Consider the following 57,671-nt stretch of genomic DNA (forward strand, 5'->3'; position numbering starts at 1 on the left):
ATTCAATGCAATGTATAATAAAACGGTTGAACTTTATCAAAAAGCAATTAATAAAAAACATAATATATAATAGAGTTTGTTATCTGTTGTGATTTAGTTCATTTACAAATAAAATATACCTGCATGCTTTATAGGGATTTAATATATCCCGTTTTGTGTCGTCATGCGTGATCAAGGCCACAAATGCCTACCTCTGTTCCTGATTTATGAGTTAAGATTCTTGCAAATTATATCTGTCGGGGTTACCCGACAGTGACCACACCTGACAGGAGTATGTAATGTCCAAGCAACAGATCGGCGTTGTCGGTATGGCAGTGATGGGGCGCAACCTGGCGCTCAACATCGAAAGCCGTGGTTATACCGTCTCCGTTTTCAACCGCTCCCGTGATAAAACCGAAGAAGTGATTGCCGAGAATCCTGGCAAAAAGCTGGTTCCTTTCTATACGGTGAAAGAGTTCGTTGAGTCTCTGGAAACGCCTCGTCGTATCCTGTTAATGGTGAAAGCGGGCGCAGGTACCGATGCAGCTATCGACTCCCTGAAGCCTTACCTCGAAAAAGGCGACATCATCATTGATGGCGGTAACACCTTCTTCCAGGACACCATTCGTCGTAACCGTGAGCTGTCCGCTGAAGGCTTCAACTTCATTGGTACCGGTGTTTCCGGTGGTGAAGAGGGCGCGCTGAAAGGTCCATCTATCATGCCTGGCGGTCAGAAAGAAGCGTACGAGCTGGTTGCGCCAATCCTGACTAAAATCGCAGCCGTGGCTGAAGATGGCGAGCCGTGTGTGACCTATATCGGTCCGGACGGTGCGGGTCACTATGTCAAAATGGTGCACAACGGCATCGAATACGGCGATATGCAGCTGATTGCAGAGGCATACTCCCTGCTGAAAGGCGGCCTGAACCTCTCCAATGAAGAGCTGGCTGAAACCTTTACCGAGTGGAACAAAGGCGAGCTGAACAGCTATCTGATCGACATCACCAAAGATATCTTCACGAAAAAAGATGAAGAGGGTAAATACCTGGTTGATGTGATTCTGGATGAAGCAGCCAACAAAGGTACCGGTAAATGGACCAGCCAGAGCTCTCTGGATCTGGGCGAGCCGCTGTCTCTGATCACCGAATCCGTCTTTGCGCGTTATATCTCTTCTCTGAAAGAGCAGCGCGTTGCAGCGTCAAAAGTGCTTTCCGGCCCTCAGGCTAAACCAGCCGGTGACAAAGCTGAGTTCGTCGAGAAAGTTCGTCGCGCCCTTTACCTAGGTAAAATCGTCTCCTACGCGCAGGGCTTCTCACAGCTGCGTGCGGCGTCTGACGAGAACAACTGGGACCTGAACTACGGCGAGATCGCGAAGATCTTCCGCGCGGGTTGCATCATTCGTGCGCAGTTCCTGCAGAAAATCACCGATGCCTATGCTGAAAACGCGGGCATCGCTAACCTTCTGCTGGCACCGTACTTTAAGAAGATTGCGGACGAATATCAGCAGGCGCTGCGTGACGTGGTTGCCTACGCAGTCCAGAACGGTATCCCGGTTCCAACCTTCTCCGCTGCGGTGGCATACTATGACAGCTATCGTGCTGCCGTTCTGCCTGCCAACCTGATTCAGGCACAGCGTGACTACTTCGGTGCGCACACTTACAAGCGCACGGATAAAGAAGGCGTGTTCCATACCGAATGGATGGAATGAGTTAAGCCCTCGTAATAACATCAACCCGGAGCCTGTCTCCGGGTTTTTTTATGCAAAAAATGCCGCGCATTATTCGAAGTAGTCTGAATCTCATCCCGCTCGTTGTGATTACTCCTGGTTTGCCTTGACAGTGCTGTTTGCCAGGAGGTACAAAGCCCAACAGTTATGTTTATCGCGATGGTCTGCCGGCCATCAATACAGTTAACTAAAAGAAGTCATTAGCGAATGAAAATAACAATTTCCGGAACAGGGTATGTCGGTCTTTCTAACGGCATTCTGATTGCTCAGAACCATGAAGTGGTTGCGCTGGATATCGTGCAGGCCAAAGTGGATATGCTTAATCAGAAGAAATCGCCGATTGTTGACAAAGAAATCCAGGACTATCTCAGCAATAAACCGCTGAATTTCCGCGCCACGACGGATAAAGAAGATGCATACCGCGATGCGGACTACGTCATCATTGCGACGCCTACTGACTACGATCCAAAAACCAATTACTTCAACACCTCAACCGTAGAAGCGGTTATCAAAGATGTTATTGCGATCAATCCTGATGCGGTGATGGTTATTAAATCAACTATTCCTGTCGGCTTTACCCAGTCCATCAAAGAAAAGTTTGGTATTGATAATATCTTCTTCTCGCCAGAGTTCCTGCGTGAGGGGAGAGCGCTTTACGATAACCTGCATCCTTCCCGTATCGTTATTGGTGAACGCTCTGAGCGTGCTGAACGCTTCGCCGCGCTGCTTCAGGAAGGCGCGGTGAAGAAAGATATTCCGGTGCTGTTCACAGACTCCACCGAAGCGGAGGCGATTAAGCTTTTCGCAAATACCTACCTGGCAATGCGAGTCGCTTACTTCAATGAGCTAGACAGCTACGCAGAAAGTCTGGGACTGAATACCCGCCAGATTATTGAAGGGGTTTGCCTCGACCCGCGTATTGGTAACCACTACAACAACCCGTCATTTGGCTACGGCGGTTATTGCCTGCCAAAAGATACCAAGCAGCTGTTGGCAAACTACCAGGCTGTGCCGAATAACCTGATATCGGCGATTGTTGATGCTAACCGTACGCGTAAAGATTTCATCTCCGATTCTATTCTTGCGCGCCAGCCGAAAGTGGTCGGCGTGTATCGTCTGATCATGAAGAGTGGTTCCGATAACTTCCGCGCCTCTTCCATTCAGGGAATCATGAAGCGCATCAAGGCGAAAGGCGTAGAGGTTATTATCTATGAGCCGGCCATGCAGGAAGATCAGTTCTTCAATTCCCGCGTAATCCGCGATCTGGATGCTTTTAAGCAGGAAGCGGATGTCATCATCTCGAACCGCATGGCCGAAGAACTGGCTGACGTCGCTGACAAAGTCTATACCCGCGATCTCTTCGGTAGCGACTAATTTTCTTTCGTTAAAATAAAAAACCCGGCTGATTTGCCGGGTTTTTTATTTTCAGACTTTGTAAAATTCGCGGTACCACTCAACGAAGTGCTTCACGCCGTCTTTAACCGAGGTTTGAGGTTTAAAACCGATCACCTCATAGAGCGCTTTCGTGTCGGCGCTGGTTTCCAGTACGTCGCCCGGCTGGAGCGGCAACATATTTTTCTCGGCTTTCTTCCCCAGCGCGTCTTCCAGCGCGGTAATGTAGTCCATCAGCTCTACTGGCGAACTGTTACCGATGTTGTAAACCCGGTAAGGTGCTGAACTGGTTGCCGGTGAGCCGGTCTCAACGGTCCAGCCTGCGTCAGGCTGTGGGATAACATCCTGCAGGCGAATAATCGCTTCAGCGATATCATCGATGTAGGTGAAGTCGCGCTTCATCTTGCCGTAGTTATAGACATCGATGCTTTTGCCTTCGATCATCGCCTTAGTAAACTTAAACAGCGCCATATCCGGGCGTCCCCACGGACCGTATACTGTAAAGAAGCGCAGTCCGGTGGTCGGCAAGTTGTACAGGTGCGAATAGGTATGCGACATCAGTTCATTGGCTTTTTTGGTCGCGGCATACAGTGAAACGGGGTGATCCACTGAATCGTCAGTGGAGAACGGCATTTTGCGGTTGAGGCCATACACGGAGCTTGAGGAGGCATAAAGCAGGTGCTGAACGTTGTTATGGCGGCAACCTTCCAGCACGTTGAGATGGCCAATTAAGTTGGCATCCGCATAGGCGTGCGGGTTTTCCAGGGAGTAGCGTACGCCTGCCTGTGCGGCCAGATGAATGACCCGATCAAACTTCTCACCGGCGAAAAGCGCTGCCATCCCTTCCCGGTCAGCTAATTCCATCTTGTGGAAGGTGAAACGTTCAGACTGTAGCCGTTCCAGACGCGCCAGCTTCAGATTGACGTCGTAGTAATCATTCAGGTTATCAATACCGACAACCTGATGGCCGGCCTCAAGTAGGCGTTTACTGACATTAGAACCGATAAAACCAGCTGCGCCCGTTACCAGAAATTTCATATCTTCCCTCATAAACCCAGATTCTTGCAGATGCGACAACGCATCACATGGTGTCTATGATAGCGCGAAGGGAGGCGAGTTACATAACGCATCTTTCCGATATAACTCATCGGATTCTTATAGAAAAATCCACAGCAATATATACACTATGCAAACATAATTATGTTTGCCCTTTTTCATCAGTTAGGGATTGTATGACGCAAAACAACAATAGCCAGGTCAGCCGAAGCAATGAGCCTGAGCAAATTGATTTACTTGATTTAGTGCTACAGCTGTGGCGTGGAAAGTGGATGATAGCAACGTTTGTTGTTGTTTTTATTGCCCTGGCTATTGGTTATCTGTCTGTTGCGAAAGAGAAGTGGACCTCAAGCGCGATTATTGCCCAGCCTGACGCGGCCCAGATAGCGACCTACTCAAACGCATTGAACATCCTCTACGGCAGCGCTGCCCCTTCAATGCTGGACATTCAAACGCGCGCGATTGACCGTTTTAATGCCTCTTTCTCGGCATTATCGCAGGCGCTTGAAAATCAGGAAGAGCCAGAAAAACTGACTATTGAGCCAGCTGTGAAAGGGCAAACTCTGCCTTTAAGCGTCTCCTATACCAGTACATCTGCAGAAGCTGCGCAAAAGCAGCTGGCGCAGTACATTCAGCAGGTTGATGAACAGACGGCAAAAGAACTTGCCCTTGACCTTAAGGACAATATTAAGGAGCAGGTTAAAACCCTTAATGATTCCCTGGTAAACCAGGAGAAAGTCGCACAGGAGCAGAAAGATCTGCGTATCAAGCAGATCGTTGAGGCGCTGAAGAACGCTGAAGCGGCGAAAATCTCCTCCCCGCAAATTCAGCAAACTCAGGACGTGACGCAGGAGACGATGTTCCTGCTGGGAAGCGAGGGGCTGAAGTCGATGATTCAAAACGAAGCCTCTCGTCCGCTGGTCTTTTCTGCGGCTTACTATCAGACCAGACAAAACTTGCTGGATATCCAAAATCTGAACGTAAACCCGGACACTATCCACGTCTACCGTTACGTAATGAAGCCGGATCTGCCCGTTCGTCGCGATAGTCCTAAGAAAGCGGTTATTCTGGTTCTTGCCGTGCTGCTGGGCGGAATGATTGGTTCTGGTGTGGTTCTGGGGCGTAACGCATTGCGGAACTACAAACCAACAGCCTGATTTACTGATTAAAAAAACCGGGGATAAACCCCGGTTTTTTATTTATGCCGTTTACGTAGATTCTCAATCACCGCCGTTAAATCCAGCTCCTGATCCTGCAGCAGCACCAGCAGGTGATACATCAAATCCGACGCTTCATTCGTCAACTCTTCCCGGTCATGTACGGTCGCGGCCAGCGCCGTCTCAACGCCTTCCTCGCCCACCTTCTGCGCAATACGCTTAGTCCCGCTGGCATACAGCTTCGCGGTATAGGAGCTCTCAGGATCCGCCGTTTTACGCTCTGCCAGCAGTTGTTCCAGCTGATACAGAAACAGCCATTGGTGGCCCGCTTCGCCGAAGCAGCTGCTGGTGCCCTTATGGCAGGTCGGGCCGATTGGGTTTGCCAGCACCAGCAGGGTGTCGTTATCGCAGTCAGGCGTCATGCTGACCACGTTCAGGAAGTGACCCGAGGTTTCCCCTTTGGTCCACAGGCGCTGTTTCGTGCGTGAGAAAAACGTCACTTTGCCGCTGTCGATCGTTTTTGCCAGCGCGTCCTGGTTCATATAACCCAGCATCAGCACTTCGCCTGAGACGGCATGCTGTACAACCACCGGCAGTAATCCGTCAGTTTTTTCCCAGTCCAGCTGCGCCTGTTGTTGCTCTGTTAACATACCCTGATCTCCACGCCCTGGTCGGCCAGGAACGTTTTTAACTCGCCAATATTGATAATCTGTTTGTGGAACACGGAGGCGGCAAGGGCACCGTCCACGTTCGCATCGCGGAAGGCTTCCAGGAAATGCTCCATGGTGCCCGCGCCGCCGGAGGCAATCAGCGGAACGTGGCAGACCGCGCGTACTTTCTTCAACTGCTCCAGGTCATAGCCGTTACGCACGCCGTCCTGGTTCATCATGTTCAGCACAATCTCACCTGCGCCGCGCCTCTGCACTTCCTGCACCCAGTCCAGCGTTTCCCACTGGGTGACGCGTGTGCGGCTTTCATCACCGGTGTACTGGTTGACGTGGTACTTGCCGGTCGCGGCGTCGAACCAGGTGTCTATCCCAACCACAATACACTGCACGCCAAAGCGATCGGCCAGGCGTGTAATCAACTCTGGCTCGGCCAGAGCAGGGGAGTTGATGGAAATTTTGTCGGCGCCAAAAGAGAGAATTTTGGCGGCGTCGTCAGCGGACTTAATCCCGCCCGCCACGCAGAATGGGATATCAATCACTTCCGCCACGCGTGCCACCCAGCTTTTATCGACGACGCGGCCATCGCTGGAAGCGGTGATATCATAAAAGACCAGCTCGTCTGCGCCTTCATCGGCATAGCGTTTTGCCAGCGGGACGATGTCACCAATGATCTCGTGGTTGCGGAACTGCACGCCTTTCACGACCTGACCATCGCGCACGTCAAGACAAGGAATTATCCGTTTTGCCAGCATTGAATCGCCTCCGTCACTGTAAATTTACCTTCCAGCAGGGCCCGGCCCACAATTACGCCCTGTACACCGGTACCGCGCAGCGAGGCCACGTCGTCTATATCACCAATGCCGCCAGAAGACTGGAACGCAACCTGCGGATAACGCGCGCAGACCTCTTCATACAGCGAGACGTTGGAGCCCGCCAGCGTTCCGTCGCGGGAGATATCCGTGCACAGCACGTGCTTCAGGCCAACGGGCAGATAGATATCGACCAGCTCTTCCAGCGTCACGCCGGAGTTTTCCTGCCAGCCGCTGACTGCAACCTGCTTGTTACCCTGCTCGTCAATGCGAACGTCCAGCGCCAACACCAGGGCGTCGGCACCAAAGCGGCGGAACCAGCCTTTCACGGTGTCAGGATCTTTCACGGCAGTTGACCCTACCACCACGCGCGCCACGCCCGCGTCCAGCAGAGCCGCCACGTCGTCTTCGGTACGTACGCCGCCGCCAACCTGCACGGGGACATCCACGCCGGCAACCAGCTTTTTGAGCAGCGGGATCTGGCGTTTAGCCGGATCTTTCGCTCCGGTCAGGTCAACCAGGTGCAGCACTTCAGCTCCCTGCGCCGCATAGTCCTGCAGGCGCGGCAGCGGGTCGTTTCCATAGTCGCGCTGCTGGCCGTAATCGCCCTGGTGAAGGCGGACAACCGTGCCGTCGATTAAATCTAAAGCGGGAATAATCATCACATCTCCAGGAAGTTTTTCAGCAGCTGCGCGCCTGCGGCGCCAGAGCGTTCCGGGTGAAACTGCACGCCGAAGAAATTGTCTTTCTGCACCGCCGCGGTAAACGCCTCGCCGTAAGTGCACTGGGCGATCGTGTTGACGTTCACCGGCATGGCGTAACTGTGCACGAAGTAGAAGTACGCGCCGTCTTCGATGCCGCGAAACAGCCGGTCGCCCGCTTTGGCGTAAACGCGGTTCCAGCCCATATGCGGCAGAGGCAGGCCGTGGTCAGTCATTTTCGGCACGTCTTCGTCGATAATGCCCAGCAGGTCAACTCCGTTGCTCTCTTCGCTGCGGCGGCCAAGAAGCTGCATGCCCAGGCAAATCCCCAGCACCGGCTGGGTACAGGCTTTGATCAAATCGATCAGATCGCGTTCGCGAATCTGGTCCATCGCTGCCTGTGCGGTTCCCACGCCCGGTAAAAACAGTTTGTCGGCGCGCAGCACCACGTCCGGATCGCGGCTGACCACGGGCTCATAGCCGTGGCGCGCGATGGCCGATTTTACGGAGTTGAGGTTGGCGCATCCGGTATCCAGAATCACCACGTTCATCAGAGCACTCCTTTCGATGAGGGAAGGGCATCACCTTCAACACGGATCGCCTGGCGCAGGGTGCGGCCAAAGGCTTTAAACAGGCTCTCCACGCGGTGGTGATCGTTTTTGCCTTTGGTTTTCAGGTGCAGCGTCAGGCCCATGGTGTAGGACAGAGAACGGAAGAAATGCTCCACCATTTCGGTGCTGAGATCGCCCACGCGCTGGTAGGTGAAATCAGCTTTGTATTCCAGGTGCGGACGACCGGAGATGTCCATGGCGCAGCGTGCCAGGCACTCGTCCATCGGCAGGACGAAGCCGAAGCGGTTGATGCCGCGCTTGTCGCCGAGCGCCAGCTTCAGGGCTTCGCCCAGCGCCAGGCCGGTATCTTCTACGGTGTGGTGATCGTCAATGTAGAGGTCGCCTTTTACCGCGATTTCCATGCGGAAACCGCCGTGGGTGGCAATCTGGTCCAGCATATGGTCAAAGAAACCGACGCCGGTGTGGATCTTGCTGCCGCCTTCACGGTCCAGCCAGACCTTCACATCAATCTGCGTCTCTTTGGTGTTGCGCTCAACGTGGGAATAGCGGTCGCGTTTTGTCAGCTGCTCGCCAATCTTTGCCCAGTTAAGGTCGTTACGATCGTAGCGCAGCCCCGCGATGCCCATGTTTTCCGCCAGCGTAATATCGGTGATGCGATCGCCGATGACGTAGCTGTTGGTTTTATCCAGCGCATCTTCAGCCAGATAGCGCTCAACCAGCTTCACCTTTGGCTTACGGCAGTCGCATTCGTCGGCCGGCATGTGCGGGCAAATCAGCACTTCATCAAATACCACGCCCTGAGAGGTCAGCACCTGCATCATCAGGTTATGCGGGCCGTCAAAGTCTGCCTGCGGGAAGCTGTCGGTACCCAGACCGTCCTGATTGGTGATCATCACCAGCTTATAGCCCGCTTTTTGCAGCTTAAGCAGCACCGGGATCACGTCCGGTTCAAAAGCCAACTTGTCGAATCGATCGACCTGGAAATCGGCTGGTGGCTCCGAAATAAGGGTGCCGTCACGATCGATGAAAAGGATCTTCTGGGTCATACTTTCTCCGCTTTCAGGGCGTCAATCACGCGCTGGCTCTCTGCGCGGGTGCCGACGGTAATGCGCAGGCAGCCGCTCAGGGAAGGTTGTTTATTCTGGTCTCGTAAGATAATGCCCTGATCCCACAAAGATTTAAATACGGCGCTGGAGGCGGTGAAGCGCGCCAGGATATAGTTGGTTTCCGAGTCGAACACCTGCTCCACGCAGGGGATATCCTTCAGGGCAGTCACCAGATACTGGCGTTCCTCTAGGATTTGCGCCACGCGCTCGCGCATTGCATTGATGCCCTGAGGCGTCAGCGCCTGTGCCGCAATATCGGCAACCGGCGTTGAGAGCGGGTACGGGGCGATCACTTTCAGCAGCAGGTCGATAACCTCTTTATTCGCCAGCGTAAACCCGCAGCGCAGGCCCGCGAGGGCGAAGGCTTTTGATAACGTACGCAGCACAACGAGATGCGGATACTCTTTAAGCCAGCCCGTCAGCGTCGCCTGCGGGCAGAATTCGATGTAGGCTTCGTCCGCGACCACCAGCGCTTTACCGCGCGTCATCTCCAGCAGGGTATGGATATCCTGCGGGTTGATAATCTGCCCGGTTGGGTTATTTGGGCTGCAGACAAACACGACTTTTACGCCGTCGAGATTGTCGGCAATGCCTTGCAAATCGAGCTGCCAGTTCTCCAGCGCCTGCACGTTGCGGCACGCCACGCCGAAGGTTTCCGCGCTGACGCTGTACATCCCGTACGTGGGCTGACAGTACATCACCGCGTCTTTGCCCGGCTCGCAGAACGCGCGGATCAGCAGCTCAATACCCTCATCCGCGCCGCGGCTGACCAGCACCTGCTCTGGCTTCACACCCGCGTACTGCGCGTAGTTTTCAATTACCGCTTTTGGCTGACACTCAGGATAGCGGTTCAGCGTTTGCTGCGACAGCTCAAACTGCACCGCCGTGGGGAATTCGTTGGCGTTCAGCCAGACGTCCCCGTTTCCGCCCAGACGACGCGCGGACTGGTAAGGCGTCAGGCGACGGACATTTTCGCGGGCTAACTCTTCAATGTTCATGCTTGCTCCTTCAGGGCTGCAACGCGCAGCGTAACGGCATTTTTGTGGGCGGTCAGGCGCTCGGCAGCGGCCAGGGTTTCAATGGTCGAAGCAAGCGAGGCAAACCCCTCGCGGGACAGCTCCTGCACGGTCATGCGTTTCTGGAAATCCGCCAGCCCCAGGCTGGAACAGGTAGAGGTGTAGCCATACGTCGGCAGCACGTGGTTGGTGCCGGAGGCGTAATCCCCCGCGGACTCCGGTGACCAGTCGCCGAGGAACACCGAGCCGGCGCTGGTAATGCTATCGACCAGATCGCGCGCGTTGCGGGTCTGAATAATCAGGTGCTCCGGGCCGTACTGGTTTGAGATGGCAATACACTGGTCCAGATCGCGCGCCACAATCAGGCGGCTGGCCGCTAGCGCCTGGCGTGCCGTGTCGGCGCGGGGCAGGTCGGCAAGCTGGCGCTCAACGGCTTCGCCCACGCGTTTCGCCATATCGGCATCCGGCGTCAGCAGGATGACCTGCGAGTCCGGGCCGTGCTCCGCCTGTGAAAGCAGGTCGGAGGCGACGAAGTCCGGCGTTGCGCCGCTGTCGGCAATGACCAGCACTTCAGACGGACCGGCAGGCATATCGATGGCCGCGCCGTCGAGACGCTGGCTGACCTGGCGCTTGGCTTCGGTCACGAAGGCGTTGCCCGGGCCAAAGATTTTGTCGACTTTAGGAATGGATTCCGTACCGAACGCCAGGGCAGAAATCGCCTGCGCGCCGCCCACTTTATAGACCGCCTGCACGCCGCACAGCTTCGCCGCATAGAGGATCTCGTCGGCAATCGGTGGCGGTGAGCAGAGCACCACTTTCTGGCATCCGGCGATACGCGCCGGCGTGGCGAGCATTAATACGGTCGAAAACAGCGGCGCTGAACCGCCAGGGATATAAAGCCCCACTGACTCAACCGGGCGCGTGACCTGCTGGCAGCGTACGCCGGGCAGGGTTTCGACATCCACGGTCTGCAGCTTCTGCGCGGTGTGGAAAGTATCAATATTTTTCACCGCGACGGCCATCGCCTCCTTGATGTCGTCACCCAGACGATTGCTGGCATCACTGATTTCCTGCTCGGTAACCTGTAATGCGCCGACTTCCGTCTTATCAAATTTCGCGCTGTATTCACGCAGGGCGTCATCGCCACGGGCTTTGACGTTATCCAGGATCTCCGCCACGGTGCGTGAGATGCTCTCAGAGGCGGAAATCGCCGGGCGCATCAGCAGCTCGCGCCGCTGCGCGTCGCTACAGGTATTCCAGTCGATGATTGTGTTAAAGCTCATGGCCATTACTCCATCATCTTCTCAATTGGCAGCACCAGGATGGAGCTTGCGCCCAGCGCCTTCAGTTTTTCCATGGTTTCCCAGAACAGGGTTTCGCTGCTCACCATGTGCATCGCCACGCGCTGCTGATCGCCCGCCAGCGGCAGGATGGTTGGGCGCTCAGCGCCCGGCAGCAGGGCGATGACCTCTTCCAGACGTTCGGTTGGGGCGTGCATCATGATGTATTTCGATTCACGCGCCTGAATCACGCCCTGAATACGGGTCAGCAGTTTGTCGATGAGCTGCTGCTTGGCGTCGGCCATCTCGCCGTCGCGCTGAATCAGGCAGGCTTTAGAGCGGTAAATCACTTCCACTTCGCGCAGACCGTTCGCTTCCAGGGTGGCACCGGTGGAGACGAGGTCACAGATGGCGTCCGCCAGGCCCGCACGCGGCGCCACTTCAACAGAGCCGTTCAGCAGGCAGGACTTGAACTGTACGCCTTTTTGGTCGAGATAGCGCTTCAACAGGTGAGGGTAAGAGGTGGCGATACGTTTGCCGTTCAGCGCGGCCGGGCCGTCCCACGCTTCATCGACCGGCGTTGCCAGCGACAGGCGGCAGCCGCCGAAGTCCAGACGACGCAGGGTGAAGTAACGCGGGTCTTCACCCTGCGCGCGGCGGGTCAGCAGCTCTTCTTCCAGCACATTTTCACCGATGATGCCGAGGTCAACGACGCCGTCCATCACAAGGCCTGGAATATCGTCATCACGCACGCGCAGAATGTCGATCGGCATGTTTTCAGCCAGAGCAATCAGGCGCTGGGTATGCAGGTTGATTTTGATCCCGCAGCGGGCCAGCAGTTCGCGTGAATCGTCACTCAAACGGCCTGATTTTTGAATAGCTATGCGTAAACGTGAGTTATCTAACATTCTTTATTCCTCGTTAACCTGTTTTAACCTGTCTGAATTTGGTCCAAAAAAAAGCCCCCGGAAGAAGATCTTCCGGGGGCTTTTTCATGCGTTCATGCACCACTGGAAGATCCAAACGTCTTCCAGCACACATCGCCTGAAAGACTAGTCAGGATGATGGTGATGATGGTGGTGTTTAAATTGAACGCGTGTCATATAAATTCTCGATGAATGCTTATTCATTTGATGTCTTTTAACCTAAACCAGTTGTACGACATATTGCAAGGGCTTTTTTTGATCATTAATTCATTTCATATTGATGCTATGAATTGTGTGTTCTGCCGGGCTGGCGTAGCCTTATGAATGACGAGTGAGAGTCAGGAGAATTCACATGAAAAAGGTCGCGATTGTCGGTTTAGGATGGCTGGGAATGCCGCTGGCGATGTCATTAGCCGCGAAAGGCTGGCAGGTGACCGGGAGCAAAACCACGGCGGATGGGGTAGAGGCCGCGCGCATGTGCGGTATTGATGGCGTTGAACTGCGTCTGGAGCCGGAGCTGGTGTGTGATGCGGACGATCTGGACACGCTGATGAACGTGGATGCTCTGGTGATTACGCTACCCGCGCGGCGCAGCGGTCCGGGAGAATCATTCTACCTGCAGGCGATGCAGGAGATTGTCGACAGCGCGCTGGCGCATCACGTCCCGCGCATTATTTTTACCAGCTCGACGTCGGTCTATGGCGATGCCGAGGGCGTGGTGAAAGAGAGTTCCGAGCGCCGCCCCGTAACCGCGAGCGGTCAGGTCCTGAAAGAGCTGGAAGACTGGCTGCATAACCTTCCCGGCACGCAGGTCGATATCGTTCGTCTGGCGGGGCTGGTTGGCCCGGGGCGTCATCCGGGGCGCTTCTTTGCCGGAAAGACGGCACCAGACGGTCAGCATGGCGTGAATCTTGTGCATCTTGAAGATGTTATTGGCGCGATTGAGCTACTCTTACAGGCTCCAAAAGGCGGACACATCTATAATATATGTGCACCGTCTCATCCGGCGCGCAGCACGTTTTACCCGCTCATGGCACGCCAGCTTGGGTTGGCTCCGCCGGTTTTTGGTGAGGCAAAGAACGAAAGTAAAGGCAAAATTGTTGATGGCAATCGCATTTGCCATGAGCTGGGGTTTGAGTATCAGTATCCCGATCCGCTGGTGATGCCCATGGAATAAGCCCCGCAGCGGAGACAATCGCACACCAGAAGGGGGCGAGCATGAAACCGCTGCTGGATGTTCTTATTATTCTGGATGCACTGGAAAAAGAGGGGAGCTTTGCGGCTGCCTCGGCAAAGCTCTACAAAACCCCTTCGGCGCTGAGCTACACCGTTCAAAAACTGGAAAGCGATCTCAATATTCAGATCCTCGATCGCTCCGGGCACCGCGCGCGGTTTACCCGCACCGGGCAGATGCTGCTGGAAAAAGGCCGTGACGTTCTGCACACCGTTCGCGAGCTGGAAAAGCAGGCCGTCAAGCTCCATCAGGGATGGGAGAACGAGCTGGTGATTGGCGTGGATGATACCTTTCCGTTTTCTCTACTGACGCCGCTCATTGAAGCGTTTTATCAGCATCACAGCGTTACCCGGCTGATTTTCATCAACGGCGTGCTGGGCGGCTCCTGGGATGCCTTAACCCAGGGCAGGGCGGACATCTTTGTCGGTGCTCTGCACGAGCCTCCACAACTGAGTGACTTTGGTTTCGCCCGCCTGGGCGTGCTGGAGCAGGTATTTGCCGTGGCGCCCCATCATCCACTGGCTCAGGAGCCTGAGCCTCTTAACCGTCGCGTCATTAAGGGGTACCGCGCAATAGTCGTAGGGGACAGCTCGCGCCCCGAATGTGCAGTTTCCTCGCAGCTGCTGGATGAGCAGGAGGCCATTACCGTTTTTGACTTTAAAACCAAGCTGGAGCTGCAAATTAGCGGCCTGGGCTGCGGCTATTTGCCGCGCTATCTGGCGCAGCGCTTTATTGATAGCGGTGCGCTTGTTGAAAAACAGGTACTTGCTCAAAGCAGCAACGAGTCGGTATGGGTGGGCTGGAACGAGCAAACCGCCGGGCTGGCCAGCGCCTGGTGGCGGGACGAAATTTTAGCAAATAGTGCTATCGCCGCAGTTTACTCTCAGGGTAGCGTCGAGAAATCAGCCAGTTAGAAAAAAGAAAATGACCCGGTGCGTTGCAAAGTATTGCCTTTTGTATCCGATGTGGGGCAAAATGCCGCCGCTGCAACCAAATGAATAATCGACGATATAAAAGGCGTCGGTTATTTTTTTTTGCATGTACGAAACGAAACTAAAAACCAAGAGGCCGGGCTTCGTACCGGATAGATATTTACTAAAATCCGACAGTTGTTGTCGCTGAGGAAGAAAGAAATGGGGCAATTTTTCGCTTACGTGGCGGTTATCACCGTAAAGGAGAATAACTATGTCGCATAACGCAACTCCAAACACCTCTCGCGTGGAATTACGTAAAACGCTTACGTTGATTCCGGTTGTTATGATGGGCCTTGCCTATATGCAACCGATGACGCTGTTCGATACATTCGGTATCGTATCGGGCCTCACTGACGGTCACGTTGCGACGGCGTACGCCTTTGCACTGGTCGCCATTCTCTTTACTGCGCTGAGCTACGGTAAGCTGGTTCGCCGTTTCCCGTCCGCAGGCTCTGCGTATACCTATGCCCAGAAATCCATCAGCCCGGCGGTTGGCTTTATGGTGGGCTGGTCATCGCTGCTGGACTATCTGTTCATGCCGATGATCAACATTCTGCTGGCAAAAATTTACTTTGAAGCGCTGGTGCCTACCGTGCCGTCGTGGATCTTCGTTGTCGCGCTGGTGGCCTTTATGACCATCTCTAACCTGCGCAGCATCAAGACCGTGGCTAACTTCAACACCCTGATCGTTATTCTGCAGATGGGTATTGTTGCGGTTATCGTCGGCCTGATCATCTACGGCGTTTCCCACGGCGAAGGCGCAGGCACGCTGACCAGCACCCGCCCATTCTGGTCTGAAGGGGCACACGTAGTACCGATGATCACCGGTGCGACCATCCTGTGCTTCTCGTTCCTGGGCTTCGACGGTATCTCTTCTCTGTCTGAAGAGACCAAAGACGCCGAGCGCGTGATTCCGCGAGCGATTTTCCTGACAGCGCTGATTGGCGGCCTGATCTTCATCTGCGCCTCCTACTTCCTGCAGCTGTACTTCCCGGATATTTCTCGCTTTAAAGATCCGGATGCGTCACAGCCTGAAATCATGCTGTACGTGGCAGGTAAAACCTTCCAGTGGGGCGTGCTGATCTTCTCCAGCGTGACCGTTCTGGCGTCCGGGATGGCGGCACACGCGGGTGTTTCGCGTCTGATGTACGTCATGGGTCGTGACGGCGTGTTCCCAACCCGTTTCTTCGGCTACGTTCATCCGAAATGGCGTACCCCGGCGTGGAACGTACTGCTGGTTGGCGTAATCGCACTGATGGCGATTAAATTCGACCTGGTGACGGCAACTGCGCTGATCAACTTCGGTGCGCTGGTGGCGTTCACCTTCGTTAACCTCTCCGTGATTTCGCAGTTCTGGATCCGTGAGAAGCGTAACAAGACGCTGAAAGACCACTTCAACTACCTGATTCTGCCAGTCTGTGGCGCCCTGACGGTAGGTGCGCTGTGGATTAACCTGGAAGAGAGCTCAATGATTCTGGGTCTGATCTGGGGCGGTATCGGTCTGGTGTACCTGGCCTGCGTCACGAAGAGCTTCCGTAACCCGGTTCCTCAGTACGAAGATATTGCATAAGTCTTAACGTTTCAAAAAAAACCGGAGACCCTTGTCTCCGGTTTTTTTATATCTCACTTCAGACTACATCTTGCGCGTACTGGAACAACGCTTTCAGCAACGTCTGCTTCTCTGCATCCCCTTCGTACTGGCCGTAAAGCATCTCCAGCTCCTGGGCATAGTTGTGCAGATACTCTGGCGTAAACACGTTTCGACGGTGCTGCAGCCAGCGCGCCTGTTCTGCTTCATCCAGCGTGCCGGGATAGTTGCGCGCCCGGTAGTTAAACATCAGCTTTTCGATGCGCTTATCGGCGAAGGTGATGTCCAGCGCCGGTAAGTTACGCGGCTCTGTTTGCAGAACAATATTCATAGCTGCACGGTCGGCATCGCTGAAGAAGCCGTTGTAAAGCTGGGCATCCACGTTTTCGGACGGCACGAACGGCTCCGCCTCGGCAAAGATGGCGACCACTTTCTCGCGCACCTGCGGATTGTCGCGCAGCACTTTCAGGTTATCCAGGCAGTGCTGACGGTTAATGCCCAGCCTGTCGGCATCTTCCGGGCGCAGCGTGTTCGCCTGCGCCAGCACCGGACATTTGTTGATATGCACCAGTTTGACCGGCACCGCAGGCAGATCCCCAAGTTCATTTTTCGGGGTGTAAAGCCGTTCGCGCAGTGTATCGCTGTCAAGCTCCAGCAGCGGTGAAATATCGCCCGCCAGGTCCACCATGATGACCGCATTTCGGTTATCCGGGTGCCAGGCCAGAGGGGCAACCCAGCTGGTATTGCCGCGCCAGGCGCCAAACATGCCGGAGATATGCACCAGGGGCTTCATCTGCGGTACGTCGATAAGGGTCATGAGCTTCTGCTTGCCGCGGTGGCTAAGCAGATATTCAAACAGCCGGGGCTGCGCGGTTTTCACCAGCTTCGCCATGGCAATGGTGGCATAGACATCCGCCATCGCATCGTGGGCATTACTGTGCTCGATGCCGTTGGCGCGCGTCAGGTGTTCCAGCCGGAAGCTGGTCAGCCCTTCCTCATTTTCCGGCCAGTTAATGCCTTCAGGGCGCAGGGCATAACAGGCGCGCATAATGTCGAGCAGATCCCAGCGTGAATTGCGGTTCTGCCAGCTCCAGGCGTACGGATCGTAGAAATTGCGATAGAAGATATTGCGCGTCACTTCATCGTCAAAACGGATGTTGTTGTAACCGACCACGCAGGTATTGGGGACGGTAAACAGATCGTGGATGCGGCGGGCGAACTCTGCTTCGTTAACGCCTTTTTCCCGCGCTTCCTGCGGTGTGATCCCGGTGACCATCACCGCGCCAGGCTGCGGCAGGTAGTCATCCGCTGGTTTGCAGTAAAAAACCTCGGGCTCGCCAATGATGTTGAATTCGTCGTCGGTACGGATGGCGGCAAACTGCGCCGGCCGATCCAGCGCCGGATGCGTGCCAAAGGTTTCGTAGTCGTGAAATAAAAAAGTCGGGCGTGCGGCAGAGTCAGACACCAGTAATACCATCCTGTTAAAAAATGACGTCACTATGGTAAACGATCGTGCGGGTCAGACCGAATAAAAAGCGCCGCCGCGGCGCAAATTTGCGAGACAGCTTCCGCGGAAAACCTGCGTTCTGTCACATTTTTTTGCAATTAAGCCAGGTAACGACATCAGAACTCCCGTAAAAAGGTCATCGATTTTTAATGACCTGAGGATATACCGTTGAAACGCCGTCTGTTTATTGCTGTTTCTTTACTCGCTTCGAGTGTCTCATCTGCTTTTGCGGCCGAACCACTGGATTTTTCGCCGCAGCCTCCGGCCATTCAGGCGGGGTCATGGGTGCTGATGGATTACACAACTGGTCAAATTTTAACGGCGGGCAACGAACATCAGCAACGTAATCCGGCGAGCCTCACCAAGCTGATGACGGGCTATGTGGTCGATCGGGCCATTGACAGCCATCGCATTACGCCGGATGACATTGTCACCGTAGGGCGTGACGCGTGGGCAAAGGGCAACCCGGTTTTTGACGGTTCGTCGCTGATGTTCCTGAAAGAGGGCGATCGCGTCACCGTGCGTGACTTAAGCCGCGGTCTGATTGTCGATTCCGGCAACGATGCCTGCGTGGCGCTGGCCGACCACGTGGCGGGCGGGCAGCCGCAGTTTGTGAAGATGATGAACGACTACGTGCAGAAGCTGAACCTGCGCGATACGCACTTTGAAACCGTCCACGGTCTGGACGCGCCGGGCCAGCACAGCTCGGCCTATGACCTGGCCGTGCTCTCCCGGGCCATCATTCACGGTGAGCCAGAGTTTTACCATATGTACAGCGAAAAGAGCCTCACCTGGAACGGCATCACCCAGCAAAACCGTAACGGCCTGCTGTGGGACAAAACCATGAACGTGGACGGCCTGAAAACGGGGCACACCTCAGGCGCAGGCTTTAACCTTATTGCCTCCGCGGTGGACGGCCAGCGTCGTTTGATTGCGGTGGTGATGGGCGCGGACAGCCCGAAAGGGCGCGAGGATCAGGCGCGTAAGCTACTGCACTGGGGACAACAGAACTTCGATACGGTGCAGATCCTGCATAACGGTAAAAAAGTGGGGACAGAGCGTATCTGGTACGGCGATAAAGAACAGGTAAATCTGGGTACGGATCAGGATTTCTGGCTGGCGTTACCGAAAGCAGAAGTGCAGAACATCAAGGCTAAATACGTTCTGGATAAAAAAGAGCTGGAAGCGCCGATTGCCGCGCATCAGCGGGTCGGGGAGATCCAGCTCTATGACCGCGACAAGGTCGTGGCGCACTGGCCTCTGGTCACTCTGGAAGCCGTTGATAAGGGCGGCGTATTCTCACGCCTGAGCGATTATCTTCACCACACGCTGTAACCGCTGATGGGCAGACTGGCGGGGTTGCGAGTCTGCTCACATAATAAACACTCCTCGTTTGCCGATAATAGAAACCCTGCTTTATAGTGTATAAATATACAGTGATAATCGGAGGCAGCATGGACTACAGCATCACGCAGCAACAGAAACGTAAGATTGCGGGTTTTCATCTTGTTGGGCCGTGGGAAAAAACGGTCAAGCAGGGCTTTGAACAGCTGGTCATGTGGGTGGACGGGCGTCACATTGAGCCGCTGGAGTGGGTGGCGGTCTATTACGATAATCCCGATGAGGTTCCGGCAGAAAAACTGCGCTGCGATACGGCCGTTACGGTACCGGATGATTTCGTCATCCCGGAGAACAGCGAAGGGGTGATGATGACGGAAATCGCGGCCGGTGATTATGCCGTGGCGACGGCGCGCGTGGAAAACTACGACTTTGCGACCCCGTGGTATCAGTTCTTTAATTCTTTACTGCAGGACAATAAATACCAGATGGCGCTTAAGCCCTGCTTCGAACGCTATCTCAACGATGGCAACGCGGACGGCTACTGGGATATTGAAATGTTTATCGCGGTAGAGCACAAAACGGTTTAAGCCTGCTTAATGAAGGGTTTTTCAGCCGGGAGCGATCCGCCCGGCTGAAAACACAGTACAATTGTGGTTTGCCGTGTTGCTGGAGAGCGGGTGTGCGTCCCGACAAATCATTAACTCCTTTTGAAATTCGCTTGTACAAACATTACCGCGTGGTGCACGGGTGTCGCATCGCGCTGGCGTTCGTGTTGACCTTTGTACTGGTCAGATTGCTGGATATACCTGAAGGTACGTGGCCGCTGATCACGCTGGTGGTGGTGATGGGGCCTATCTCATTTTGGGGAAACGTTGTTCCGCGCGCCTTCGAGCGCATTGGCGGAACCGTTCTTGGCTCTGCCCTGGGGCTTATTGCCCTGAAGCTTGAGCTCATCTCATTTCCGGTGATGCTGGCATGGTGCGGTGCCGCCATGTTCCTGTGCGGCTGGCTGGCGCTGGGCAAACGGCCTTATCAGGCGCTGCTGATTGGTATCACCCTTGCGGTGGTGGTCGGTGCGCCCGCCGGGGATATGACCACGGCGCTGTGGCGAAGCGGGGATGTTATTCTGGGCTCGCTGCTCGCCATGCTGTTTACCGGCATCTGGCCGCAGCGGGCTTTTCTGCACTGGCGTATCCAGATGGCTAACTACGTCACGGCGTTTAACCGCGTCTACCAGGCGGGGTTTTCACCGAATCTGGTTGAGCGTCCCCGGCTGGAAAAGCATCTGCAAACCATCCTCAACGACGTGGTCAAAATGCGCGGCCTGATAGTACCAGCCAGTAAAGAGACCCATATTCAGAAAGCGATTTTCGAAGCTATCCAGACGGTCAGCCGCAATCTGGTGTGCATGCTTGAACTGCAAATCAACGCGCACTGGGCCACGCGCCCCAGCCATCTGTTGATGCTCAACGCCCAGACCCTCAAAGAGACGCAGATGATGACGCAGCAGACCCTGCTGACCATCGCCCATGCGCTCTATGAAGGCAACCCGCAGCCCGTGCTGGCGAACAGCGAGCGTCTCAATGAAATCGTGGCGGAACTGAAGCAGTTAATCAACGAGCGGCAGGGCGATAACGTGGCGGAAACGCCCATTCATGGCTATGTCTGGCTGAGCCTGGAGCTGGCGCGACAGCTTGAGCTGCTATCGCACCTGATTTGTCGGGCGCTGCGCAAATAAAACGCGGATGTGACGCCTGCTGCTTCGATTCAGCAGCAATTGGGGTTATGATAGCTTTAAACGATATAGCCATTGTCATTCGCAACCGCTGTCAGTAAGGTTATTGTTACAACGGTTGCTTTAACGAATCCGAATCTCACATTATCAGGGGTGTAAAAAATGGAAACTATCAAGCCTTCGTTCCAGGATGTTCTGGAATTCGTCCGCCTGTTCCGCCGCAAAAACAAACTGCAGCGTGAAATCCAGGACGTTGAGAAGAAGATCCGTGACAACCAGAAACGTGTTCTGCTGCTCGACAACCTGAGCGACTACATCAAGCCGGGCATGAGCGTTGAAGCTATTCAGGGCATCATCGCCAGCATGAAGAGCGACTATGAAGACCGCGTTGATGACTACATCATCAAAAATGCCGAGCTGTCCAAAGAGCGTCGCGACATCTCTAAAAAGCTGAAAGTGATGGGTGAAATCAAAAACGCCGAAGCAAAAAACGAGTAATCGCAGCGAATTGTGAAAAAGGCTCTCTGGTGACAGAGAGCCTTTTTTATTTTACGGAGTGCCGTTTTACATTTACCTGCCGCAGAAAAGCAAAAAGCCTGCTATAAAAGCAGGCTTTTTAAATTTGGCTCCTCTGACTGGACTCGAACCAGTGACATACGGATTAACAGTCCGCCGTTCTACCGACTGAACTACAGAGGAATCGTTGTGGAGGCTTATCTTAGCGGCGAAAAAACTTTTGTCAAACCTGATCTTAGGGAAAATCGACTGATTGCCGATTCTGTCGTCAGTTTGTTGTAAATACACACATCTTTTTCAGGAAAATACTTTGCAGGATTAGCATTTCTCCCCCATCATTTGAAATGGAGTTTCAACTTTTCTCGCTAAGGTCCATTTTGAACGTCACTGCCCCTCTGCGCCAGGCGATCATGCGCACGCCATGGTACGCAAAACGTAAAAGCTATCGTGTTCTGTTCTGGCGTGAAATCACCCCCCTTGCCGTGCCTATTTTCCTCGAAAATACCTGCGTTCTGCTGATGGGAGTACTGAGCACCTTCCTGGTGAGCTGGCTGGGGAAAGAGGCAATGGCGGGGGTCGGGCTGGCGGACAGCTTCAACATGGTGGTGATGTCATTTTTTGCCGCCATCGATCTTGGGACGACGGTTGTGGTGGCCTTTAGCCTCGGCAAGCTCGATCCTAAGCGCGCGCGCGAGGCGGCTCGCCAGTCGCTGATGATCATGACCCTCTTTTCAATTGTTCTGGCGGCGGTGATCCACTATTTCGGTAAAGAGATTATCGATTTTGTCGCCGGGGAAGCCACGAACGAGGTGAAGGAGCTGGCGCTGACCTATCTCGAAATGACCGTCTTAAGCTATCCGGCGGCGGCCATCGCGCTGATTGGCAGCGGCGCGCTGCGCGGGGCAGGTAACACCAAAATCCCGCTGCTGATCAACGGCGGGATGAATATCCTGAATATCATCATCAGTAGCGTGCTGATCTACGGCGCGTTCTCATGGGATGGACTGGGGTTCGTCGGGGCCGGGCTGGGATTAACCATATCACGCTATATCGGTGCGGCGGCCATCATCGGGGTGCTGATGACGGGGATTACGCCCTCGCTGCGTCTTACGCTTAAGAGCTACTTCCGGCCCTTTAATTTCGCCATTATCTGGGAAGTGATGGGGATTGGTATTCCCGCGAGCATTGAATCCGTGTTGTTTAACGGCGGGAAGCTGCTCACGCAGATGTTTGTCGCCGGAATGGGCACCGACGTTATCGCCGGTAACTTTATCGCTTTCTCCATCGCCTCGCTGATTAACCTGCCGGGTAACGCGCTGGGTTCGGCATCGACCATCATCACAGGTAAACGACTCGGGAAAGGGCAGATAGGCCAGGCGGAGCGGCAGCTGCGCCACGTGTTCTGGCTTTCGACGATTGGGCTGACGCTGATTGCCTGGGGCACCGCACCGTTTGCCGGGCTGATGGCCGCGTTCTATACCCACGAAGAGGATGTTAAAGAGGTGGTGAAAATCCTTATCTGGCTCAACGCCGCCTTTATGCCGATCTGGGCGGCATCCTGGGTATTGCCTGCCGGGCTGAAAGGGGCGCGCGATGCCCGTTTTGCCATGTGGGTGTCCATGCTCGGCATGTGGGGGTGTCGCGTTGTGGCGGGCTATACGCTGGGCGTGGTGCTCGGCTGGGGCGTGGTTGGCGTCTGGCTGGGGATGTTCCTTGACTGGGCCGTGCGCGGGGCGCTGTTCTACTGGCGTATGGTCAGCGGGCGCTGGCTGTGGAAATATCCGCGACAAAATGCCTGACAATTGCGCGAAGTGGAGAATAAATCGGCAAACGATCCGAAATCTGCATTCTGCCTTTGACATCCCAGGGGAGCATCGATAATATGCGCCCCGTTCACACGATTCCTCTGTAGTTCAGTCGGTAGAACGGCGGACTGTTAATCCGTATGTCACTGGTTCGAGTCCAGTCAGAGGAGCCAAATTTGAAAAGCCTGCTTTTATAGCAGGCTTTTTGCTTTTCTGCGCAAGGTAAATGCAAAACGGCAATTTAGTGTTTGCACCCTCTCCCGTGGGAGAGGGATGGGGTGAGGGCAACAGCCCGCACGATGTTACATGCCAATCGGTGCCGTCGCCGCCTCCAGCCACGTACGCGCATCGCTACTCACCAGCGGTGACAGCGCCTCCCGCACCTGCTGATGATACTCATCCAGCCACCGCTTTTCCTGCTCGCTCAACAGCTGCAATTCCACCTGGCTTAGATCAATCGGGATCAGCGTCAGCGAGGCAAATTTGCAGAACCCCGGGCGGCTCTCCACAATCTCCACCTGGTTTTCAATGCGGATACCGTGGCTGTCGCCCAGATAATAGCCCGGCTCGATAGTCATGATATTTCCTGCCACCAGCGGCCACGGGTTGACCTTTTTGGCGATGCGATGCGGGTTTTCATGGATCAGAAGCTGGTGGCCCACGCCGTGCCCGGTACCATGATCGTAATCCAGCCCCATCTCCCACAGCGGACGACGCGCGAAAGCATCCAGCTGATGCCCCTGAGTCCCGGAAGGGAACTGCAGGGTAATGAGCGACAGGAACCCTCTCAGCACGGCGGTGTAGTGCAGACGCTGCTGCGGGGGAACATTGCCCCACGCCAGCGTGCGCGTGGCGTCGGTGGTGCCGTTAGCGTACTGACCGCCCGAATCGTTCAGGTAAAAATGGTCATGACCGATGGGCTTATTGCTGGCCTCGCTTGAATGATAGTGGCACATCGCCGCATTGCTCGACGAGGCGGAAATGGTCGCGAAACTCTGCTCGATAAAACCGGGCTGCTGCTGGCGGAACGCCAGCTGCTGCGCCTGCACTTCCAGCTCTGTCAGGGGCTGCCCAGCCGCCGCACGCAGCGGCACTTCGCGACTCAGCCAGGCCAGGAAGTTGACCCACGCTGCGCCGTCCTGGTGATGGCACTCGCGATACCCTGCCAGCTCGACCGGGTTTTTGGTGGCCTTAATCAGGGTTATGGGATCGGTTTGCCAGACAATTTCTCCGCGCGGTTCAATGGCAAAGCGCAGGGCCACCGGCGCGGAGTCGGCATCAACCATCACCCGCTTCCCTTCAGCAAGCTGCTGGCAGCGTTCAATAAAGGTGTTCTGCGGCGCAATCGTGAAGGCGTTCAGAACTGAATCAGGGAGTTCTGCGAGCTTATTGTCGTTAACAAACCACTCAACGCGACCGTCACGCCCAAGCAGGGCAAATGAGAGCGGTACCGGACTGGTGGGAATATCTGAGCCGCGCACGTTGAGCAGCCACGCAATGTTATCCGGCAGCGTAACGGCCAGGTAGTCAGCATTGTTCGCGGCCAGCACGGCGGCAACGCGCTGACGTTTGTCCTCGCTGCTTTCACCGCTGACCTCTACCGGCATTTCACGGATAAGCCCCGCCGGCGCGGCAGGGCGATCGGTCCATAATGCGTCAAACGGTGAGGCATCCAGCGGCACGAGCGCGCACGGTGTGGCAGACAGCTGTTCGAATTCGGCATTCGTCATCAGCAGTGGGTCAAAACCGATGCGCGTGCCCGCCTCGACGTTTGCCGTCAGCCAGTCTGCCAGCGGCTCGTTGTGCAGATGATGAATTTCAATCTCGGCCATATTGACCTGAACGCGGGCCTGCACCTGATAGCGTCCGTCGACGAACAGCAGCGCTTTATCCTTCAGCACCAGCGCGACGCCGGCAGAGCCGTTAAAACCCGTCAGCCAGGCCAGCTTTTCGTCGTTCGACGCGCAATTCTCGCTTTGCCAGGCATCGGTGCGGGGAACGATCATCCCGTCGAAATGACTGGCCTCAAGCCAGTGGCGCAGGGCAGAGAGCGGTGTAGGGGTGTGCATGATTTTTCCTTATTGCTATTAGCGGAACGGCGGCTCGTTGAAGGTGCGAAGCTTGCGCGAATGCAGTCGGTCGCCTTCCGCCCGCAGCAGGTCAATGGCGCGAATGCCAATCTGCAGGTGCTCGGAGATGGCCCCTTCGTAGAAACGGTTGGCTTGACCCGGCAGCTTAATTTCGCCGTGCAGCGGCTTATCGGACACGCACAGCAGCGTGCCGTAAGGAACGCGGAAGCGATACCCCTGCGCGGCGATAGTGGCGCTCTCCATGTCAATCGCCACCGCGCGGCTCAGGTTGAAGCGCAGCGCGGAGGCGGAGTAACGCAGCTCCCAGTTGCGGTCATCCGTCGTCACCACCGTACCGGTACGCAGGCGCTGCTTGACCTCTTCACCCGGCATACCGCTCACCTCTTTGGTGGCGTCGTACAGCGCGCGCTGTACTTCGGCAATGCTCGGGATCGGGATGTCCGGCGGCAGTACCGCATCCAGCACGTGGTCGTCGCGCAGATAGGCGTGGGCCAGCACGTAGTCGCCAATCAGCTGGCTTTCGCGCAGGCCGCCGCAGTGGCCAATCATCAGCCACACGTCCGGGCGCAGCACCGCCAGATGGTCACAGATGGTTTTGGCATTCGACGGACCCACGCCGATGTTGATCAGGGTGATCCCCTGGCCGTCGGCGGTGATCAGGTGCCAGGCGGGCATCTGGTGTTTTTTCCACGCCAGATCGGAGATGGCCTGCTCGGGCGCTTCGGTTTCAGCGGTGATCCAGATCCCGCCCGCGCAGGACAGCGCGATGTAAGGACTGTCCGGATCGAGAATTTGGCTACAGCCCCAGCGAACAAACTCGTCCACGTAGCGGGTGTAGTTGGTAAACAGCACAAACGGCTGGAAATGCTCGGCGGGCGTGCCGGTGTAGTGGCGCAGGCGCGCCAGAGAGAAATCCACCCGACGGGCGTCAAAGTGCGACAGGGGTGAAAACTCTGTCGGGTGATAAATCCCGTCAGCCGTCTCATCGCCAATCTGTGACAGCTCGGTGGTCGGGAAGTGGCGGGTCAGCCCCGCGCTCATGGAGCGGTCAAGGGTTAGCGCCGAACCGTCAATCACGTACGGATACGGGATCTCATGCTGCGAAGGCTCCACGGCAATGTGCGCGCCGTAATCCTGATACAACAGCGTTAGCTGCTCTTCCAGATAGGGGCGGAACAGTGCAGGGCGGGTGACGGTGGTGCTGTAGCAGCCGGAGTGGGTAAAACGGGCGTAGGCGCGGGTTTTCGGCGTCGTGCTTGCGCTACCGTCCCAGGTCACAGAGAGCGATGGATAAACAAAAAGGCCTTCGTTTCTGGCCTTTTGATCGGGGAGTTTCCCTGTTTCGATGTATTCGCTAATGGCGCTGCGCAGCGCGTTGACGGACTGTTCATACAGCGCGTCGAGTTTTTCCAGCGCCTGAGCCGGGGTCAGGCTGGAGCCCTTATTATTCATCTCTGTCTCCTTGTTCCACAGGTGTGCGACTCTACCCGATAGTATGTCACACGCCCGTGAAACAAAAGGGAGATCAGGCGTGGCTCGTCTCTTTCATCAGCAGCGCCGTCGCCGCCGACAGCAGGCAGCCGGCCAGCAGATAGATCGCCACGCTGTGCCAGTTTCCGCCGGAGAAGGTGACCAGGGCGGCGGCAATAAACGGCGTAAACCCGCCGCCGACCACGCTTGCCACCTGGTAGCCCACCCCCGCGCCGCTGTAGCGATAGCTCGCGCCAAACAGTTCGGTAAACATCGGCTGCTGCACGCAGACCACCATATCGTGGGCGATGTTGGCGAGCATGATGGCGAAGAAGACAATCCAGAAGACCGACTGCGCCTCCAGCGCCATAAAGAATGGCCAGGCGCTGAGGCTGCCAATCAGCGCCCCGGTGATATAGACGCGGCGGCGACCAAACCTGTCCGCCAGCCAGGCGAAGCAGGGGATGGTCAGGCAGCTGATCCCGCCGACCACCAGTCCGATATTCAGGAACAGTTCCCGCGGCAGACCGAGATTCTGCGTCGAGTAGTTCAGGGCAAACGCGGTGACGATATACATCGTCAGCAGCTCGCACAGGCGCAGGGCGATTATTTTCAGAAAAGCGCCAGGATGCCGGACGAGGGCTTCCATCACCGGAAGACGTTTTTTGACAACCGGTTTTTCCTGCTGCTGTTCGAATTCTGCCGACTCCTCCATCCCGTTGCGGATCCACAGCGCGGCAACCACCAGCACGATGCTAAAGATGAACGGAATGCGCCAGCCCCAGCTCAGGAACTGCTCGTCGGTGGTGAGCTGGCTGATTAACGATACCAGCCCGGTAGAAAGCAGCAGGCCGACGCCGTAACCCACCTGTACGCCGCTGCTGTAAAAGGCTTTCCGGTTTTTCGGCGCGCTTTCAACGGACAGCAGCGCCGCGCCGCCCCATTCGCCGCCCACGGCGAAGCCCTGGATGGCGCGCAATGTTACCAGCAGCACCGGCGCCCACCAGCCAATGGCGGAAAACGAAGGAAGAATGCCAATCAGCGCGGTGGCAATCCCCATCATCCAGACGGTGAGCATCAGCATGCGCTTGCGGCCGAGGCGATCGCCGAAGTGGCCAAAGATCACCCCGCCCAGCGGGCGAAACAGAAAGCCGACGCCGAAGGTGGCAAAGGCGGCTAGGGTGCCCATCGCGGGGCTGACCTGAGGAAAGAATTCGCGGTTAAACACCAGCGCGGCGGTGATGCCATAAAGCAGAAAATCATACCAGTCGACGACGGCACCCGCGAAGCTGCCGAGGGCGGCGCGGCGGGCGCGATTGAGCGAAGGTGTCTCCTCGTTGGGACGATCGGAGATGAGGGTGGAGTCCATAGTTGTCCTGTCCGTACTGATTTTTAATTATTGGTATAAGAAAAGGTCACTCACATAGCTGCCGTCATATAAACGGAACCTATGAGACTACCGCGACAAAACGCCTGAGAAAACGTTTTTATCTTTCCGGAAGGTGCTGAATAAATAAATTTCATCTTCCCCTACCTCGACATAAATCAGTCTATTTGGCTCCGGTTAGGGCTGAATGGTTTACAGTAATAGTGACTGCTGCGTGAGTTAAGCTGAGGGAATAACGATGCAACGTAACTTTTCGGCACTCTGGATTGTCCTGTTATTATTCGCCGCGCCGCTTCATGCCGAGTCGAAAGTCTACGGAGAACAGCGGATTAGCGGCTGGTGGAATGCGCTGACGGATGATATCTCCCGGACCTGGGAAGAGCCTCAACGTTACGACCTGTACCTGCCGTTCCTGAGCTGGCATGCCCGTTTCATGTACGACAAAGAAAAAACCGACAATTACAATGAAATGCCGTGGGGCGGCGGGCTGGGCGTTTCCCGCTATAACGAAGAGGGGAACTGGAGCGCGCTGTTTGCGATGATGTTCAAGGATTCGCACAACGAATGGCAGCCCGCGATGGGCTACGGCTGGGAGAAGGGCTGGTACCTGGATAATGCCAAAGATTTCCGCCTTGGGCTCGGTGCCGCGGCGGGCATCACGGCGCGCGATGATTTTGCAAACTATGTCCCGCTACCGTTTATCTTCCCGCTGTTTTCCGCCGGGTATAAGCGCGTTACCGTCCAGTTCACCTATATTCCCGGGACGTATAACAACGGCAACGTGCTCTTTGCCTGGCTGCGCTTAGGCTTTTAAAGGGTGATCACCTTTTTTGCCACGGCGTTAGACAATACCAGCATGGAGAAGAGAACAGAGGTAATGAAAGTAAGCACAATCAGCGCCAGCTTCATGCCGAGAGAGGTCACCGGTATCAGCGCCGTCAGCAGATGAAACACCGAATAGTGCACAATATACACACCGGTCATCGTTTTGCTGATGGCGGCCAGAATGGACTCCTTCAATTCAGCGTTGCGGCGAAAGCGCACCCCGTTCGCCGCAATCACCAGCGCGATAATCAAAATGTAAATTTGAGAGCCAGTGAGAATAAAGGCGTTTCTGTCCGCCTTGAACAGCGCGAAGAAGAAGTGGCGCTCGTAAAACCAGGTGAAAAGATAGATAAAGGGGATGGCGACAACCGCCGCCCTGACCACATTTTTGCGGCTAATCCACTCGGCAATTTTCGGGTCGCAAAAGAGTTGCCCCGTCAGATAAAACAGCAGCCATGTCCACAGCCGATACTGCGGTGAAAGAGAAAGGACGTGCGTTTCAGGATAGAGCGCCGATAGCAGATCGTATCCGTAGGAAAAGAGCAGCAGGGCGGCAATCGCGCCGCAGAACAGCGCTCGCCGCTGGCTAAGCCACTCAACTGCCGGGTGAAAGGTATAAATCACCATAAAGGCGAACACAAACCAGGGCTGAATCAGATACCCACGCTGATAGGGCTCCCACAGGTAGTAGATCGTTATCCAGAACAGAAAAACAATCACCAGACTTTTCATTTTACCCAACTGCCAGCGGGGGCCGTGCCGCGATTGTCCGTCGAGATAGCCCGACACCACAAAAAACAGCGGCGTGGCGATGGTCGAGATAAAGGTTAAAAACCCCAGGATCCAGTGATAGTCATAATCATAATGATCCCAGGTGTTGTAGATGGTAAAGAAGGTCACCGCCGTCATACAGCCCAGCGTCTTGATAATGTTCAGCCCTGTCGCATTCATTGTGGTTTGGCTTCGTCCTTACGATGGAAACACGCATAGATAACGGGGAGTACCAGCAGCGTCAGGATTGTAGCAAACCCCAGTCCAAACATAATCACAACGGCCATGCTCTGGAAGAAAACGTCCAGCAGCAGCGGAGCCAGGCCAAGTACGGTCGTAAACGCGGTGAGCAGGATGGGTCGCAGGCGCGAGGTCGCGGCGTACACGATCGCCTCGTGCTGATCCTTTTGCGTTTTCTGCTGCTCGATCTCTTCCACCAGCACGATGCCGTTGCGGATCAGCATGCCGCTCAGGCTCAGCAGACCAATCAGCGCCATAAAGCCAAAGGGAATGCCGGTAAGTAAAAATCCCGGTGTGACGCCAATCAGCGCCAGCGGTACGGTCAGCCAGATAGCGACGGCATTTTTTACCGAGCTGAACATCAGAACCGTAATGACAAACATCACCAGATACCCGAGAGGCAGCGTAGTGAATAGCCCCTGCTGCGCTTCGCTGGAATTTTCCGCGTCGCCTCCCCACTCAATGCTGTAGCCGTGCGGCAGGGGAAGGGCATCCACCTGCGGCTTCACGCGGGCGAGAATATCGCCGGAGGTTTGCTGGCTCAGCGGATCCGGGTCCGTCTGAACCGTCAGTACCCGCGAGCGGTCGCGTCGAAGGATTAGCGGATCTTCCCACTCCAGCGAGAAGCGGCTGACGACGTTACTCAGCGGGATATACTGCTGCCGCGTCTGGCTCCACACCAGCACGTTGTTCAGGTGACTGGCATCCAGCCTTTCGCTTTCCGGGGGCCTCACCACCACTGGCAGCAGGTCGCTGCCTTCCCGATACAGTCCCGCCCGGCTGCCGGAGAAATTCATCTCCAGCGCGTTGTCGACGTCCTGTTTATCCACGCCAAGCTCGCGTCCCAGCGCGGCGGCGTACTGCGGACGGATCACCTTGCTGCGGTTTTGCCAGTCGTTCCTGACGCTGCCCGTGGCCGGGTCGCGCGCCAGAATATCGTCCACCTGGCTGGCAATGAGGCGCAGCCTGTCAGGATCCGGGCCTTTAATACGCACTTCAATGGCGCTGTCGCCGGAGGGGCCAAACATCACCCGTTTCGTGCTGGCGTTGACCTGCGGGTAGTTTCGCGCGATGTACTCATCAACGTGGCGGGTTAAGGGGGAAATGTTACGCTGGTCATCCATTCTTACCATGATTTGGGCATAGTTGCTGTACTGGCGCTGTCCGCTGTAGGTCAAAATAAACCGCATACTTCCCTGACCGATTGTTGAGACGGTGGTTTCCACGCCCGGCTGGCCGTTAATCGTCTTTTCAATATCACCGGTCATTTTCTCGGTCCATTTGATATCGGTCCCGTAGGGTAACCACAGGTCGACAAAGAAAATCGGCGTATTAGACGACGGGAAAAAATTTTGCCGCACGGCGCCGAAGCCCCAGACAGACGCTGCCAGCAGCGCAGCCATGACAATGAGCGTCGGTGCCTTATGGTGCAGCAGCGTGTTAAGCAGGCGCTGGTAGGCGCGGTAGAGACGTTTATCGTAAGGATCTGACTCGTCGGTTTTATCGGGCGCGCTGTCGTTTTTAAACAACCACCACTTAATCAGCACCGGCGTGATGGTAAGCGCCGAAAACCAGCTCAGCATCAGGGAAATCAACAGCACCTGGAACAGGGATTTACAGTATTCCCCGGTAGAATCCTGCGACAGCCCGATAGGGGCAAACGCCAGGATGGCGATCACCGTCGCCCCCAGCAGCGGCAGGGCGGAGCGGCGGATGATATTGTTAACGGCGGTTAACAGCGGTGAGCCCTGCTGTCGGGCAATCAACACCCCTTCGACAATCACGATGGCGTTATCCACCAGCATGCTGAGGGCGATAATCAGCGCCCCGAGCGAGATGCGCTGCAGCTCAATGCCACACAGATACATAATCAGCAGCGTGCCCAGCACGTTGAGCGCGAGAGAAACCGCGATGATTATCCCGCTGCGTACACCCATAAAGATCAGCAGCACGCCAATGACGATCGCCAGCGCCATCAGGAAGTTAATAATAAAACCGTTAACAGAGTGGCCCACTTCGGCAGCCTGATCGTAAAACAGGTCTATCTGTATGCCGGCCGGTTTTTCCGCCGACATCTGGTTTAGCTTCGCCTCCAGCGCGTGGCCCACGTCAATCACGTTCACGCCGGGAATAAACGAGACGCCCATGGTGACGGCTTTTTTACCGTTGGCATGGTAGATACTGGCTGGCGATTCGTTCAGCCCGCGCGATAGCGTGGCGATATCCCGCAGACGCGTCGCCGCCCCGGTGCCGGAAGGCGTGATGATGAGATCCGCCAGTTCATCAAGATTCTCGAATTCACCGGTCGGGTGCAGGCGAATGGATTCGCTGCCGGAGGTGATTTCTCCGGCGCTGGAAACGACGTTAAGCCTGCTGAGCAGGGCGGAAAGCTGGTTCAGCGTAATGCCCCTCGCGGCCATTTTGGTCAGGGAGATATCGATGTTGACCTGTTGGCTAATGGCCCCGCCGATGGCGACCTTCGCGACGCCGGGGACCAGTATCAACTCCCGGCGAAGCTGCTCCGCGTATCTCACCAGTTCAGGATTACTGAATTCATCTCCGGAAATTGCGAAGAAGAAACCGAACACGTCGCCGAAATCGTCATTCACAAAGGGCGTGACGACGCCGGGCGGGAACTGACGCGAGGCATCACCCACGCGGCGGCGCAGTTCGTCCCAAATCTGCGGCAGTTCGTTCGAGTGATAGCGTGAAGCGATGTTAACGGTGATTTGCGACAGACCGTTTGACGAGATAGAGCTGACGTTATCCAGATAAGGCAGCTGCTGAAGGGCATTCTCCAGCGGTAGCGTTACCTCTTCTTCCACCTGCTGAGCGGATGCGCCGGGGTAGTGGGTGACCACCACTGCGGTTTTGATGGTAAAAGCGGGATCTTCCAGCCTGCCGATATTCAACAGAGCGAAAATGCCCCCGATGCCCAGCAGCAGAATCGTTAGCCAGACGCGAACAGGGTTATTGATAAATTGACGAGAGATATCCATTACAGTCCCCGTTCACGCGTCCAGACACGCACCGGCTGGTTAGCGTGGAGCTCCCCAACGCCTGCGGCCACCACGCGTTCGCCCGCCTTCAGCCCGCTTACGATTACCACGCCCTCGGTACTCACTTGCCCCACGCTGACCTTGCGGTCTTCCAGGTGGAGCGCGTCGCCTTCTCCCGCCACGACCCAGACGTGTGGCTCATTGCGCGGGCTGTTGTCCGGATTAAAGACTGCCTCAACCGGTACGACCAGAGTCTCAGCGCCCGCGCCGGCCGGGAGGTTGCTTAAATTGATGGTCACCGTACCGCTTACGCCGCCGACGGCGGGAAAATCATCTGGTCGCGGCATGGTCAGTATCACCTGCCATGTCAGGGTATTGCTGTCGCTGCTGCCCGAGTGTTCTTTGTAGACGGCGGTAAATTTCCGATCCGGGATGGCGTTAATTCTCACCACGGGGCGATACTGAGCGTTGCGGATATCCAGGGTTTTGAACAGGTTTTCAGGAATACTAAACACCACGTCCAGCAGATCGGTTCGGGTTAGGGTTGCAATGGGCTGACCGGCAGACACAACCTGATGGTTTCGCACGTGCACGCTGGCCGCCGTCCCGCTGAAGGGGGCGACGAGCGTCATCTGATTCAGCTCCTCTCGGGCAATTTGCAGCGCCGCATTCGCCGAATCGCGGTTTGCACGCTGCACGTCCATCTCGGCTTTTGAAATGGCCTGTCGTCCTGCCAGAGTCTGGAAGCGGTCGAACTGCCGCTGGGCCAGCGTCGCTGCCGTTTGTCTGTCGTTAACCCGCTGCTGGGCCTCACGGGCGTTCAGTCTGGCAAGCTGTTGCCCCTGCTTGATGGCTGCGCCCTGACGTATATCGAGCGCTTCAATTTGACCCGCGCGCTTGAAGGAAAGGTCTGTGGCATCGCCCGATTCAATGCGGGCGGGAAAGACGCGCTGCTGGGCGTGACCGGGGACGGCCACCTCCGCCACTTTTACCATTCGCGGCAGGGGGGAGGCACGCTCCGGTTTCGGGTCGCACGCCGTGAGCGTTAATAAAACGAACGGTAAAAGAGAGAGGTAGCGGTTCACTATATTCCCCTAATAAATAACTGTTTTATTTATTCCGTAGCAAGGGCAGGGGGTGACACTATTCGGCCAGAACAGTGACGACCATATAGGTAAATAAACCAATCGCCGTGCTGGCGATAATGGCAAGCGCAATAAACATACCCAGACGGATCAGGCTTAAACCATACATACATTCCTCCATGAGCCGGAAGCGGTAGCTGACTATGAGCATAGTCGGCGAAAAGATAAATGTTAAATAACCATTATCAGTGGGGAAGCGCTAAACCTGATATTCCTGTGCTACGTTTAATGTTATCCATCTTTTTTTACCGTAGCTGGCATTAAGGGCAACCCCCTGCATTTAATGCGTTTTTTAGCGTCATTCACTCTCGTGTTGGTTATAAAAAGGATGCTTGATATGTATAAAAACATTCTCGTTCCGGTGGATGTCTACGAGACAAGCCTGGCGGATAAAGCGTTGCAGCATGCACAGTTTCTGGCGCAAAGCGCATCGGGTGACATTCATTTGCTGCACGTCATGCCCAAATTTTCAGCCGAGCTGACGCGCGGTTTTATTTCAGATGCGCGCAAAATGGATGAATATATGATTAATAATGCGAAAGAAAAGCTGTCTGACCTGGTTAAAAAATTGAATCTGCCAGAAGAGCGTGTTCATCTCCACGTCCGTAGCGGGAATGTTCGTGATGAGGTTATTAAGCTGGCGGATGAACTTGCTGCTGGCGCGATTATTGTCGGCTCTCGAAATCCAAATATTCAAACCCATTTGTTAGGATCGGAGGCGGCAAGTATTGTGCGTTACGCCCACGTTCCTGTTTTCGTTATTCGTTAATTACATGAAAGCAAGGTGATTTCTGAATAGAACCTGAGGAAGGAACGATGAAAACAGGAAAACCTGAACGTCCGTATTATCAGCAAACCGTTGACGAAACCCTTTCTAATATCCACTCCACCCTGGAAGGACTTAGCGGCACTGAGGCATCCGCCCGCCTTCAGCAGCATGGTGAGAATGCGTTACCGCAAAAAAAGGGTAAACCCGCCTGGCTGCGCTTCCTGGCGCATTTTAACGATGTGTTGATTTACGTTCTGCTGGTGGCCGCGTTGCTTAAGCTCTTTATGGGCCACTGGGTAGACATGTTTGTGATCCTTGGGGTTGCCATCATCAACGCGCTGATTGGCCATATCCAGGAAAGCAATGCTGAAAAATCGTTGCAGAGTATTCGAAATATGCTCTCCAGCGAAGCCGTGGTGGTACGACAGGGGAATCATGAAACGATCCCCACCACGGCGCTGGTCCCGGGAGATATCGTGGTGATCCGTGCCGGGGATCGTATCCCTGCGGACCTGCGCGTGATTGAGGCGCATAACCTTCGCGTGGAGGAGGCCATCCTGACCGGCGAATCCACCGTTGTGGAGAAAAACAGCGATGCGTTAAGCGGGGAGTTGCCATTAGGTGACCGGTATAATCTGCTCTACTCAGGAACCACCGTCAGCTCCGGCGGCGGTAAAGGCGTGGTGGTGGCAACCGGGGGCGAGACCGAGTTGGGCCACATCAATCAGATGATGTCCGACATTGAAAAGCACCGCACGCCGCTGATGGTGCAGATGGATAAGCTCGGGAAGACCATTTTCATCACGATCCTGGTGATGATGGTGGTGCTGTTTGTCTTTAGCCTCCTGTTCCGGGATATGCCGGTTTCCGAGCTGGTGCTGTCGCTTATCAGCCTCGCCGTTGCCGCCGTCCCGGAAGGCCTGCCGGCCATCATTTCCATCATCCTTTCGCTGGGCGTACAGGCCATGGCGCGCCGCAAGGCCATCATTCGCAAGCTGCCCACGGTGGAAACCCTGGGGGCGATGACGGTCATCTGCTCGGATAAAACCGGCACCCTGACGATGAATGAAATGACGGTCAAAGCGGTGATCACCGCTGACACGACCTATCGCGTGGAGGGCGACAGCTACGAACCGGTGGGAAATATTCACCCCGTAGATGACCCGACGCCCGTCAGCGTGACGCAGGGTTCCGTGCTGGAACGCTACCTGCGCACCATCGACCTTTGCAATGACAGCCAGCTGATTAAAGACGAGCAGGGGCTGTGGAAAATCACCGGGGGCCCGACCGAGGGCGCGCTGAAGGTGCTGGCGGCGAAAATTCCGCTCCCGCCGCTCGATACCGAAATGCGCAGTAAAATCCCGTTTGATTCGCAGTATAAATACATGTCCACGCTGTACCGGCTGGGCGATGAAGAGGTGATTTTAATCACCGGCGCGCCGGACGTCCTGTTCCGCCTCTGCCATTACCAGCAGACGAATGACGGACTGCAGCCGTTCGAGCAGCCTTACTGGGAAGGGAAGATTGAAGAGTATGCCCGGGAAGGGCTGCGCATGGTGGCTGCGGCCTGGAAACCAGCGGCCAGTGGACAGCGCGAGCTGGATCACCCGGACCTTCATGATGGCGTGATCCTGCTGGGTATTGCTGGAATGATGGATCCGCCGCGTCCGGAGGCCATTACCGCCATTGCCGACTGTCTGCAGGCCGGGATCCGCGTGAAAATGATCACCGGCGACCATCCGCAAACGGCAATGAGCATCGGGCAAATGTTGGGAATTGGTAACGCCGCAAGCGCTATCACCGGACGTGAGCTGGAGGCGATGGACGATCGTCAGCTGAGCGACGCCGCGCAGCAGTACGATATTTTCGCCCGAACCAGCCCGGAGGATAAATTCCGCCTTGTACAGGCTCTGCAAAGTAAACAGGAAGTCGTGGGCATGACCGGGGATGGTGTAAATGATGCCCCAGCGCTCAAGCGGGCGGATGTGGGTATCGCCATGGGGATTAAGGGGACGGAAGTCACCAAGGAAGCCGCTGACATGGTGTTAACGGATGACAACTTTGCCACCATTGCCAGTGCGGTGCACGAGGGGCGTCGGGTTTACGATAACCTGAAAAAGACCATTCTGTTCGTTATCCCCAGCAACATCGCGCAGGCTCTGCTGATCATCATCGCGCTGCTGGCGGGGAACCTGATCCCGCTGACGCCGGTCCTGATCCTGTGGATGAACATGGCGACTTCAGCAACCTTGTCGTTTGGCCTGGCGTTTGAAGCGGGTGAGAAGGACATCATGAACCGGCCACCGCGCAAGGCGAATCTCCACGTGATGGACGGGTATGCCATCTGGCGCGTGGTGTTTGTCGGTCTGATGATTGCCATCAGCGCCTTCGTGCTGGAGGCCTGGCTTCAGCCGCGCGGCTATTCGGCGGAATTTATCCGCACCGTGCTGCTGCAAACTCTGGTCACCGCGCAGTGGTTCTACATGCTCAACTGCCGCGTCAATGACGGTTTCTCGCTGAGCAAAGGCCTGCTGGCGAATAAAGGGATTTGGATCGTGAGCGGCGTACTGCTGGCGCTACAGCTTCTTATCATTTACGCACCCTTCATGCAGATGCTGTTTGGCACCGAAGCGCTGCCGTTCCGCTACTGGGTCATCACCTTCCTGATTGGTTTTGTGATGTTCCTTATTGTCGAGGCGGAGAAAGTGCTGACGCGCCGGTGGCGCAAAACCGAGGCGTGATAGCGTAAACTGAGAAAGCCTGCCTGAGTCCAGGCTTTCTCTTTTGTAAGCACAGGAAATTATGATGCGACTTACCTGGTTCGTCCTTACGCTGTGTGCCGCTGTTCCCAGTGCGTTTGCCGTAACCTATACCCTACCGCCGGAAGGCAGTCGGCTGGTGGGAAACCCGATTATCATCACCGTTCCCGAGCGCAATACGTTACCGCTTGAGGCCTTTGCCGCACAGCACGGGCAGGGGCTAAGCAATTTGCTGGAAGCAAACCCGGGAGTGGATCCTTTTTTGCCCAAATCCGGCACCCGACTGGTGATTCCCCAGCAGCTGATTTTGCCCGACACCGTCCGCGAGGGGATTGTGGTGAACGTGGCGGAAATGCGTCTCTACTATTACCCGCCGGGCAGCAATACGGTGGAAGTGTTGCCCATCGGCATCGGTCAGGCCGGGCGCGAAACCCCGCGAAACTGGGTGACGGCGGTTGAGCGAAAGCAGGAAGGGCCAACCTGGTCACCTACGCCGAACACGCGCCGCGCCTATGCGGCAGAGGGGAAAACGCTTCCGGCCTTCGTGCCCGCCGGGCCGGATAACCCGATGGGGCTGTATGCGATTTATATCGGCAGGCTGTATGCCATTCACGGCACAAACTCGAATTTTGGCATCGGGCTGCGGGTAAGTCAGGGCTGTATTCGCCTGCGTAACAACGACATCAAATACCTTTTCGATAATGTCCCCGTAGGCACCCGCGTACAGCTTATCGATCGGCCCGTTAAGGTGACCACGGAGCCGGACGGCAGCCGGTGGGTGGAGGTTCACGAACCGCTGTCGCGTAACCGGGTGGAATTTGAGTCAACCCGAAAAGTACCTCTGCCCATTTCGGCCGCGCAGCGAACGCAGCTGATAAATGAGGGGGCGGGCGCTGAACTGGAACGGCGGTCGGGAATGCCGGTTAAGGTAGGGATGTGAAGGGATTGTGCGGGCTGGTGCCCTCATCCCATCCCTCTCCCACGGGAGAGGGCGCACACACTAAAACGGCAACAAGGTTGCCGTTTTGCTTTTACCTTGCGCGGAAAAGCAAAAAGCCTGCTTTAAAAGCAGGCTTTTCAAATTTGGCTCCTCTGACTGGACTCGAACCAGTGACATACGGATTAACAGTCCGCCGTTCTACCGACTGAACTACAGAGGAATCGTGTGAACGGGGCGCATATTATCGACCTGCGTTCGCCTTGTCAAAGGGTGGATCAACGCCTTTTGATCGTTTGCTGACAAAATCGGCAAAATGCTGTTTTTGACAGCGGAATGCACCGCTTTGGTGCGGGTATACCTCTAATGGGGCAGATCATAAACTGCTGTTTCAGTAATAAATCCCCCCTCCATGATTAGGTTTCCTTATTTTCAGGCGCTTAGCGAACAATTCAGACCGCACGGTAAAAGTGGCATTCATATTGCAAAACCTGTTCAACAACGACAGCCGGTTATGGCACAGCATTTCGAACAGGGGGCAAAATGAACTTAAGACGACTGAAATACTTCGTAAAAATCGTCGATATCGGCAGCCTGACTCAAGCGGCAGAAGTGCTGCACATCGCGCAGCCTGCGCTGAGCCAGCAGGTGGCTACTCTGGAAGGCGAGATGGATCAGCAGTTACTGATCCGCACCAAACGCGGCGTTACGCCAACGGAAGCAGGTAAAATCCTGTATACCCATGCCCGCACTATCCTGCGTCAGTGTGAACAGGCGCAGCTTGCGGTGAACAACGTGGGCCAGACCCTGAGCGGGCACGTTTCTATTGGGCTGGCGCCGGGAACGGCGGCGTCCTCTATCACCATGCCGCTGCTGCAGGCCGTGCGCGCTGAGCTTCCGGAAGTGCTGGTTTATCTGCATGAAAACAGCGGTTCTGTACTGAACGACAAGCTGCTCAACGGCCAGCTGGACATGGCGGTTCTTTACGATCGCTCCCCGGTTGCCGGGATCACCAGCCAGCCGCTGCTGAAGGAAGATCTCTACCTCGTGGGCACCCGCGACTGTCCGGGCCAGAGCGTAGATCTCACCGCCGTGGCAGAGATGAACCTCTATCTGCCGCGCGACTACAGCGCCGTGCGCGTGCGCGTGGACGAAGCGTTCTCCCTGCGACGCCTGACGGCCAAAATCATCGGCGAAATTGACTCAATCTCCACGCTCACCGCGGCCATTGCCAGCGGGATGGGTGTCACCGTACTGCCGGAATCCGCCGCGCGCTCGCTGTGCGGTGCGGCAAACGGCTGGATGGCGCGGATCACCACGCCGTCGATGAGCCTGCCGCTGTCGCTGAACATGTCCGCTCGCGGCTCGCTGTCGCCGCAGGCGCAGGCGGTAAAAGAGATTTTGATGTCGCTGGTCAGCAAGCCGTCGCTTGAGAACCGTGAGCTCCAGCTCGTGAGCTGATATTCCATAAAAGCATAAGATGCTGGTTTTTATTATTTGTTCTGCAGCGCAGCTGACTCTAACAATAGCGTTATGTCAGATGCGCCGGAGTGAATCGTGAATTTCCAGCAACTTAAAATTATCCGTGAGGCGGCCAGGCGGGACTACAACCTGACCGAGGTCGCCAATATGCTTTATACCTCTCAGTCCGGCGTCAGCCGCCATATCCGCGAGCTGGAAGAGGAGCTGGGCATCGAAATTTTTATCCGTCGCGGTAAACGCCTGCTCGGCATGACGGAGCCCGGTAAAGCGTTGCTCACCATCGCTGAGCGGATCCTCAACGAAGCCAGCAACGTACGTCGCCTGGCGGATCTCTTCACCAGCGATGCCTCCGGCGTGCTCACCATCGCCACCACCCACACCCAGGCGCGCTACAGCCTGCCGCCGGTGATCAAAGCCTTCCGCGAACTTTTCCCCGACGTCCGCCTGGAGCTTATCCAGGGCACGCCGCAGGAAATTGAAGGGCTGCTGCAAAACGGTGGGGCGGACATCGGCATTGCCAGCGAACGCCTGAGCAACGACCCGCTGCTGGTGGCCTTCCCCTGGTTCCGCTGGTACCACAGCCTGTTGCTCCCGCTCGATCATCCGCTGAATCAGGTTTCACCGCTGACGCTGGAAGACATTGCGAAATGGCCGCTGATCACCTACCGCCAGGGCATAACCGGACGCTCGCGCATTGATGAGGCCTTCAACCGCAAAGGGCTAACGCCGGACGTGGTGCTGAGCGCGCAGGATTCTGACGTGATTAAAACCTACGTCGAGCTGGGTCTGGGCATTGGCCTGGTGGCTGAGCAGTCCAGCGGTGAACGCGAGGACGGAAACCTGGTGCGCCTGGATACGCGGCATCTGTTTGACGCCAACACCGTCTGGCTCGGCCTGAAGCGCGGGCAGCTGCAGCGCAACTATGTGTGGCGTTTCATTGAGCTGTGCAATGCCGGTCTGTCGGTGGACGAGATCAAACGCCAGGTGATGGAGCCGGAAGAAGTGGCGATTGATTATCAGATTTAGGTGCTGGCTTGTCCGTTAGCGCTGCGCTGACCGAATCAGGGGGGCAGGGATGTCGTCACTTATTGTAAGTGGTGGGGACATGCTGCTGCATCAACTCAACGATCCAGTCAATAAAAACGCGCAGCCTGGCGTTGACATGGCGGTTAGGCGGAAATGCCAGGTACAGGGGCATTGGAGCAATACGCCAGCGTTCAAATAGCGGAATCAAGTCACCACGAGCCTGATGGGCTGCCGCCATATAGGCTGGCAGCGCAATCACTCCCAATCCCGCTAGCCCAGCTTCGAGGTAAGCATTGCCATCATCCACTGCAAGCACATAGCTGCCCGCAATTTCAATACGTTCACTCTCACAGCGCAGTACCAGAGGATCAATTTTACCGGTGCGTGAGGACAAGAATCCCACGATGCGATGGTCCGTGTTTTCCAGCTCTCGCGGATGCGCAGGGGCGCCAAGGCGTTCCACATAGCTCGGTGCGACGTAAACACCGATTGGCAGATCGCCGACATGGCGCGCGATCAGGGACTGGTCGCTGATTTCGCCACCGCGCAGGACGCAATCCACGTTGTCGCCGATCAGATCCACCACCCGGTCACTCACGCCCATGTCGAACTGGATATCAGGGTAGCGCGCGTGAAAAGCCGGTAGCGCGGGAACCAGCACCAGGCGGGCGAGAGGAGTGGGCACATCTATCCGTAGCCGTCCCCGGGGCGTCATCGCCGCACTGGACAGGCTGTTTTCAGCATCTTCCATATCCGCCAGCAGGCGGATGACGCGCTCGTAGTAGACCGCACCATCAGGCGTGACGCCGAGCCTGCGGGTGGTGCGATGAAGCAGCTTGACGCGCAGACGCGCTTCCAGCTGCTGAATAAGCTGCGTCACCGTGGTTTTGCTCATATGAAGCGTTTGGGCAGCCTTTGTGAAGCTGCCTGCCTCCACCACGCGAGCAAAGGCGCGCATCGCATCAAAACGATCCATCCCTTGTCCTCTCTTTTCACCGATTGTTTGGATATTACAAACAATGATGGACAAAGTCGCTTGTTTATCCGCCGGATCGGGCACCTGTAAAGTGTCTGTATGTTCACCGGGCAAATTTCGCCCCATTGCAAAGGTACAAACATGACAACACGCGAAGCAGTTTTTCCCTTCGGACGCCAGGCCCTCTATGAGCGCAATCGGTATTCACCCGCCATCAAATCTAACGGCTTCCTGTTTGTTTCGGGGCAGGTGGGTAGCCGGGAAGATGGTTCGCCTGAGCCCGATCTAAAAGCGCAGATCCGGCTGGCGTTCGATAACCTTAATGCTGTTCTCACGGCTGCGGGCTGCACGTTCGATGACGTGGTTGACGTTACCCTTTTTGTCGTCGATCCCGAGTCAAACCTCGACGCTATCTGGAGTGTCCTGCCAGACTATTGGGGGGAAGCGCCTTACCCAACGTTGACCGGGATCGGCGTGACGTGGCTGTACGGATTTCAGTTTGAGATTAAGGTGATTGCCAGGCTGGATGCGATTCTGAGTTAACTTCAGAGACGCAGAAAAGCAAAAAGCCTGCTATAAAAGCAGGCTTTTCAAATTTGGCTCCTCTGACTGGACTCGAACCAGTGACATACGGATTAACAGTCCGCCGTTCTACCGACTGAACTACAGAGGAATCGTGTGAACGAGGCGCATATTATCGACCTCGGTACGCCTTGTCAAAGGGTGAAAACACGCTTTTTGTTCGTTTGCCGACAATTTCAGCAAATCGCTGATTTTATGGCAAATTTGCGTTCAAATTGCACAATAAAAAGCGCCGCCCGCAGGCGGCGCACTGCATCAGAACAGTACGGAGTAGTTCAGACCAAACGTACGTCCGCGGCCTTTGTAGGTGTACAGGCCCGGTGCACCGTAGGTTGGGCTATACAGCCCCGGCGCGCGCTGGCCCCATGCGGTGGTGTAGTCTTTGTCCAGCAGGTTTTCCACGCTGAAGCTGACTTTCCCCACCGGCAGGGCGTAGCTGCCCAGGAAGTCGACCGTGTTATAACCATCGATCTTCTTGCCGTCGGCGTCAGACACGTCAAAGGTCTGCGTGCTCTGCACGCGCAGGGTCCAGTCGCCCGGCGCCCAGTTCACCCATGCGCTGGCTTTCGACGGGCTGGCGCTGTCGACCGTCAGCTTCTCCCATTTCCCGTTTTCACGGGTTTCAGACTTGATGGCGTTAAAGTTCGCGCCGGTGCTCCAGTCGCTGTCGGTGAAGAAATAGTCCACCTGGCCTTCAATCCCGTAGATACGACGCTTGTCGTCTTCCAGGTTGATGGTCATATCCGTCTTGTTGATGGTGATGGTTTTATCCGAGAGCGAGTAATACGCCGCGACCTGCGTGCGCAGGTTGTCGCCGGTGTAGCGCCAGCCCAGCTCGTAGGCGTTGACCTTAATGCCGTCCAGCGTTGAGTCGTTGACGTTCACGCTGTTCAGCAGGCGATAGTGGCCGTTGCTGAGCTGGTAGGTGCCGGAGCCGTAGTACTTCGCCAGGTCCGGGATTTCAAAGCCCTGGGAGAAGTTAAACCACAGCTGCTGCTGTTCGGTCAGGCGACCGAGGATCCCGGCGTTAAACAGGAAGTTGTTGTAATCGGTTTTCCCGCCCGGCACCGCGTCGGCGGAGGTGGCTTTCCCTGTGGCGATGGCCTGCTGCTGGGTGTAGCCAACAAAGTCATCCACCTTGTTTTCGGTGTACTGGTAGCGCACGCCGCCGCTCAGGGTGATGGCGTCAATGTCGTAGCTCGCCTGCAGGAACGGGGCGAGGTTGGTGATGCTGTAGCCCGGATAGCGGCCCACGTTGTAGGCATTGTCCAGCTCCATGCCGCCGCTCGCCGCCGCCTTGCTCAGGTCGAAGAACTGCTGGTTGGCGTCGAAGGTTTCGTGGTCGGCATCGACACCCCAGGTCAGCGTCAAATCGTCAACCGGCTTGCTGTTCAGCGTCAGCTTGCCGCCGTAAAAATCGGTTTTCTGCTGAGACGCGCCGATGCTGCTTACCACGCCTTTGGTCAGGGTCGGGAACGGGTAGTAGGTCAGGCTCTCGTCGCGGTAGTAAATCTGCGCGACCAGGTCCTGGCCCCAGAAATCGGTATTGGAGTACTGAAGGTTAATCAGATGGCGCTCGGTACCCGGCACGCGGTCAGAGTCGAGATTATCCTTGTTGTACGCGGTGGCATCGCCCGTTACCGCCGAGAAGTTCTTCCCGAGGTACAGCCCATGCTTGCCGTCGGATTCGCTCTTGTAGTACTGGGTAGTGAGCTGCAGCTGCTGGTGATCGTCGATGTTGAGGGTGCCTGTTCCCATCACATCAATACGGTCGGAATACTGCAGGCCGGTCTGGGTATTATCAATGATCACCTCGTCGCCGTTGCCGTCATACCAGCCGCCGTAGCGCTGATATGACACCGACAGACGGCCGGAGGCATTGTCGTTGCCGCCGCTCACGGCTGCCGATACGTTCTCATCGTGGTCGTTGTGGCTGTTAAACCCGCTTTTGGCCCCGGTCTGGAACTCAACTTCGGTCTCGGGCTGGCCCTTTTTGGTGACGATGTTCACCAGGCCGCCGGTGCTGCCGCCGCCGTACAGTGACGTGGCGCCGGAGATGACTTCGATGCGGTCAATGTTGAACGGGTCGATAGAGTCGAGCTGGCGGCTGTCGCTGCGGGACGAGTTAAGGCGCACGCCGTCCACCATCACCATCATGGAGCGGCCGCGCAGGTTCATGCCGTAGTTGGTACGCCCCTGGCTGCTGACGTCCATGCCCGGAATCAGCTGCGCCAGCACCTCTTTAATCTCTTTTCCGCCCTGGACCTGCTGCTCGATCTCAGAACGCTCAATGACCCAGGTGGTCTGCGCCATCTCGGCCACGCTGCGGTGCGCGCGGCTGGCAGAGACCACGATATTTTCTTCCTTTTGTTCTTCCGCCCACGCAGAGGTAGAAAGCATTGCAAGCAAGCAAGGATTTAAAACCCAAAGATGAGAACGTTTCATTGTTATGTTGATCCTGATTGTGTGTGTCAGTACTCAGTGGTTTTTGCTAACGATTTAAAAACCTGGCTGCTCTCCGGGCTGGTGGTGCTCCGCCAGTGGATAACGCCAGGGGTGGTGGCCAGTTCAAACGGCTCGTCGGCATGCGCGCGATTCAGAATTCGCGCCGCGCGCCAGGCCATCAGGCTGAGCTGGGGTTCGGCAATGCCGAGACGGTGCATCCCGGCATTCACGGCAAACAGGCGGTTGCTCTGCGGGCCGTCCCATTCGAGGGTGAAATCGTTGTTAATGCAGAACGCTTCGTCCGCATCCAGATGCAGGCGGTGAGACAGCGGCGCGAGGAACGCGGGCTGCACGGCGCGGTAGCCGGTGGCGAAAATCACCACGTCGCTCTCCAGCTGCTCGTGGCCGCCGTCGAGATGATGCTGAATGCTCAGGCGATGTCCGGTTTCCTGACGCGTCAGGGCCGTCACCGAGCGGGACGGCATCAGGTGCGCCCAGGGTTTTTCACGCAGCACTTCAAAACGGTGGTACATGGCGCGGTAAATCGCCAGCAGGGACTCGGTGGTGATGCCGTCGGAGGTCATCTTCTGCTCGTGCAGCATCTGACGACGGGCCTCTTCGCCGAGCGTGGAGAAGCTGTCCACGTATTCCGGCGTGAAGTATTCGTTGGCAAACGCGGCTTCATCCAGCGCGTTGTAGTTATTGCGGCGCGATACCCAGTTCAGGCTCAGCGGCTGGCCCCATTCCCCGCGGAAGATATTTAAAAACAGATCGGCGCCGCTCTGGCCGCCGCCGACAACGGTGACGCGCTTGCCGGCGAGGTCCGGCGTGCGCAGCATCATTTCGCTGGCGTGGAAGCAGGTATCGTCCTGCGCCGTGACGCAGTCAGGCAGGTTGATCTGTTTGCCAATCCCCACGCAGACGTGGCGCGCCAGGAAGCGGTCGCGCTGGGTCACCACCTCAAACAGACCGCGTTGCTCATCAAAGCTCACCTGCTGAACCTGCTGGCTGAAGGCGAGGTTGGTGAGGTTATCCGCCGCCCAGCACAGGTAATCGGCAAACTCTTCGCGGGAAACCGTGCGCTGCTCGGTGGTGAGGAAGCGGTAGAACTTTTTGCGCTGCACCAGGTAGTTCAGGAAGCTGTGGCGGTTGGTCGGCTCCACGGCGCTGACCAGATCCTTCAGGAAGCTGGTCTGCATGTGGCAGTCCGGCACCATCATGCCCGGGTGCCACGAGAAGTGCGGTTTGCGCTCAAGGAACAGCGAGCTAAAGCCGTCCAGCCCTTCTGCGAGGGCGGCGACGCTGAGGTTAAACGGGCCAATACCAATGCCGATGAAATCATAGGTTTTCATTGCGCGGACTCCCGGGAGGCCAGAAAAAGAGGGTTATCAAGGTCGGTGACGTAGTTCGGCAGCATGCGGCTGCCGCCGTCGTGTTCGGAGAAGGTCAGTTTGACCGGGTTGAGGATCACGCGAATAATCTGCGGCTTAAACAGGTCGAATTTCGCAAAGCGCTCCGCAAGCTCCGGGTGTGCGGCCATATAGCGGTGCAGCACCCCGGCGAGGATCTGATAGAAGCGGTTTTCGCTCACGCCGCTTTGCAGGGTCAGGCGCGAAATAAAGCGCAGCACCGTCACAAAGTTGCCGGTTTGCAGGTCGTGAATGATGTAGTCCGCGCTCAGGCGCACCGTCACCGCTTTTACCTGCTCCGGCAGGCTCTGCGCCTGCGGGAAATCCTCGTCCACCAGGCGCATGTCGCCCTGGAAATCCTTCAGCAGGATGCGCTGTGGAACGTAGTCCTTCATCACCAGCGTGACGTTCTGGCCGTGGGCGATCAGCGCCACGCCGTAGCGGCAGAGCAGGTGGTAGAACGGGATCACCGTTGCCTCGAACAGCTTTTCCAGCCACGCTTCGGCGGTTAACCCCGAGCGCACGATCCACGCGTCGATCAGCGGGCGCCCCGCGTTGTCGATTTCCATCAGCGCCGCCATCAGCACCGCCTGCTCGCCATCCTGAAGATAGCAGGACGGGTTCTCGCGCCAGATCACCCCCAGCATCTCCTGATAGCGGTAGGGCGCTTTCGGCAGCGCCGCGTAACCCGGATGCGAGAGATACCCGGCGGCGGGTTCGCCCAGCACCTGCGCGCCGGAGCGGGCAAGCGTGGCGTCGGCGGCAAACTGCTGCTGCAGCCAGCGCGAAGCCAGCGGACCAGCGGCAATGTACTTGCCCGGAATACCGCGATAGCAGGAGGTGTTATAGATGGTCAGCGGCAGCTTGATGTCATACGACGCGCGACGGCTGGCGTTGGTGAGCGTGCGCAGGGACTGCTGGGCCAGATACTCATCGCCAAACTCGCCCAGCTCAACCATTTCACCGCGGGCCAGCTGAGCCAGGAAATGAACGGCAATTTTTTGCTGCCACTGCCACGGGTGCAGCGGCACGGGCAGCCAGCCGTCGTCGAGACCCAGCGCCTGCAAGCGGGCGTTAAACCGGGTGCGCTCGGCATCGTCCATGGTGCTGGCCAGCAGAGCGTGAATGTCGCAATCGGCGTCGCTGCTCCAGACCAGATGTTCACGCTGGACGGCGATCCAGTGCAGGCGAAAGCGCCCGCGGTATTCCGGGGCGTACTGGCGCAGCGCGTCCAGACCCCAGCCGCGGCGTCCTTTGTTAAATATAAACTTCGGGTGGCCGCTCATCAGACACTGTAATTCATCCGGGTCAAGGTGGATCAGCGCGTCCGCGTCCAGCGCTTCACGCGCCTGCAGCAGCTGCATGTCCCCGCGCAGCGTGGCGTAGAGGTCTTCCATGTGCTCTGCCGTTTGCGCGTCGCTCATCTCCAGCACGGTTGCCAGCTGCAGCAGCGCGCTTTCCGCTTCCACGTCGGCGCCGCTGGCGGTGGTCAGCGTGTCCGGATCGATATGCAGCCAGCCCCAGATCCCGCGCGTGGCGCGAAACTGCCAGGACTCCGTGCCCATAGCGATGCGCCAGCCGTCCGCCGACACAGGCTCGGCGCGCAGGGTGCGTTCGTATTCCAGCTCGGCGAGGATCTTCGCCACCATCTCGCGGTTCACTTTCTGCCAGAGCGCGTTCACAGTTCCACCTCGCTGAAGAAGCGGTGACGCTCGCTCATGATGAGGCGCGAGCGCTTGTGCGGGAAGTCGAACTCTTTGATTGTGTCGAAACCGGCGGAGGCCAGATGGCGGAACAGGCGCTGGTTGTCGAAGCGCGGCTCGGCCACGATGCGCGCGGTGCGCGGCTCATCGAGATACAGATAATGGCTCAGGCCGCGCAGCCAGCTGCGGATGTACTGCGCCCCGCGCCAGCTCTCTTCGCCCACCAGCATGTGCAGCCCACGGTCAAACGGCTGCCAGCGGTAGTGGCGGCCAATACGGTCTTCTGCCGCCCAGTAAAGTTCAAAATAGCCAAACGGCTGGTCGTCGAAGCAGCCGATAACCGGGTAGCAGTAGGTCGAGTCAAGCTGGCGGCGCAGGTAGTTTTCCTGCTCGGCCTGCGGGCCCGCCATCTCCCAGAAGGCGTTCACGCGCGGGTTATTCATCCATTGGGTGAAACGCTCGCCGTCCAGCGCCACGTCCGCCACGCGGAAGCTCAGAGTGCGCTTGATTTGCGGATCGTAACGGCGATAAACCTCGCCCTGCGGGCGGCGAGGACGCAGCGGGAAGTACAGCTGGCGGCTCTCATCAAACTGCATGCCGCCGCTGGCCTGCGGGCGTTCGCCTTTCAGCCACAGCGGCAGCTGCCAGAAGGTTTCACGCGCCAGATAATCCCCGTGGGCCTGGCTAAACAGCGCCTGCGCCTGGGGTTCATCCTGCCAGTCCGCCCACGGCAGGGTAATGCCGGACAGGGCGGGCGCGGCAACAAACAGCTGGTCGAGGGCTTCCACCAGCCAGCCGTCCGGAAGCCCGTTCAGACGCTCCAGCACCGCGCTGCCGTCAAGACCCAGCGTCAGCGGCAGGTTTTGTTCCGTTGCGGTGCAGCGAAAGCCGTAGCCGGAATGGACGATATTCGCGATGGCCATCACGCCTTCTCCTTGTAAAAGGGGTTGCTAAAGTCGAAATAGATCACCGCCGGATCGACGATAGTGTTTTCGTTGCGATCGTGCAGGTAGCAGAAGAAGTTGCCTTTGCAGTTCCAGGTCGGGCTGTCGAGCACGTAGTCGAGGCAGCGGGTCTGCTTCGCCGTCGTGCGCAGTTCGGCCAGCGCGTCACGCACGCGCGCCATCAGGCTCTCTTCGTTGTCGAAACCGGCGGCGGCGAGGGCGGCGGTAACCGCAAGGGTGGAGTTCAGCAGCAGGTAATAAGGGAAGTAGCGCAGCAGCTGGCTTTCACCGAAGCGGTTTTCCACGTCAGTTTCGCCCGCGTCTTTCAGCCACGCGTCGGCCCCTTCGGTCCAGGCGCTGCCCTGGCAGTCGCGGTAAATCAGCCCGACGGGGAAGTCCTGCTGCATCTCAACGAGGATATTTTGCTGGTGCGCCAGCAGCACCAGACCGTAGTCTGCCTCGGCGCTGAACAGCGGAAGCAACACGCGGTCGCAGTAGGCGTCCAGCCAGCAGCGGGCGGCCTGGGCGAGCGGTAAATCCAGACGCTGGCTAAGACGGCGCACCGCTGCGGCCAGCAGGCTGTCGCCGCCGTCCGGGGCGGCCTGGGTCAGGCTCACCAGCACGTTGGTCTGGGTGTCCGGCGTGTCAAACAGCAGGTTTACGCGCAGGGCCATCAGGCTCTCTTCCTGAATGACGCCGCTTTCATCACGCAGCCCTGCCCAACCGTCTTCCTGCATCACGCGCATGGTCGGGTAGCGTGCCTGTAAATCCTGCCAGCGTGCCGTTTTCGCCAACCGCGCCAGGCGCATGCCGCGCTTAACCTCTTTGACCGACAGCGTGCGCACGGAGTTGGTCAGGCGCACGCTGAGGGAGAATTTAATCATGTCGCTGTTGGTTTCGCTGTACAGCGAGCGTGAGGAGCTGGTGGGCAGCCACTGCGCACCGGCTTCGCCCAGATCCTGCAGCGCGCCGTTTGCCACCAGCCGCTGGCACCAGTCCTGACCCAGCAGGTGTTCTGCCTGCCACGGATGCATCGGCAGCAGCCAGCGGGTGTCGGTGAAGCGGCCGAGCAGATCGGGCGCGCTCTGGGCGGCGAAGCGCAGCAGGCGCTCGCGCAGGGAGACGTTCAGGCTGTCGCCGGCAACGAGCGTGCTCTCAACGGCAAACCAGCGCAGCGGGAAGCGGGAGCCGAAATCCGGCAGATACCGGCGCGCCTCGGTTTCGTTGAACGGCTCGTGGGATTTTGGCGCAGGGTGGAACGCGTGGCCCACCAGCAGCGCCTGTTCCGCTTCGGCAAACGTCAGCGGCTTATCGCGCAGCGTGGTCCAGTTGTGGCGCAGATCAATCGCCTGCCAGGTATGGGTATGGCTTTCCAGCGCGCGCTGTTTAAAACGCGTCAGCGTATCGGCATCAAGTGAGCCTTTTACCGAGGGTTTTTCAAGAATTAAATCAACCAGTTGAGTGAAAGTGACGGCGTCACCGCTGTCGCTATCGCTCTGAATAAGCGTTGCCGGGAAACGGTATTGATGGTGCTGGGTTGGGGAGAAATAGCGTACCGGAACCCGAAGGGCCTGGGCGGGAGAGAGGGGAATATGAATGTGCGCTAACTCATCCGCTGCGGCTGCGGGGAGATAGCGCCAGTCCTTCGTTTCGCGTAACAGGGCGTTTAAAAAACACTGGGCTGCAACGTCTGTACCGGCAGAGCGGGGCAGAGCACGCATAGATGTACCTCATTCCATGACTGATAATAATTCTCGTTATGATATTCATTCTGTTTACAGTGGCAACTATTTTTGCAATATTTGTTTTCATTAACTTCATAATTTCCACACATTTATTGACACTATGTTCACATTCTCATGCGCGCTGATTCTGAAACGTTGACCGAAAACATCACCTCCAAAGCCAACTGGCCCCTGGCGCTGTGCGCGGGCCTGCTGGGCATCGGGCAAAACGGTTTGCTGGTCATGCTTCCGCAGCTGGTGACCCTGACCGGACTTTCACTCTCGGTCTGGGCCGGGCTGTTAATGTTCGGGTCCATGCTTTTTTTACCCGCTTCCCCCTGGTGGGGACGGCAGAGCGAGCGCCACGGTTGTAAGGTCGTGATGGTGGCCTCGCTCAGCGGCTATCTCGCCAGCTTTGGCGTCATGGCGCTGGTGGTCTGGGCGATGGCGGCCGGGATGCTGGAAGGCACCTGGGGGCTGGCGGGGCTGATCCTCTCGCGTCTGCTGTATGGCCTGACGGTGTCGGGCATGGTGCCTGCCGCGCAGACGTGGGCCATTCAGCGTGCGGGCCTGGATAAACGCATGGCGGCGCTGGCCACCATCAGCTCCGGCCTCAGCTGCGGACGCCTGCTGGGACCACCGCTGGCGGCGCTGATGCTCAGCGTTAACCCGGTGGCGCCGCTCTGGCTGATGGCGATTGCGCCGTTAATCGCCCTGCTGCTGGTGCTGCGCGAGGCGGCGGATCCGCCGCTGCCGCCGGTGGCGCACCAGGCGACCCGTCTGCAGATCTCCATGCTGCCGTTCCTGCTGCTGGCGATGCTGCTGGCGGCGCTGGTGAGCCTGATGCAGCTTGGTCTGTCACCGCACCTCAGCCCCTTGCTGGACGGCAACGCCCGGGATATCAGCCATCATGTTGCGCTCCTGCTGAGCCTGGCCGCGCTGGCCACGCTCGCGGCGCAGTTCCTGGTGGTGCGCCCGCAGCATTTCAGCCCGCTGACCCTGCTTTGCATGGCGGCGGTGCTGATGGTGGCAGGACTGGCGCTAATGTGTATCGCCGGGCTGGCGCTGTTCTACGTGGGGATTGCTGTGACATCGCTCGGCGCGGCAATGGCAACGCCGGGCTATCAGCTGCTGCTGAACGATCGGCTCACCACGGGGAAGGGGGCGGGCGCTATCGCGACCAGCCACACGCTGGGCTACGGCATCAGCGCGCTGCTGGTGCCCGTCGTTACGCGCTTTTTCGGCGAAGAGTATTTAACGATGGCGGCCTTTGGCGTGGCGGGGCTGTTTTTAGCGCTGAGCATCGGGGTACGGCTAACCGAGCGTACCCCTGTCGAAAAAACTTAATGGACGTGGTGGGATGAAGAGCCGCCAGCGCCCTCATTTTGCCGCAAACGCTGAAGCGGGTCCTGCTGATAAAACTGGCTGAAGCGCTGCCACAGCGCCGGGAAACGGGGCGCGAAGAGTTCGGGGGCGCTGAAGAAGTACTCTGAAAGCACCGCAAAGCACTCGGCAGGATCAGTTGCCGCATAGGCATCAATGCTGGCCGCGCTTTCGCCCACCAGGTCTATCTCATCCTGGATGTTATCCATCGCCGCGTGCAGGTCGTGCTCCCATCCTGCGACTTCACGAAGCGGGATAAAAGGCACGCCGCTGGCGCGATCGCCGTTGCGGGTATCGAGCTTATGCGCCACCTCGTGAATAATCAGATTAAAGCCTGAGGCGTCGAACGAGTCCTGAATGTCGAGCCAATTGAGGATAATGGGCCCTTGCTGCCAGCTTTGTCCGGACTGCACCACCCGCTGGTTGTGTACCAGCCCGATATCATCCTCCCACTCGTCATCAACGACGAACGGCGCAGGGTAGATCAGCACTTCGTGGAAACCGTCCAGCCACTCAATGCCGAGCTCCAGCACCGGCAGGCAGAAAAGCAGGGCGATGCGGGCGTTTTTCAGCGGATCCAGCTCGAACCCCTGCAGCGGCACCAGGCGTTTTTGCTGCAAAAAACGATCCGCCATCTGAACCAGCTTCGATTGTTCATCCGGCTTAAGATTCGCCAGAACAGGGATCGCCAGCGCGTCATCCCACGGCAGCGCCATATCCCGGCCAGCCTCATTCGTTTTCCAGGGCCACTTAATCATCGCTTTGCTCGCAAACTCGTCACTTGAACAAAAATGGGAAAGTCAGGTTCAGTTAAGATGCCAGAAAATTGCGCACTGCTACACTTCCGGCCTGAATAAACTATCATTTCGTACGTAGCGGTGGGTAGCGCTTTGCGGGCATCACCTTCATTTTGTGACCTCTGTCGTAGCCTTCATTCGCAGGCTAAGTGGATAAATCAGCGCGGTATTTAACAGATGAGCGATTTCAAAGGTAACAAGCAGGCGCTGCCCTGTCGAGTATGCGTGCACTGCCAGCGGCCCATGACGTGGCGCAAAAAATGGGCGAAATGCTGGGACGAGGTCAAATACTGTTCTGAGCGTTGCCGCAGGAGCCACCGTTGACTGAACTGCGCCTGATCCTGGGCGATCAGCTTAATCCCCACCACAGCTGGTTTGATACCTGCAACCCAAACGTCATTTACGTGATGCTGGAGCTGCGGGCGGAAACCGCGTATGTGCTGCATCATGCCCAGAAAGTTATCGCCATCTTCGCGGCTATGCGCGCGTTTGCCTCGGCGTTAAAGGAGAAGGGGCATCGGGTGAGATATGTCCGCCTCTCTGATGATTCAAACCGCGGCGCGCTGGAAGAGAATCTCAACGCGCTTGTTACGCATTACCGGGCCGCAAGGGTGTTGTGGCAGGAGCCCGACGAATGGCGTCTTGATGCGCAGCTTCAGGCGTGGGCGAAAACAGCGTCCGTCGAAACGGCCTGCGTCAGCAGCGAGCATTTTTTCACCCCCCGCAACGCGGTGAGCGCGTTTTTTGCGTCACGTAAAAGCTGGCGAATGGAATACTTTTATCGGGAAATGCGCCGTCGGCACGGGATTCTCTTGACGTCTGAAGGCGAGCCGGAAGGGGGGAAATGGAATTATGATGCTGAAAACCGCAGGCGCTGGTCGGGCGAACCGCCCGCGCCGGGTGACGCGCGACCCCGCCACGATCGTTCCGCCTTGTGGGCAGAGATCCAGCGCTGCGGCGTAAAGACCTTCGGCGAACCGCAGGCCGACAATTTTCGCTGGCCGCTCAACCGTTCGGAAGCCAAAGACAGTCTGGACGCGTTTATTTCTCACGTGCTCCCGCAGTTTGGAAACTGGCAGGATGCGATGCACGCGAAGGAACCTTTTCTTTTTCATTCGTTAATTTCTTTTGCGCTGAATACCAAAATGCTTAATCCCCGGGAAGTGGTGGCCGCCGCCCAGCAGGCATGGCGTTCGGGCCAGGCGCCGCTGCCTGCCGTTGAAGGGTTTATCCGACAAATTCTCGGCTGGCGGGAGTACGTGCGCGGGATCTACTGGTCGCAGATGCCGGGCTATCGCGAGCTGAATGCTCTGGACCAGCACGCCCCGCTGCCGGACTGGTTCTGGACGGGCAAAACGCAAATGCGCTGCCTGGCGCATGCCGTTGAGCAATCGCTCACCGAGGCTTACGCCCACCATATCCAGCGCCTGATGGTGATCGGGAACTTTAGTCTGCTCAGCGGCCTGTCGCCCCAGGCGGTTCATGAGTGGTATCTGGGGGTCTATATTGATGCGTTTGAATGGGTGGAGCTGCCCAATACTCTCGGCATGAGCCAGTTTGGCGATGGTGGGTTACTGGCGAGTAAGCCCTATGTCTCAAGCGCATCCTACATTCATAAGATGAGTAACTACTGTCAGGGGTGTCGGTACCAGCATAACCAGCGCACCGGAGAGCTGGCGTGCCCGTTCAATGCCCTCTACTGGGATTTCTTTGCGCGCAACCGGGCGCGCCTCGGTAACAATCCCCGCCTGGGCATTGTCTTTAAACAGCTTGCGGATATGAAGGAAGAGGAACGGCAGGCGATTGCTGACCAGGCCGGGCGCATTCGCCTCAATCTCAACGACCTCTGACCTATTTCAACACCGCGCCGGTTGCGGAAGGTCAATAAGACGCTATTATTTTTGACTTTGTTGCTTTCCCTGACAGGACATCCAGACGCTATGCCCGTGAATTTCGACCTTAACGATCTCTATGCCTTCAGGGCGCTAGTGGAATACGGTAACTTCCGTGTCGCCGCTGAATCTATCTGCATATCCCAGTCGGCGCTGAGCCGCAGGATCGAAAAGCTGGAAGCCGCGCTGGGAACCCGGCTGTTTGACCGAACCACCCGCCGCGTCGCCCTGACGCTATACGGGCAAAACTTTGCTGAACGCTCAGCGCAGCTGCTCGACAACGTGGAATCAATGCTGGCGGATGTCGATAAGGCCAGTGAAGAGCGGACGGGGCTGATTACGGTCGCCGCAGTACCTTCCGCCGCCTGTTACTTTATGCCTGACGTGATCCGTCGCTTTCAGTCTCGCTTTCCGCGCGTTCGCATTAAGCTCATCGACAGCAGCGCGGGGAATGTGATTGACGCCGTGGCCCGAAGCCAGGCGGATTTTGGCATCTGCTTCGCGGGAAACTTGCCGTCTGAAATTGAATTTTTCCCGCTGGTGGAGGATGTCTACGTTGCGGCGTGCAGAAAGGATCATCCGCTGGCGCAGAAGAGCCACCTGACGTGGCAGGCGTTTTACCAGCAGGACTATATCTCCCTCGATAAAACGTCGGGGAACCGCAACCTGCTGGATCGGATGCTGGGGGATATCATTCCCGAGCGCCCCAGCGTCTGCGAAACGCGCCACGTCACCACGATGCTCGGTATGGTAGAGGCGGGGATCGGCATTGCCGCCGTTCCCGCCATGTCGATGCCGACGTCAGAGCACACGCCGCTGACGCATCTGCCGCTGGTAGCGCCGGAGGTGAAGCGCGCCGTGGGGCTAATCCGGCGCCGGGGGCGCATCCAGTCCTATATTGCGGCTGAACTGGAAAAAGAGATCACCGAGCGGTATCGCCGGACGTAACGGGGATCATCCCCGTCTCGCGGATGACCGCCCCTGAGGGCGGTGAGGCGAGATAGCTCAGCAGCGCCTTCCCCTCCGCGGGATGCTCTGCGTGACGGGTGACCGCCCCGGCGAAGCGCGTGATGTACTGCAGATTATCCGGGATTTTACCGATAAAGGTGACGCCCGGTACCGGCAGCAGCTCGCTCACCTGCTGGAAGCCCACGGCGTATTTCCCTTTTGCCACCTCCGAAGCAACCGGAATGCGTTCGACCATTGTTGCTTTAGCCGCCGCCTCCTTTTCAATCCCAAGTTTCTTGAACAACGTCTGGCTGACATACCTGCCGCTGGCGCTGTCTGAGTAAGCGATGGAGCTGGCCTGCAATAGCGCGTTACGCAGCGTCGCCTCGCTGCTGATATCAGGGACATCCGCCCCTTTTTTCACCACCATACCGACGGGGGAGTCCGCAAGTTCCGTTCGCGAGCCCGGCCGGGTCTGGCTGGTTTTTTCGAGCTTCGCCAGCGCATCGCCCACCATAATCACCACGTCGGCTTTCTCGCCGCGCGCGAGCCGGTTTGGGATCGCCTGCGGCGTCGCGCCCATTGACGGACCGGGAATAATCACAATGGTATCGCCGGTCTGGCGCTCGTATTCCGGTGCCAGCTTTTCAAGGGCGGCTTTGAAACCGCCTGAAATCATCACTTTCACCTCCTGAGCGCAGGCATTGGCGCTCAGGAACGTCAGCATCAGCGCGGTGGCGGTATAACGAGAAGTGCGAGTCATGCGGCCCCCTGTGACTTAACGGTGTTTTGCACCGATACCGCGCGACGACGGTAGAGGTAGAGGGTTGCCAGCAGGGCACACACCGCGGCGAAGCTCATCCAGTAGCCCGGCGAGGCTTTGTCACCGGTGTATTCAATCAGCGCGGTGGACATCACCGGGGTAAAGCCGCCGAAGACCGCCGTTGCCAGGCTGTAGGCCAGAGAGAACCCTGCCACGCGGACTTCAGCCGGCATAATTTCCGTCAGCGCCGGGATCATCGCCCCGTTATACAGCCCGTACAGGAAGGAGAGCCACAGCAGGACGCTCAGCATCATGGAGAAGCTCGGCGCGTCAGCCAGCAGCGTCAGGGCCGGGTAGCTGGTGGCCAGCGCCAGCAGGGTCATGGCAATCAGCACCGGTTTACGCCCGAAGCGGTCCGACAGCGCGCCGCCCACCGGCAGCCAGATAAAGTTCGAGATCGCCACCAGCAGCGTGACCAGCAGGCTGTCCGAGGCGCTCAGCATCAGCACTTTTTTGCCGAAGGTTGGCGCGTAGACGGTGATCAGGTAGAACGCGGTGGTGGTCATCGCCACCATCAGCATGCCCGCGACCACCACCTGCCAGTTGCCAAGCAGCGTTTTAAAGACCTGACGCATCTCCAGATGGTGGCGGCGCGCGCTGAACTCTTCCGTCTCCTCCAGCTTGCGGCGCAGGAAAAAGATAAACGGCACGATTAAACAGCCGAACAGGAACGGGATGCGCCAGCCCCATTCACGAATGGCGCTCTCTTCCATCAGGGCGTTCAGGGCAAAGCCCATCGCCGCGGCGACCATAATGGCAACCTGCTGGCTGCCGGACTGCCAGCTGGTATAGAACCCTTTGCGGCCCGGCGTGGCGATTTCAGCGAGATAGACCGAGACGCCTCCAAGCTCCGCACCGGCGGAAAAGCCCTGCAGCAGACGGCCCGTCAGTACCAGCAGCGGTGCCCAAAGCCCGATGCTTTGATAGGACGGGATCAGCACGATCAGGAAGGTGCCTGCCGCCATGATGGAAAGCGTTACGATCAGCCCTTTACGGCGACCAACCTTGTCAATATAAGCTCCCAGCACGATGGCCCCGACTGGGCGCATCAAAAAGCCC

49 protein-coding genes, 4 tRNA genes and 1 other annotated feature (1 of these 54 running past the window's edge) are annotated in these 57,671 nt (G+C 57.1%); of the genes, 24 read left to right on the plus strand and 29 right to left on the minus strand.

What is annotated here, in order from left to right; genetic code table 11:
* Window positions 1–278 precede the first annotated feature (278 nt).
* Both gndA and ugd read left to right on the plus strand, forming a co-directional pair.
* A complete protein-coding gene (gene gndA, locus UTO39_RS00005) occupies window positions 279–1,685 on the plus strand; it encodes an NADP-dependent phosphogluconate dehydrogenase (protein WP_028013772.1) in 1,407 nt (468 codons plus the stop codon).
* A 225-nt stretch (window positions 1,686–1,910) separates the two neighbouring features.
* Window positions 1,911–3,077: a UDP-glucose 6-dehydrogenase gene (ugd, locus tag UTO39_RS00010; RefSeq protein ID WP_320726141.1), complete on the plus strand. Its 1,167-nt coding sequence runs from the start codon at window positions 1,911–1,913 to the stop codon at window positions 3,075–3,077.
* Between the two features lie 51 nt (window positions 3,078–3,128).
* Here the strand turns inward: ugd and UTO39_RS00015 are convergent, their stop codons facing one another.
* Entirely contained in the window at window positions 3,129–4,133 is a 1,005-nt protein-coding gene (locus tag UTO39_RS00015; RefSeq protein ID WP_320726142.1) for an NAD-dependent epimerase, read from the minus strand.
* 194 nt (window positions 4,134–4,327) lie between these two features.
* On the opposite strand from UTO39_RS00015, the gene wzzB reads away from it, so the two are divergent.
* The gene (gene wzzB / locus UTO39_RS00020) at window positions 4,328–5,308 is read left to right on the plus strand and encodes an LPS O-antigen chain length determinant protein WzzB (protein WP_320726143.1); all 981 of its coding nucleotides are present in this window, start codon (window positions 4,328–4,330) and stop codon (window positions 5,306–5,308) included.
* Window positions 5,309–5,346: 38 nt separating this feature from the next.
* On the opposite strand, the gene hisIE is transcribed toward wzzB, so the two are convergent.
* The 9 genes from hisIE to hisL all read right to left on the minus strand — a co-directional run bounded on the left by hisIE (window position 5,347) and on the right by hisL (window position 12,563).
* On the minus strand, window positions 5,347–5,958 hold the full coding sequence (hisIE, locus tag UTO39_RS00025; protein WP_151413153.1) for a bifunctional phosphoribosyl-AMP cyclohydrolase/phosphoribosyl-ATP diphosphatase HisIE: 612 nt from the start codon (window positions 5,956–5,958) through the stop codon (window positions 5,347–5,349).
* Window positions 5,952–6,728, minus strand: a complete 777-nt coding sequence (gene hisF, locus UTO39_RS00030; protein ID WP_320726144.1) for an imidazole glycerol phosphate synthase subunit HisF — start codon at window positions 6,726–6,728, stop codon at window positions 5,952–5,954. The genes hisIE and hisF overlap by 7 nt, the downstream gene beginning before the upstream one ends.
* A complete protein-coding gene (gene hisA / locus UTO39_RS00035) occupies window positions 6,710–7,447 on the minus strand; it encodes a 1-(5-phosphoribosyl)-5-[(5-phosphoribosylamino)methylideneamino]imidazole-4-carboxamide isomerase (protein ID WP_320726145.1) in 738 nt (245 codons plus the stop codon). The genes hisF and hisA overlap by 19 nt, the downstream gene beginning before the upstream one ends.
* A complete protein-coding gene (gene hisH / locus UTO39_RS00040; protein ID WP_151413151.1) occupies window positions 7,447–8,037 on the minus strand; it encodes an imidazole glycerol phosphate synthase subunit HisH in 591 nt (196 codons plus the stop codon). Before hisH ends, hisA begins: the two co-directional genes overlap by 1 nt.
* Window positions 8,037–9,104, minus strand: coding sequence for a bifunctional histidinol-phosphatase/imidazoleglycerol-phosphate dehydratase HisB (gene hisB / locus UTO39_RS00045; RefSeq protein WP_151413150.1), 1,068 nt, complete (start codon window positions 9,102–9,104; stop codon window positions 8,037–8,039). Before hisB ends, hisH begins: the two co-directional genes overlap by 1 nt.
* A complete protein-coding gene (hisC, locus tag UTO39_RS00050) occupies window positions 9,101–10,162 on the minus strand; it encodes a histidinol-phosphate transaminase (protein WP_320726146.1) in 1,062 nt (353 codons plus the stop codon). The genes hisB and hisC overlap by 4 nt, the downstream gene beginning before the upstream one ends.
* Window positions 10,159–11,463: a histidinol dehydrogenase gene (gene hisD, locus UTO39_RS00055; protein ID WP_320726147.1), complete on the minus strand. Its 1,305-nt coding sequence runs from the start codon at window positions 11,461–11,463 to the stop codon at window positions 10,159–10,161. The genes hisC and hisD overlap by 4 nt, the downstream gene beginning before the upstream one ends.
* Before the next feature lie 5 nt (window positions 11,464–11,468).
* A complete protein-coding gene (gene hisG / locus UTO39_RS00060) occupies window positions 11,469–12,368 on the minus strand; it encodes an ATP phosphoribosyltransferase (RefSeq protein WP_003859492.1) in 900 nt (299 codons plus the stop codon).
* A 45-nt stretch (window positions 12,369–12,413) separates the two neighbouring features.
* Window positions 12,414–12,537 (minus strand) — a sequence feature (His leader region).
* A complete protein-coding gene (hisL, locus tag UTO39_RS00065) occupies window positions 12,513–12,563 on the minus strand; it encodes a his operon leader peptide (protein WP_001364200.1) in 51 nt (16 codons plus the stop codon). (Overlaps the previous feature by 25 nt.)
* 175 nt (window positions 12,564–12,738) lie before the next feature.
* Between hisL and UTO39_RS00070 the strand changes: the two genes are divergently transcribed.
* The 4 genes from UTO39_RS00070 to UTO39_RS00085 all read left to right on the plus strand — a co-directional run bounded on the left by UTO39_RS00070 (window position 12,739) and on the right by UTO39_RS00085 (window position 16,164).
* Window positions 12,739–13,563 carry an SDR family oxidoreductase gene (locus UTO39_RS00070; RefSeq protein ID WP_320726148.1) on the plus strand — a complete coding sequence of 275 codons (825 nt, stop codon included), beginning with the start codon at window positions 12,739–12,741 and terminating at the stop codon, window positions 13,561–13,563.
* A gap of 41 nt (window positions 13,564–13,604) precedes the next feature.
* Complete coding sequence (locus tag UTO39_RS00075) at window positions 13,605–14,534, plus strand: LysR substrate-binding domain-containing protein (protein ID WP_061097708.1); 930 nt, start codon at window positions 13,605–13,607, stop codon at window positions 14,532–14,534.
* A gap of 219 nt (window positions 14,535–14,753) precedes the next feature.
* Complete coding sequence (gene yoeI, locus UTO39_RS00080) at window positions 14,754–14,816, plus strand: membrane protein YoeI (RefSeq protein ID WP_099458931.1); 63 nt, start codon at window positions 14,754–14,756, stop codon at window positions 14,814–14,816.
* Window positions 14,806–16,164 (plus strand): APC family permease, encoded by a 1,359-nt coding sequence (locus UTO39_RS00085; RefSeq protein WP_320726149.1) that lies wholly within the window; start codon window positions 14,806–14,808, stop codon window positions 16,162–16,164. The genes yoeI and UTO39_RS00085 overlap by 11 nt, the downstream gene beginning before the upstream one ends.
* A gap of 58 nt (window positions 16,165–16,222) precedes the next feature.
* Here the strand turns inward: UTO39_RS00085 and sbcB are convergent, their stop codons facing one another.
* The gene (gene sbcB, locus UTO39_RS00090; protein ID WP_407065098.1) at window positions 16,223–17,659 is read right to left on the minus strand and encodes an exodeoxyribonuclease I; all 1,437 of its coding nucleotides are present in this window, start codon (window positions 17,657–17,659) and stop codon (window positions 16,223–16,225) included.
* 198 nt (window positions 17,660–17,857) lie between these two features.
* On the opposite strand from sbcB, the gene dacD reads away from it, so the two are divergent.
* The 4 genes from dacD to UTO39_RS00110 all read left to right on the plus strand — a co-directional run bounded on the left by dacD (window position 17,858) and on the right by UTO39_RS00110 (window position 21,263).
* Window positions 17,858–19,024: a serine-type D-Ala-D-Ala carboxypeptidase DacD gene (gene dacD, locus UTO39_RS00095; protein WP_061097711.1), complete on the plus strand. Its 1,167-nt coding sequence runs from the start codon at window positions 17,858–17,860 to the stop codon at window positions 19,022–19,024.
* Window positions 19,025–19,143: 119 nt separating this feature from the next.
* A complete protein-coding gene (gene sbmC / locus UTO39_RS00100) occupies window positions 19,144–19,617 on the plus strand; it encodes a DNA gyrase inhibitor SbmC (protein ID WP_061097712.1) in 474 nt (157 codons plus the stop codon).
* A 92-nt stretch (window positions 19,618–19,709) separates the two neighbouring features.
* On the plus strand, window positions 19,710–20,768 hold the full coding sequence (locus UTO39_RS00105; RefSeq protein ID WP_253542692.1) for an FUSC family protein: 1,059 nt from the start codon (window positions 19,710–19,712) through the stop codon (window positions 20,766–20,768).
* Between the two features lie 159 nt (window positions 20,769–20,927).
* Window positions 20,928–21,263 (plus strand): DUF496 family protein, encoded by a 336-nt coding sequence (locus UTO39_RS00110; protein ID WP_320726150.1) that lies wholly within the window; start codon window positions 20,928–20,930, stop codon window positions 21,261–21,263.
* Window positions 21,264–21,388: 125 nt separating this feature from the next.
* On the opposite strand, the gene UTO39_RS00115 is transcribed toward UTO39_RS00110, so the two are convergent.
* A tRNA-Asn gene (locus UTO39_RS00115) sits at window positions 21,389–21,464 on the minus strand.
* Window positions 21,465–21,625: 161 nt separating this feature from the next.
* Here UTO39_RS00115 and emmdR point away from each other — a divergent pair.
* Both emmdR and UTO39_RS00125 read left to right on the plus strand, forming a co-directional pair.
* The gene (gene emmdR, locus UTO39_RS00120; protein ID WP_320726151.1) at window positions 21,626–23,080 is read left to right on the plus strand and encodes a multidrug efflux MATE transporter EmmdR; all 1,455 of its coding nucleotides are present in this window, start codon (window positions 21,626–21,628) and stop codon (window positions 23,078–23,080) included.
* Window positions 23,081–23,183: 103 nt separating this feature from the next.
* A tRNA-Asn gene (locus tag UTO39_RS00125) sits at window positions 23,184–23,259 on the plus strand.
* Between the two features lie 129 nt (window positions 23,260–23,388).
* Here the strand turns inward: UTO39_RS00125 and UTO39_RS00130 are convergent.
* The 3 genes from UTO39_RS00130 to shiA form a co-directional block, all read right to left on the minus strand.
* Window positions 23,389–25,155, minus strand: coding sequence for an aminopeptidase P family protein (locus tag UTO39_RS00130; protein WP_320726152.1), 1,767 nt, complete (start codon window positions 25,153–25,155; stop codon window positions 23,389–23,391).
* 18 nt (window positions 25,156–25,173) lie between these two features.
* Window positions 25,174–26,628 (minus strand): AMP nucleosidase, encoded by a 1,455-nt coding sequence (locus UTO39_RS00135; RefSeq protein ID WP_320726153.1) that lies wholly within the window; start codon window positions 26,626–26,628, stop codon window positions 25,174–25,176.
* A 73-nt stretch (window positions 26,629–26,701) separates the two neighbouring features.
* Window positions 26,702–28,015, minus strand: coding sequence for a shikimate transporter (shiA, locus tag UTO39_RS00140; RefSeq protein WP_061097716.1), 1,314 nt, complete (start codon window positions 28,013–28,015; stop codon window positions 26,702–26,704).
* Window positions 28,016–28,271: 256 nt separating this feature from the next.
* On the opposite strand from shiA, the gene pagP reads away from it, so the two are divergent.
* A complete protein-coding gene (gene pagP / locus UTO39_RS00145; protein ID WP_320726154.1) occupies window positions 28,272–28,847 on the plus strand; it encodes a lipid IV(A) palmitoyltransferase PagP in 576 nt (191 codons plus the stop codon).
* Here the strand turns inward: pagP and UTO39_RS00150 are convergent.
* The 3 genes from UTO39_RS00150 to UTO39_RS00160 are packed head-to-tail and all read right to left on the minus strand — an operon-like array spanning window position 28,844 to window position 33,953.
* A complete protein-coding gene (locus UTO39_RS00150) occupies window positions 28,844–29,809 on the minus strand; it encodes an acyltransferase family protein (RefSeq protein ID WP_320726155.1) in 966 nt (321 codons plus the stop codon). The two genes, pagP and UTO39_RS00150, sit on opposite strands and share 4 nt — an antisense overlap.
* The gene (locus UTO39_RS00155; protein ID WP_320726156.1) at window positions 29,806–32,868 is read right to left on the minus strand and encodes an efflux RND transporter permease subunit; all 3,063 of its coding nucleotides are present in this window, start codon (window positions 32,866–32,868) and stop codon (window positions 29,806–29,808) included. Before UTO39_RS00155 ends, UTO39_RS00150 begins: the two co-directional genes overlap by 4 nt.
* Entirely contained in the window at window positions 32,868–33,953 is a 1,086-nt protein-coding gene (locus UTO39_RS00160; RefSeq protein WP_253542681.1) for an efflux RND transporter periplasmic adaptor subunit, read from the minus strand. The genes UTO39_RS00155 and UTO39_RS00160 overlap by 1 nt, the downstream gene beginning before the upstream one ends.
* Window positions 33,954–34,350: 397 nt before the next feature.
* On the opposite strand from UTO39_RS00160, the gene UTO39_RS00165 reads away from it, so the two are divergent.
* From UTO39_RS00165 to ldtA, 3 genes are all read left to right on the plus strand, one after another.
* Entirely contained in the window at window positions 34,351–34,782 is a 432-nt protein-coding gene (locus UTO39_RS00165) for a universal stress protein (protein WP_151413143.1), read from the plus strand.
* Between the two features lie 47 nt (window positions 34,783–34,829).
* Window positions 34,830–37,523: a cation-transporting P-type ATPase gene (locus tag UTO39_RS00170; protein WP_320726157.1), complete on the plus strand. Its 2,694-nt coding sequence runs from the start codon at window positions 34,830–34,832 to the stop codon at window positions 37,521–37,523.
* 61 nt (window positions 37,524–37,584) lie between these two features.
* Window positions 37,585–38,481: a L,D-transpeptidase gene (ldtA, locus tag UTO39_RS00175; protein WP_061097723.1), complete on the plus strand. Its 897-nt coding sequence runs from the start codon at window positions 37,585–37,587 to the stop codon at window positions 38,479–38,481.
* A 144-nt stretch (window positions 38,482–38,625) separates the two neighbouring features.
* Here ldtA and UTO39_RS00180 read toward each other — a convergent pair.
* Window positions 38,626–38,701 (minus strand) — tRNA-Asn (locus tag UTO39_RS00180).
* Window positions 38,702–39,021: 320 nt separating this feature from the next.
* On the opposite strand from UTO39_RS00180, the gene nac reads away from it, so the two are divergent.
* Together nac and cbl are read left to right on the plus strand one after the other, a co-directional pair.
* Window positions 39,022–39,939, plus strand: coding sequence for a nitrogen assimilation transcriptional regulator NAC (nac, locus tag UTO39_RS00185; RefSeq protein ID WP_028013742.1), 918 nt, complete (start codon window positions 39,022–39,024; stop codon window positions 39,937–39,939).
* Between the two features lie 96 nt (window positions 39,940–40,035).
* Window positions 40,036–40,986, plus strand: coding sequence for an HTH-type transcriptional regulator Cbl (cbl, locus tag UTO39_RS00190; protein WP_151413141.1), 951 nt, complete (start codon window positions 40,036–40,038; stop codon window positions 40,984–40,986).
* A gap of 55 nt (window positions 40,987–41,041) precedes the next feature.
* Here cbl and UTO39_RS00195 read toward each other — a convergent pair whose 3' ends face one another.
* Window positions 41,042–41,962, minus strand: coding sequence for a LysR family transcriptional regulator (locus UTO39_RS00195; RefSeq protein ID WP_320726644.1), 921 nt, complete (start codon window positions 41,960–41,962; stop codon window positions 41,042–41,044).
* 141 nt (window positions 41,963–42,103) lie between these two features.
* On the opposite strand from UTO39_RS00195, the gene UTO39_RS00200 reads away from it, so the two are divergent.
* Complete coding sequence (locus tag UTO39_RS00200) at window positions 42,104–42,505, plus strand: RidA family protein (protein ID WP_320726158.1); 402 nt, start codon at window positions 42,104–42,106, stop codon at window positions 42,503–42,505.
* A gap of 54 nt (window positions 42,506–42,559) precedes the next feature.
* On the opposite strand, the gene UTO39_RS00205 is transcribed toward UTO39_RS00200, so the two are convergent.
* The 6 genes from UTO39_RS00205 to UTO39_RS00230 form a co-directional block, all read right to left on the minus strand.
* Window positions 42,560–42,635 (minus strand) — tRNA-Asn (locus UTO39_RS00205).
* 164 nt (window positions 42,636–42,799) lie between these two features.
* On the minus strand, window positions 42,800–44,989 hold the full coding sequence (locus UTO39_RS00210; protein ID WP_061097727.1) for a TonB-dependent siderophore receptor: 2,190 nt from the start codon (window positions 44,987–44,989) through the stop codon (window positions 42,800–42,802).
* Window positions 44,990–45,015: 26 nt separating this feature from the next.
* A complete protein-coding gene (locus UTO39_RS00215; protein WP_028013733.1) occupies window positions 45,016–46,341 on the minus strand; it encodes a lysine N(6)-hydroxylase/L-ornithine N(5)-oxygenase family protein in 1,326 nt (441 codons plus the stop codon).
* Window positions 46,338–48,080: an aerobactin synthase IucC gene (gene iucC / locus UTO39_RS00220; protein WP_320726159.1), complete on the minus strand. Its 1,743-nt coding sequence runs from the start codon at window positions 48,078–48,080 to the stop codon at window positions 46,338–46,340. Before iucC ends, UTO39_RS00215 begins: the two co-directional genes overlap by 4 nt.
* A complete protein-coding gene (locus UTO39_RS00225; protein WP_320726160.1) occupies window positions 48,077–49,024 on the minus strand; it encodes a GNAT family N-acetyltransferase in 948 nt (315 codons plus the stop codon). The genes iucC and UTO39_RS00225 overlap by 4 nt, the downstream gene beginning before the upstream one ends.
* Window positions 49,024–50,766: an IucA/IucC family protein gene (locus UTO39_RS00230; protein ID WP_320726161.1), complete on the minus strand. Its 1,743-nt coding sequence runs from the start codon at window positions 50,764–50,766 to the stop codon at window positions 49,024–49,026. The genes UTO39_RS00225 and UTO39_RS00230 overlap by 1 nt, the downstream gene beginning before the upstream one ends.
* Window positions 50,767–50,904: 138 nt before the next feature.
* Between UTO39_RS00230 and UTO39_RS00235 the strand changes: the two genes are divergently transcribed.
* Entirely contained in the window at window positions 50,905–52,116 is a 1,212-nt protein-coding gene (locus tag UTO39_RS00235; RefSeq protein ID WP_320726162.1) for an MFS transporter, read from the plus strand.
* On the opposite strand, the gene mtfA is transcribed toward UTO39_RS00235, so the two are convergent.
* Window positions 52,113–52,910: a DgsA anti-repressor MtfA gene (gene mtfA / locus UTO39_RS00240; RefSeq protein ID WP_320726163.1), complete on the minus strand. Its 798-nt coding sequence runs from the start codon at window positions 52,908–52,910 to the stop codon at window positions 52,113–52,115. The genes UTO39_RS00235 and mtfA overlap by 4 nt on opposite strands.
* Window positions 52,911–53,126: 216 nt before the next feature.
* Between mtfA and UTO39_RS00245 the strand changes: the two genes are divergently transcribed.
* From UTO39_RS00245 to UTO39_RS00255, 3 genes are all read left to right on the plus strand, one after another.
* The gene (locus tag UTO39_RS00245; protein WP_320726164.1) at window positions 53,127–53,273 is read left to right on the plus strand and encodes a DUF2256 domain-containing protein; all 147 of its coding nucleotides are present in this window, start codon (window positions 53,127–53,129) and stop codon (window positions 53,271–53,273) included.
* Window positions 53,270–54,799, plus strand: a complete 1,530-nt coding sequence (locus tag UTO39_RS00250; RefSeq protein WP_320726165.1) for a cryptochrome/photolyase family protein — start codon at window positions 53,270–53,272, stop codon at window positions 54,797–54,799. Before UTO39_RS00245 ends, UTO39_RS00250 begins: the two co-directional genes overlap by 4 nt.
* A gap of 90 nt (window positions 54,800–54,889) precedes the next feature.
* Window positions 54,890–55,789, plus strand: coding sequence for a LysR family transcriptional regulator (locus UTO39_RS00255; protein ID WP_061097734.1), 900 nt, complete (start codon window positions 54,890–54,892; stop codon window positions 55,787–55,789).
* On the opposite strand, the gene UTO39_RS00260 is transcribed toward UTO39_RS00255, so the two are convergent.
* Entirely contained in the window at window positions 55,764–56,552 is a 789-nt protein-coding gene (locus UTO39_RS00260; RefSeq protein WP_253542660.1) for a substrate-binding domain-containing protein, read from the minus strand. The genes UTO39_RS00255 and UTO39_RS00260 overlap by 26 nt on opposite strands.
* Window positions 56,549–57,671: the 3' portion of an MFS transporter gene (locus tag UTO39_RS00265; protein ID WP_151413380.1), read on the minus strand. Its footprint extends 191 nt past the window's final position; only the last 1,123 of its 1,314 coding nucleotides appear in the window; its start codon lies beyond the right edge, outside the window; it ends in the stop codon at window positions 56,549–56,551. Before UTO39_RS00265 ends, UTO39_RS00260 begins: the two co-directional genes overlap by 4 nt.

The organism is Enterobacter sp. 118C5 (assembly GCF_034107645.1).
GTDB lineage: Bacteria > Pseudomonadota > Gammaproteobacteria > Enterobacterales > Enterobacteriaceae > Enterobacter > Enterobacter nematophilus.

Coding starts and splice junctions, on each gene's coding strand:
- gndA (WP_028013772.1), top strand. CDS start 279: ATGTCCAAGCAACAGATCGGCGTTGTCGGTATGGCAGTGATGGGGCGC.
- ugd (WP_320726141.1), top strand. CDS start 1,911: ATGAAAATAACAATTTCCGGAACAGGGTATGTCGGTCTTTCTAACGGC.
- UTO39_RS00015 (WP_320726142.1), bottom strand. CDS start 4,133: ATGAAATTTCTGGTAACGGGCGCAGCTGGTTTTATCGGTTCTAATGTC.
- wzzB (WP_320726143.1), top strand. CDS start 4,328: ATGACGCAAAACAACAATAGCCAGGTCAGCCGAAGCAATGAGCCTGAG.
- hisIE (WP_151413153.1), bottom strand. CDS start 5,958: ATGTTAACAGAGCAACAACAGGCGCAGCTGGACTGGGAAAAAACTGAC.
- hisF (WP_320726144.1), bottom strand. CDS start 6,728: ATGCTGGCAAAACGGATAATTCCTTGTCTTGACGTGCGCGATGGTCAG.
- hisA (WP_320726145.1), bottom strand. CDS start 7,447: ATGATTATTCCCGCTTTAGATTTAATCGACGGCACGGTTGTCCGCCTT.
- hisH (WP_151413151.1), bottom strand. CDS start 8,037: ATGAACGTGGTGATTCTGGATACCGGATGCGCCAACCTCAACTCCGTA.
- hisB (WP_151413150.1), bottom strand. CDS start 9,104: ATGACCCAGAAGATCCTTTTCATCGATCGTGACGGCACCCTTATTTCG.
- hisC (WP_320726146.1), bottom strand. CDS start 10,162: ATGAACATTGAAGAGTTAGCCCGCGAAAATGTCCGTCGCCTGACGCCT.
- hisD (WP_320726147.1), bottom strand. CDS start 11,463: ATGAGCTTTAACACAATCATCGACTGGAATACCTGTAGCGACGCGCAG.
- hisG (WP_003859492.1), bottom strand. CDS start 12,368: ATGTTAGATAACTCACGTTTACGCATAGCTATTCAAAAATCAGGCCGT.
- UTO39_RS00070 (WP_320726148.1), top strand. CDS start 12,739: ATGAAAAAGGTCGCGATTGTCGGTTTAGGATGGCTGGGAATGCCGCTG.
- UTO39_RS00075 (WP_061097708.1), top strand. CDS start 13,605: ATGAAACCGCTGCTGGATGTTCTTATTATTCTGGATGCACTGGAAAAA.
- UTO39_RS00085 (WP_320726149.1), top strand. CDS start 14,806: ATGTCGCATAACGCAACTCCAAACACCTCTCGCGTGGAATTACGTAAA.
- sbcB (WP_407065098.1), bottom strand. CDS start 17,659: ATGGTATTACTGGTGTCTGACTCTGCCGCACGCCCGACTTTTTTATTT.
- sbmC (WP_061097712.1), top strand. CDS start 19,144: ATGGACTACAGCATCACGCAGCAACAGAAACGTAAGATTGCGGGTTTT.
- UTO39_RS00110 (WP_320726150.1), top strand. CDS start 20,928: ATGGAAACTATCAAGCCTTCGTTCCAGGATGTTCTGGAATTCGTCCGC.
- emmdR (WP_320726151.1), top strand. CDS start 21,626: ATGGAGTTTCAACTTTTCTCGCTAAGGTCCATTTTGAACGTCACTGCC.
- UTO39_RS00130 (WP_320726152.1), bottom strand. CDS start 25,155: ATGCACACCCCTACACCGCTCTCTGCCCTGCGCCACTGGCTTGAGGCC.
- UTO39_RS00135 (WP_320726153.1), bottom strand. CDS start 26,628: ATGAATAATAAGGGCTCCAGCCTGACCCCGGCTCAGGCGCTGGAAAAA.
- shiA (WP_061097716.1), bottom strand. CDS start 28,015: ATGGACTCCACCCTCATCTCCGATCGTCCCAACGAGGAGACACCTTCG.
- pagP (WP_320726154.1), top strand. CDS start 28,272: ATGCAACGTAACTTTTCGGCACTCTGGATTGTCCTGTTATTATTCGCC.
- UTO39_RS00150 (WP_320726155.1), bottom strand. CDS start 29,809: ATGAATGCGACAGGGCTGAACATTATCAAGACGCTGGGCTGTATGACG.
- UTO39_RS00155 (WP_320726156.1), bottom strand. CDS start 32,868: ATGGATATCTCTCGTCAATTTATCAATAACCCTGTTCGCGTCTGGCTA.
- UTO39_RS00165 (WP_151413143.1), top strand. CDS start 34,351: ATGTATAAAAACATTCTCGTTCCGGTGGATGTCTACGAGACAAGCCTG.
- UTO39_RS00170 (WP_320726157.1), top strand. CDS start 34,830: ATGAAAACAGGAAAACCTGAACGTCCGTATTATCAGCAAACCGTTGAC.
- ldtA (WP_061097723.1), top strand. CDS start 37,585: ATGATGCGACTTACCTGGTTCGTCCTTACGCTGTGTGCCGCTGTTCCC.
- nac (WP_028013742.1), top strand. CDS start 39,022: ATGAACTTAAGACGACTGAAATACTTCGTAAAAATCGTCGATATCGGC.
- UTO39_RS00195 (WP_320726644.1), bottom strand. CDS start 41,962: ATGGATCGTTTTGATGCGATGCGCGCCTTTGCTCGCGTGGTGGAGGCA.
- UTO39_RS00200 (WP_320726158.1), top strand. CDS start 42,104: ATGACAACACGCGAAGCAGTTTTTCCCTTCGGACGCCAGGCCCTCTAT.
- UTO39_RS00210 (WP_061097727.1), bottom strand. CDS start 44,989: ATGAAACGTTCTCATCTTTGGGTTTTAAATCCTTGCTTGCTTGCAATG.
- UTO39_RS00215 (WP_028013733.1), bottom strand. CDS start 46,341: ATGAAAACCTATGATTTCATCGGCATTGGTATTGGCCCGTTTAACCTC.
- UTO39_RS00225 (WP_320726160.1), bottom strand. CDS start 49,024: ATGGCCATCGCGAATATCGTCCATTCCGGCTACGGCTTTCGCTGCACC.
- UTO39_RS00230 (WP_320726161.1), bottom strand. CDS start 50,766: ATGCGTGCTCTGCCCCGCTCTGCCGGTACAGACGTTGCAGCCCAGTGT.
- UTO39_RS00235 (WP_320726162.1), top strand. CDS start 50,905: ATGCGCGCTGATTCTGAAACGTTGACCGAAAACATCACCTCCAAAGCC.
- mtfA (WP_320726163.1), bottom strand. CDS start 52,910: ATGATTAAGTGGCCCTGGAAAACGAATGAGGCTGGCCGGGATATGGCG.
- UTO39_RS00245 (WP_320726164.1), top strand. CDS start 53,127: ATGAGCGATTTCAAAGGTAACAAGCAGGCGCTGCCCTGTCGAGTATGC.
- UTO39_RS00255 (WP_061097734.1), top strand. CDS start 54,890: ATGCCCGTGAATTTCGACCTTAACGATCTCTATGCCTTCAGGGCGCTA.
- UTO39_RS00260 (WP_253542660.1), bottom strand. CDS start 56,552: ATGACTCGCACTTCTCGTTATACCGCCACCGCGCTGATGCTGACGTTC.